This window comes from Segatella copri, from assembly GCF_009494395.1.
Lineage (GTDB): Bacteria > Bacteroidota > Bacteroidia > Bacteroidales > Bacteroidaceae > Prevotella.
The window spans coordinates 115,343-173,013 of sequence record NZ_VZCB01000052.1 but is presented as its reverse complement, the minus strand read 5'-3'; the positions used below and the strand labels follow the sequence as shown (position 1 = coordinate 173,013).

51 protein-coding genes and 2 pseudogenes (2 of these 53 running past the window's edge) are annotated in these 57,671 nt (G+C 45.7%); 18 read left to right on the top strand and 35 right to left on the bottom strand.

Annotated features, from left to right (window positions below):
- The 3 genes from F7D73_RS06670 to F7D73_RS06660 form a co-directional block, all read right to left on the bottom strand.
- Positions 1–1,213 carry the 5' portion of an MFS transporter gene (locus F7D73_RS06670; RefSeq protein ID WP_153123275.1) on the bottom strand. The gene continues 164 nt to the left of window position 1, outside the view, so the window shows 1,213 of its 1,377 coding nt (coding positions 1–1,213); its start codon is at positions 1,211–1,213; its stop codon lies off the left edge, out of view.
- A gap of 64 nt (positions 1,214–1,277) precedes the next feature.
- Positions 1,278–2,045 carry a porin family protein gene (locus F7D73_RS06665; protein ID WP_153123273.1) on the bottom strand — a complete coding sequence of 256 codons (768 nt, stop codon included), beginning with the start codon at positions 2,043–2,045 and terminating at the stop codon, positions 1,278–1,280.
- A 74-nt stretch (positions 2,046–2,119) separates the two neighbouring features.
- Complete coding sequence (locus F7D73_RS06660; protein WP_153123271.1) at positions 2,120–3,511, bottom strand: LysM peptidoglycan-binding domain-containing protein; 1,392 nt, start codon at positions 3,509–3,511, stop codon at positions 2,120–2,122.
- Positions 3,512–3,794: 283 nt separating this feature from the next.
- Here F7D73_RS06660 and F7D73_RS06655 point away from each other — a divergent pair.
- The 3 genes and pseudogenes from F7D73_RS06655 to F7D73_RS06645 all read left to right on the top strand — a co-directional run.
- Positions 3,795–4,106 (top strand): annotated as a pseudogene (locus F7D73_RS06655) (gliding motility-associated C-terminal domain-containing protein); the annotation flags it as partial.
- Positions 4,103–6,943, top strand: a complete 2,841-nt coding sequence (gene uvrA / locus F7D73_RS06650; RefSeq protein ID WP_153123269.1) for an excinuclease ABC subunit UvrA — start codon at positions 4,103–4,105, stop codon at positions 6,941–6,943. The pseudogene F7D73_RS06655 and the gene uvrA, both read left to right, overlap by 4 nt.
- 235 nt (positions 6,944–7,178) lie before the next feature.
- Positions 7,179–7,613, top strand: a pseudogene (locus F7D73_RS06645) (N-acetylmuramoyl-L-alanine amidase).
- A 90-nt stretch (positions 7,614–7,703) separates the two neighbouring features.
- On the opposite strand, the gene F7D73_RS06640 reads toward F7D73_RS06645, so the two are convergent.
- The 12 genes from F7D73_RS06640 to F7D73_RS06585 form a co-directional block, all read right to left on the bottom strand.
- Positions 7,704–8,597, bottom strand: coding sequence for a YitT family protein (locus F7D73_RS06640; protein ID WP_153123267.1), 894 nt, complete (start codon positions 8,595–8,597; stop codon positions 7,704–7,706).
- Positions 8,598–8,645: 48 nt separating this feature from the next.
- Positions 8,646–8,831 (bottom strand): DUF4250 domain-containing protein, encoded by a 186-nt coding sequence (locus F7D73_RS06635; RefSeq protein WP_118312451.1) that lies wholly within the window; start codon positions 8,829–8,831, stop codon positions 8,646–8,648.
- A gap of 153 nt (positions 8,832–8,984) precedes the next feature.
- Complete coding sequence (locus F7D73_RS06630; RefSeq protein WP_153123265.1) at positions 8,985–10,436, bottom strand: NADH-quinone oxidoreductase subunit N; 1,452 nt, start codon at positions 10,434–10,436, stop codon at positions 8,985–8,987.
- A gap of 15 nt (positions 10,437–10,451) precedes the next feature.
- The gene (locus F7D73_RS06625; protein ID WP_153123263.1) at positions 10,452–11,951 is read right to left on the bottom strand and encodes a complex I subunit 4 family protein; all 1,500 of its coding nucleotides are present in this window, start codon (positions 11,949–11,951) and stop codon (positions 10,452–10,454) included.
- Between the two features lie 33 nt (positions 11,952–11,984).
- Positions 11,985–13,940: an NADH-quinone oxidoreductase subunit L gene (gene nuoL / locus F7D73_RS06620; RefSeq protein ID WP_118081956.1), complete on the bottom strand. Its 1,956-nt coding sequence runs from the start codon at positions 13,938–13,940 to the stop codon at positions 11,985–11,987.
- 6 nt (positions 13,941–13,946) lie between these two features.
- Complete coding sequence (gene nuoK, locus F7D73_RS06615) at positions 13,947–14,255, bottom strand: NADH-quinone oxidoreductase subunit NuoK (RefSeq protein WP_117663960.1); 309 nt, start codon at positions 14,253–14,255, stop codon at positions 13,947–13,949.
- Positions 14,252–14,779, bottom strand: a complete 528-nt coding sequence (locus F7D73_RS06610) for an NADH-quinone oxidoreductase subunit J family protein (protein WP_153123260.1) — start codon at positions 14,777–14,779, stop codon at positions 14,252–14,254. The genes nuoK and F7D73_RS06610 overlap by 4 nt, the downstream gene beginning before the upstream one ends.
- 15 nt (positions 14,780–14,794) lie before the next feature.
- On the bottom strand, positions 14,795–15,325 hold the full coding sequence (locus tag F7D73_RS06605; RefSeq protein ID WP_089542943.1) for a NuoI/complex I 23 kDa subunit family protein: 531 nt from the start codon (positions 15,323–15,325) through the stop codon (positions 14,795–14,797).
- Between the two features lie 34 nt (positions 15,326–15,359).
- Positions 15,360–16,445, bottom strand: a complete 1,086-nt coding sequence (gene nuoH / locus F7D73_RS06600; RefSeq protein ID WP_118312448.1) for an NADH-quinone oxidoreductase subunit NuoH — start codon at positions 16,443–16,445, stop codon at positions 15,360–15,362.
- A 2-nt stretch (positions 16,446–16,447) separates the two neighbouring features.
- Positions 16,448–18,019 carry an NADH-quinone oxidoreductase subunit C gene (locus F7D73_RS06595; RefSeq protein WP_153123258.1) on the bottom strand — a complete coding sequence of 524 codons (1,572 nt, stop codon included), beginning with the start codon at positions 18,017–18,019 and terminating at the stop codon, positions 16,448–16,450.
- A gap of 19 nt (positions 18,020–18,038) precedes the next feature.
- A complete protein-coding gene (locus F7D73_RS06590) occupies positions 18,039–18,764 on the bottom strand; it encodes an NADH-quinone oxidoreductase subunit B (RefSeq protein ID WP_006846361.1) in 726 nt (241 codons plus the stop codon).
- The gene (locus F7D73_RS06585) at positions 18,755–19,105 is read right to left on the bottom strand and encodes an NADH-quinone oxidoreductase subunit A (protein ID WP_089542947.1); all 351 of its coding nucleotides are present in this window, start codon (positions 19,103–19,105) and stop codon (positions 18,755–18,757) included. The genes F7D73_RS06590 and F7D73_RS06585 overlap by 10 nt, the downstream gene beginning before the upstream one ends.
- A 326-nt stretch (positions 19,106–19,431) precedes the next feature.
- Here F7D73_RS06585 and F7D73_RS06580 point away from each other — a divergent pair, with 326 nt between their 5' ends.
- A complete protein-coding gene (locus F7D73_RS06580; protein ID WP_153123256.1) occupies positions 19,432–20,361 on the top strand; it encodes a hypothetical protein in 930 nt (309 codons plus the stop codon).
- Between the two features lie 299 nt (positions 20,362–20,660).
- Here the strand turns inward: F7D73_RS06580 and F7D73_RS06575 are convergent, their stop codons facing one another.
- From F7D73_RS06575 to F7D73_RS06545, 7 genes are all read right to left on the bottom strand, one after another.
- Positions 20,661–21,275 carry a deoxynucleoside kinase gene (locus F7D73_RS06575; RefSeq protein ID WP_153123254.1) on the bottom strand — a complete coding sequence of 205 codons (615 nt, stop codon included), beginning with the start codon at positions 21,273–21,275 and terminating at the stop codon, positions 20,661–20,663.
- 90 nt (positions 21,276–21,365) lie between these two features.
- Entirely contained in the window at positions 21,366–21,983 is a 618-nt protein-coding gene (locus F7D73_RS06570; RefSeq protein ID WP_153123252.1) for a deoxynucleoside kinase, read from the bottom strand.
- Between the two features lie 215 nt (positions 21,984–22,198).
- A complete protein-coding gene (locus F7D73_RS06565; RefSeq protein ID WP_194256866.1) occupies positions 22,199–23,380 on the bottom strand; it encodes an AGE family epimerase/isomerase in 1,182 nt (393 codons plus the stop codon).
- Between the two features lie 30 nt (positions 23,381–23,410).
- A complete protein-coding gene (locus F7D73_RS06560) occupies positions 23,411–24,754 on the bottom strand; it encodes an MFS transporter (RefSeq protein ID WP_153123250.1) in 1,344 nt (447 codons plus the stop codon).
- A gap of 213 nt (positions 24,755–24,967) precedes the next feature.
- A complete protein-coding gene (locus tag F7D73_RS06555) occupies positions 24,968–26,140 on the bottom strand; it encodes a glycoside hydrolase family 130 protein (RefSeq protein ID WP_153123248.1) in 1,173 nt (390 codons plus the stop codon).
- Positions 26,141–26,168: 28 nt separating this feature from the next.
- Positions 26,169–27,332 (bottom strand): glycoside hydrolase family 26 protein, encoded by a 1,164-nt coding sequence (locus F7D73_RS06550; protein ID WP_228117653.1) that lies wholly within the window; start codon positions 27,330–27,332, stop codon positions 26,169–26,171.
- A 101-nt stretch (positions 27,333–27,433) separates the two neighbouring features.
- Positions 27,434–28,774: an acetylxylan esterase gene (locus F7D73_RS06545; RefSeq protein ID WP_153123246.1), complete on the bottom strand. Its 1,341-nt coding sequence runs from the start codon at positions 28,772–28,774 to the stop codon at positions 27,434–27,436.
- Positions 28,775–29,492: 718 nt separating this feature from the next.
- On the opposite strand from F7D73_RS06545, the gene F7D73_RS06540 reads away from it, so the two are divergent.
- Together F7D73_RS06540 and F7D73_RS06535 are read left to right on the top strand one after the other, a co-directional pair.
- Positions 29,493–30,716 (top strand): site-specific integrase, encoded by a 1,224-nt coding sequence (locus tag F7D73_RS06540; protein ID WP_153123244.1) that lies wholly within the window; start codon positions 29,493–29,495, stop codon positions 30,714–30,716.
- Positions 30,713–31,087: a hypothetical protein gene (locus tag F7D73_RS06535; RefSeq protein ID WP_153123242.1), complete on the top strand. Its 375-nt coding sequence runs from the start codon at positions 30,713–30,715 to the stop codon at positions 31,085–31,087. The genes F7D73_RS06540 and F7D73_RS06535 overlap by 4 nt, the downstream gene beginning before the upstream one ends.
- Before the next feature lie 366 nt (positions 31,088–31,453).
- Here the strand turns inward: F7D73_RS06535 and F7D73_RS06530 are convergent, their stop codons facing one another.
- Both F7D73_RS06530 and F7D73_RS06525 read right to left on the bottom strand, forming a co-directional pair.
- A complete protein-coding gene (locus tag F7D73_RS06530; RefSeq protein ID WP_153123240.1) occupies positions 31,454–31,762 on the bottom strand; it encodes a helix-turn-helix domain-containing protein in 309 nt (102 codons plus the stop codon).
- Positions 31,763–31,847: 85 nt separating this feature from the next.
- Positions 31,848–32,159 (bottom strand): helix-turn-helix domain-containing protein, encoded by a 312-nt coding sequence (locus tag F7D73_RS06525; RefSeq protein ID WP_153123238.1) that lies wholly within the window; start codon positions 32,157–32,159, stop codon positions 31,848–31,850.
- Positions 32,160–32,568: 409 nt separating this feature from the next.
- On the opposite strand from F7D73_RS06525, the gene F7D73_RS06520 reads away from it, so the two are divergent.
- The 4 genes from F7D73_RS06520 to F7D73_RS06505 all read left to right on the top strand — a co-directional run bounded on the left by F7D73_RS06520 (position 32,569) and on the right by F7D73_RS06505 (position 35,376).
- Complete coding sequence (locus tag F7D73_RS06520; protein ID WP_153123236.1) at positions 32,569–33,048, top strand: DUF3408 domain-containing protein; 480 nt, start codon at positions 32,569–32,571, stop codon at positions 33,046–33,048.
- Between the two features lie 185 nt (positions 33,049–33,233).
- Positions 33,234–33,647, top strand: a complete 414-nt coding sequence (locus F7D73_RS06515) for a plasmid mobilization protein (RefSeq protein WP_153123234.1) — start codon at positions 33,234–33,236, stop codon at positions 33,645–33,647.
- Positions 33,644–34,594, top strand: coding sequence for a relaxase/mobilization nuclease domain-containing protein (locus tag F7D73_RS06510; protein WP_153123232.1), 951 nt, complete (start codon positions 33,644–33,646; stop codon positions 34,592–34,594). Before F7D73_RS06515 ends, F7D73_RS06510 begins: the two co-directional genes overlap by 4 nt.
- A 35-nt stretch (positions 34,595–34,629) precedes the next feature.
- Positions 34,630–35,376: a hypothetical protein gene (locus F7D73_RS06505; protein ID WP_153123230.1), complete on the top strand. Its 747-nt coding sequence runs from the start codon at positions 34,630–34,632 to the stop codon at positions 35,374–35,376.
- A 352-nt stretch (positions 35,377–35,728) separates the two neighbouring features.
- On the opposite strand, the gene F7D73_RS06500 is transcribed toward F7D73_RS06505, so the two are convergent.
- The 9 genes from F7D73_RS06500 to F7D73_RS06460 form a co-directional block, all read right to left on the bottom strand.
- Positions 35,729–37,189: a PepSY-associated TM helix domain-containing protein gene (locus tag F7D73_RS06500; RefSeq protein ID WP_077154034.1), complete on the bottom strand. Its 1,461-nt coding sequence runs from the start codon at positions 37,187–37,189 to the stop codon at positions 35,729–35,731.
- On the bottom strand, positions 37,186–38,046 hold the full coding sequence (locus F7D73_RS06495; RefSeq protein ID WP_153123228.1) for a hypothetical protein: 861 nt from the start codon (positions 38,044–38,046) through the stop codon (positions 37,186–37,188). Before F7D73_RS06495 ends, F7D73_RS06500 begins: the two co-directional genes overlap by 4 nt.
- Entirely contained in the window at positions 38,039–38,902 is an 864-nt protein-coding gene (locus F7D73_RS06490; protein ID WP_153085060.1) for a hypothetical protein, read from the bottom strand. The genes F7D73_RS06495 and F7D73_RS06490 overlap by 8 nt, the downstream gene beginning before the upstream one ends.
- 12 nt (positions 38,903–38,914) lie before the next feature.
- Entirely contained in the window at positions 38,915–39,853 is a 939-nt protein-coding gene (locus F7D73_RS06485) for an HmuY family protein (RefSeq protein WP_153085059.1), read from the bottom strand.
- A complete protein-coding gene (locus F7D73_RS06480) occupies positions 39,853–42,207 on the bottom strand; it encodes a TonB-dependent receptor (protein WP_153123226.1) in 2,355 nt (784 codons plus the stop codon). The genes F7D73_RS06485 and F7D73_RS06480 overlap by 1 nt, the downstream gene beginning before the upstream one ends.
- A gap of 379 nt (positions 42,208–42,586) precedes the next feature.
- Entirely contained in the window at positions 42,587–43,228 is a 642-nt protein-coding gene (locus tag F7D73_RS06475; protein ID WP_153123224.1) for a DUF4903 family protein, read from the bottom strand.
- A 3-nt stretch (positions 43,229–43,231) separates the two neighbouring features.
- Positions 43,232–43,714: a hypothetical protein gene (locus F7D73_RS06470; RefSeq protein WP_153123223.1), complete on the bottom strand. Its 483-nt coding sequence runs from the start codon at positions 43,712–43,714 to the stop codon at positions 43,232–43,234.
- A gap of 34 nt (positions 43,715–43,748) precedes the next feature.
- On the bottom strand, positions 43,749–45,134 hold the full coding sequence (locus F7D73_RS06465) for a hypothetical protein (protein WP_153123220.1): 1,386 nt from the start codon (positions 45,132–45,134) through the stop codon (positions 43,749–43,751).
- Positions 45,135–45,361: 227 nt separating this feature from the next.
- Entirely contained in the window at positions 45,362–47,842 is a 2,481-nt protein-coding gene (locus F7D73_RS06460) for an outer membrane beta-barrel protein (protein ID WP_153123218.1), read from the bottom strand.
- 513 nt (positions 47,843–48,355) lie between these two features.
- Between F7D73_RS06460 and F7D73_RS06455 the strand changes: the two genes are divergently transcribed.
- From F7D73_RS06455 to udk, 3 genes are read left to right on the top strand one after another with little or no spacing between them, the layout of a single operon-like run.
- Positions 48,356–49,423: an endonuclease/exonuclease/phosphatase family protein gene (locus F7D73_RS06455; protein WP_153123216.1), complete on the top strand. Its 1,068-nt coding sequence runs from the start codon at positions 48,356–48,358 to the stop codon at positions 49,421–49,423.
- A 1-nt stretch (position 49,424) separates the two neighbouring features.
- Positions 49,425–49,994 (top strand): uracil-DNA glycosylase family protein, encoded by a 570-nt coding sequence (locus F7D73_RS06450; protein WP_153123214.1) that lies wholly within the window; start codon positions 49,425–49,427, stop codon positions 49,992–49,994.
- A gap of 3 nt (positions 49,995–49,997) precedes the next feature.
- Entirely contained in the window at positions 49,998–50,627 is a 630-nt protein-coding gene (udk, locus tag F7D73_RS06445; protein ID WP_153123211.1) for a uridine kinase, read from the top strand.
- A 49-nt stretch (positions 50,628–50,676) separates the two neighbouring features.
- Here udk and F7D73_RS06440 read toward each other — a convergent pair whose 3' ends face one another.
- Complete coding sequence (locus F7D73_RS06440) at positions 50,677–51,339, bottom strand: HdeD family acid-resistance protein (protein ID WP_153123209.1); 663 nt, start codon at positions 51,337–51,339, stop codon at positions 50,677–50,679.
- 159 nt (positions 51,340–51,498) lie between these two features.
- On the opposite strand from F7D73_RS06440, the gene F7D73_RS06435 reads away from it, so the two are divergent.
- Positions 51,499–52,056: a histidine phosphatase family protein gene (locus F7D73_RS06435; RefSeq protein WP_153123207.1), complete on the top strand. Its 558-nt coding sequence runs from the start codon at positions 51,499–51,501 to the stop codon at positions 52,054–52,056.
- A 95-nt stretch (positions 52,057–52,151) separates the two neighbouring features.
- Complete coding sequence (locus F7D73_RS06430) at positions 52,152–52,907, top strand: SDR family oxidoreductase (protein WP_153123205.1); 756 nt, start codon at positions 52,152–52,154, stop codon at positions 52,905–52,907.
- Positions 52,908–53,002: 95 nt separating this feature from the next.
- Here the strand turns inward: F7D73_RS06430 and F7D73_RS06425 are convergent, their stop codons facing one another.
- The gene (locus F7D73_RS06425; RefSeq protein ID WP_153123203.1) at positions 53,003–54,640 is read right to left on the bottom strand and encodes a DUF6377 domain-containing protein; all 1,638 of its coding nucleotides are present in this window, start codon (positions 54,638–54,640) and stop codon (positions 53,003–53,005) included.
- A gap of 566 nt (positions 54,641–55,206) precedes the next feature.
- On the opposite strand from F7D73_RS06425, the gene rfbD reads away from it, so the two are divergent.
- The 3 genes from rfbD to F7D73_RS06410 all read left to right on the top strand — a co-directional run.
- Positions 55,207–56,079: a dTDP-4-dehydrorhamnose reductase gene (rfbD, locus tag F7D73_RS06420; protein ID WP_153123201.1), complete on the top strand. Its 873-nt coding sequence runs from the start codon at positions 55,207–55,209 to the stop codon at positions 56,077–56,079.
- 26 nt (positions 56,080–56,105) lie between these two features.
- Positions 56,106–57,239, top strand: coding sequence for a dTDP-glucose 4,6-dehydratase (locus F7D73_RS06415; RefSeq protein WP_153086353.1), 1,134 nt, complete (start codon positions 56,106–56,108; stop codon positions 57,237–57,239).
- 242 nt (positions 57,240–57,481) lie between these two features.
- Positions 57,482–57,671: the beginning of a PCMD domain-containing protein gene (locus tag F7D73_RS06410; protein WP_153123199.1), read on the top strand. 776 nt of this gene lie beyond the right edge of the window; 190 of the gene's 966 nt are visible here — the first part of the coding sequence; it begins with the start codon at positions 57,482–57,484; its stop codon lies beyond the right edge, outside the window.

The window sequence follows — 57,671 nt, the reverse complement described above, 5'->3', positions numbered from 1 at the left end:
CAATCCATACTGGAATGAGAGCCAGTCCAATATTCTGGATATAGAAGATGAGGGCGTATGCAGTTCCCAAGAGTTTCATAGGGATAATCTTTGGCACAGAAGGCCACATTGCTGATGGTACCAATCCAAAAGCTACGCCAAGGATGAGCATCATCACGACGGCAAGCACCCATGAGTTGAGTGGAAGGGCAAATACTACGTGTACCAGAGTCAGGAGACAACTGCCGATAATCATCAGCGTGGCACCCTTGCCATACTTGTCATATACGCTACCGAAGATTGGTGTAAGGAAGATGGTACCGAATGGCAACATCGCAGGAATCAGACCTGCCAAATTGGCATCGACACCATACTTGAAAATCATCAACTTGGTGGCAAACTTCAGGAATGGGAATACACCGGCATAGAACATCAGGCAAAGGAATGCCACATACCAGAAACCAGTTGTCTTGAACAGACCACCCAAGTCTGAAAACTTGAAACCTTCCTCCGGCTCAGTAGCCGCTGCAGCTGCTGAAGCATCCTCCTTCTTGTCCATCACGCAATAAACCAGATAAACCAGTACACCAGCACAAAGCAAAGCAGCACCCAGACCAATAGAAGCAGACACTCCACCCATCGACTTGGCAAAAGGAAGAGAATAGCCCAAGGCAGCGGCAGTTCCCAAACGAGCTGTAGCCACCTGCACTCCCATTGCCAGAGCCAACTCATGACCCGTAAACCATTTCACAATGACCTTGCTCACTGTGATACCGCATATCTCGCAGCCCACGCCATAGATGGCAAAGCCAAGTGCAGCTATCACTACCTGTGTACTGTAAGTACCGAAGAATGGTACTACTACCGAACCGCCAAACTCATGACCTACAGCATACCATTTCACCAAGGCTCCACCAAACATCAAAACAGTAGAGAGGATACCAGTGAAACGGATGCCAAACTTGTCGAGGATAAGACCACCGAAGAAGAGGAGCAGGAGGAATACATTAAAGTATCCGTAGGCTCCTGAGAAGAAGCCGTACTCATCCGAGCTCCATCCGAGTCCAAGACCATTCTCAGCCCCCTTGGCTGCTGTCAAGAGCGGCTCCAGTGGAGACATTACATCTGTAAAAAAGTAACCGAACATCATCGTGACGCTCACGATGAAGAGGGCAGTCCAGCGAGCTGACTTTGAGCCGCTCAATTTCATCTGCATTTTTTCTGTTGTACTCATTTTTTTCAAAACATCAATGATAAACCCGTTATCATTTTATTGATTACATATTATTGATTATTGATTATTTCCTCTTCACGTTCTTCGTTCTTGTGATATCGAAGAGATAAGAGAGCTTCAGGACTATCTGTCCGAAGTTGCTCTTTCCGAAGTAATCTCGCTTCGACGAACCGTAGATATTTCCCAATCCGTAGTAGTAGCGGGCTTCGGCAAGGAAGTGCCCCACTCTCGGAATGCTGTATTCTGCACCCAGACCCACGGCGATACCGTAATCCAGCTTGTTCTCTACTGCCATCGTATCCTGTGCCATCACCGGGCTCACTCGGTTGTTGTCCGTCTGAGGCAACTTCTTCACATCAAAATTGGTCTTGGTCGATTCACTGAGATAATAACCGAACTGTGGACCGGCATTCACGAAGATGTTCAGTCCTCTCGTCTCCCTACCCCATGCAAGATGAGCGAACACCGGCACCTGGATATAGTCGATAGTACGGCTATACGCCATCGGCTCCTGGGTCTCCGTGATAATCACCGGATTGTTTTCCTTATCCAGGATATCCTCTTTCCATCCCACCTTGGCATAGTTTACCTCGGCATAGATGGAGCAGATAGTGTTGAAATATTTCTCGCAGGTATACTTCATCGAGAAACCCGCCGTCATTCCGCCGTGCTGCGTCTGCTGTACTTCTGGTGTAAAACCTACTGAGCTCATAATGAAGCCCCCATTCAATCCGACTGCAAAGTCATTGCGATGCTCTCCAATCTGTGCCGAAGCAGTCAGTCCGCCCCCAAAAACCAGAGAAAGCAGTATATATCTTTTTATCAAATACATATCATAAAGTTCATTTTTCAATATTCAAAGATCAAACTTCAAAGCTCAAAGTTCAAAGCTCAAAGTTCAAAGTCCTAATACTTCACCGCCTCAATCTGATGATTGAAGGTATAGTGGATCAGCATGAAACTCTTGTTCTTATAACCTCCCTTGAGTCCCGACTTCTCGAAATCCAGCGGTGTCTGTACAGGCTGGTAAGTAGAATGCTTGCTGTCGCCCGTAAAGTTGCGCCCCTCCTTCTTCACGCCCTGGATAAAGAACATGGCATGGTCATAACCCGTAATGGCGAAACGTGGCAGGGCTACCTGCATCGGCTGATGGAACCAACGCTGATAACTCGTCTCCAACGACTGGGTACGCACATTGCTGGCATTATAATAAAAGGTGGAAGGGATATAGGTGTCATACTTGTAGAACCTTTCCAGATTGTACTTGGCATACATCAGCCATTCCGTATAACCGAAGAGCGAGATGGATGCACCCGGATACTTGGCATCAAACTCATCCAACTTGTTGAGCACGGCGGTCAACTGAGGTGAACGGCCTGTATTTAGAATCACCACATTCTGCTTGCTAGGCACGAAAGCCTTGGCAAACTGCTCGATGCTCGAATTCACGTTGGTGATACTGAAGTTGATATTGCGCTTTTCCAGTTCCTTGCGGAGTCCGAAGGTAAAGGCACCCTTGCGGGAAGTGGAATCATTGCAGTCGACAAAGATAGGATGCACATTGGTGAACCGCTTCAGGAATGCCTTCACGGTAGCATTATTCAGACTCTCCTGACTCTGATAAACCTGGAAAATCTCCTTGCTGCGCTCCACGTCATCCCCACTGATGGAGAAAGGAATGACGAGCTTGATGCCGTTGTTCTTGCAGAATTCGGAAAGTGGAGCCACCTGCTTGGTATAAAGCGGACCGAAGATAAGGTCGCACTGGCTGGCACCCTCCTGCAGCAGGGTGGTACGGATATCCGCATCGATAGGCACATTCCAGGCATGAACATCGGTAGAAACACCGTGCTTCTTCAGATAGTCACATGCCATCAGGATGCCACGGTAATACTCCACCATGCGCTTGCCGTCGCCATCCACATCATGCAGCGGCAGCATCACGCCAATCTTCACGGCGTTGCTGACGGTAGCTGCAGGCTTGGCAGCAGCAGGAGCAACCGTTTTCTGGCTGGCAGCAGGAGTAGCGGCAGTTGTCTTCTGGTTTGGATTCTTCTGTCCCTTGGCATAAGGGATAAACAGGGTAGCTCCTTTCTGGAGCATGTATCCCTCCTGCTTCATCTCCGGATTGGCATCCATGAGTTCCGGAAGCGACAATCCATAGCTGCTGGCGATACCGAAGATGGTATCTTTCTTCTTCACCGTATAGATGTCGCGCCACTTGGTGGTCTGAGCGAAAATACTGACGCTGAGCATCAGCCCAACGACAACAAGGAAATATCTCTTGATTCTTCTCATAACTTCATTAATTTTAAATTCCTATCTTTCGGATTTCTGCAGATTTTGAGTCATTTTTCTGCCGATAATCTTCAGATTTCAATGTTTTCATTTGCAAAAATACAAAAAATCTTGCATTCTGCCCAAAATCTCTCAGCTTTTTATTATCTTTGCACAAATAATTCTTCAAATGAGACGAAAAATAAGTATACTTTGCATCTTGTTGCCACTTTTAACGTGCCAATTGCACGCTCAGGAAGTCAACGATGGCGAAGAGGGCAACCCGGAAGAGACACCACAGGTCAGCTCTCTTCTCATGCCGAATGCCTTCTCACCAAACGGAGACGGCATCAACGACATCTACAAACCCAAGAGCGGATACCAGAACATCACTGAGTTCCATGCCTACATATTTAATAGGTGGGGGCAGAAACTCTTTGAATGGACCGATCCGGCTACTGGATGGGACGGCACCTACAAGGGTAGTCCCGTCAAGGATGGCGTCTACTTCTGCCTCGTCAAGGCAAAAGGTGCAGATGGAAAGATATATAACTTCAAAAAAGATGTCAACCTGCTGAGGGGATACATCGAGAATCAAACTAATTCAGGACAATGATTTCAGAAGAAAAGATTAATGTTTGGGGAGCCAGGGTTCACAACCTCAAGAACATCGACGTGGAAATACCCCGCGACTCCCTCACCGTCATAACCGGACTTTCTGGTTCGGGCAAGTCATCACTGGCCTTCGACACCATCTTTGCCGAAGGTCAGCGGCGCTATATCGAGACGTTCTCTGCCTATGCCCGCAACTTCCTGGGCAACATGGAACGTCCGGATGTGGATAAGATTACAGGTCTCAGTCCGGTCATCAGCATCGAACAGAAGACCACCAACAAGAATCCCCGATCCACAGTGGGCACCACCACCGAGATCTACGATTACCTGCGCCTGCTCTATGCCCGTGCCGGTACTGCCTACAGCTACCGCAGCGGCGAGGAGATGGTGAAATATACCGAGGAACAGGTCATCGAGATGATTCTCAATGAGTATGCCGGCAAGGCTATCTACCTCCTCGCTCCCCTCGTCAGACAGCGCAAGGGTCATTACCGTGAACTCTTCGACAGCATGCGGCGCAAGGGTTATCTCTATGCCCGGGTGGATGGAGAGATTCTGGAGATTGTGCCGGGCATGAAGATAGACCGATACAAGAACCACAACATCGAGGTGGTGATAGACAAGCTCGTGGTGCGCGAAGCTGACGAAGAACGCATCCGCAAGAGTGTTTCCATCGCCATGAAACAAGGCGACGGCATGGTGGCTGTCATCGAGAAAGGCAGCCACGAGATGAAGAATTTCTCCAAGCGACTGATGGACCCTGTTACCGGCATCGCCTACCAGGACCCTGCGCCTAACATGTTCTCATTCAACTCGCCCGAAGGTGCCTGCCCTCACTGCAAGGGTTTGGGAAAGGTGAACCAGATTGACCTCAAGAAGGTCATCCCGAACGAAGACATGAGCATCTATGAGGGTGGTATCGTGCCGCTCGGAAAATACAAGAATCAGATGATTTTCTGGCAGATTGAGTCGCTCCTGTCAAAATACGACCTCAATCTCAAGACTCCTATCTGCAGAATTCCGAATATTGCCATGGAGGAAATTCTCTATGGATCCTTGGAAAACGTAAAGATAGATAAGGAGAAGGTGCATACTTCCACCGACTATTTCTGTGCCTACGATGGCGTCATCGACTATCTCAGGAAAGTGATGGAGAATGACGAAAGTAATGACGGCAAGAAATGGGCTGACCAGTTTATCTCTGTCGTTGAATGCCCGGAATGTCACGGTCTCCGACTCAAGCCGGAATCCCTGGCTTTCAGAATCTGGGATAAGAATATCTCCGAAGTGGCAAACCTGGACATCGATGAACTGCGCAACTGGCTGGAAGAGGTGGAACAGCATCTGCCTCCGATGAAAGCCAAGGTGGCTCACGAGATTATCAAGGAGTTGCGATCCCGTGTCACCTTCCTCCTCGATGTGGGACTGAACTATCTCTCACTCAACCGTCAGTCGGCTTCGCTCTCAGGCGGTGAAAGTCAGCGCATCCGCCTTGCCACACAGATTGGCAGCCAGCTGGTCAATGTGCTCTATATCCTCGATGAGCCGAGCATCGGTCTGCACCAGCGCGACAACGAGCGCCTCCTCAACAGTCTCAAGGAACTGCGCGACCTGGGCAATACGATCATCGTCGTAGAACATGACGAGGATATGATGCGTGCTGCCGACTGGATTGTAGACATCGGTCCGAAGGCGGGTCGCAAGGGTGGCGAAGTAGTCTTTCAGGGAACTCCTGCCGAAATGCTCAAGACCGATACCATCACCGCCCAGTATCTCAATGGCAAGATGGCTATCGAGGTTCCTGCCGTGCGTCGTGAAGGCAATGGCAAGCACATCACCATCCGGGGCGCCAGGGGCAACAATCTGAAGGGAGTAGACGTTGACTTCCCTCTCGGCAAACTCATTGTGGTTACGGGAGTGAGCGGTTCGGGCAAGTCCACCCTCGTCAACGAGACTCTCCAGCCTATCCTCTCCCAGCATTTCTATCGCAGTCTGAAGAAGCCGATGCCGTATGACAGTATCGAGGGTATCGACAATATAGATAAGGTGGTGAATGTAGACCAGAGTCCTATCGGCAGAACGCCTCGCAGCAATCCAGCCACCTACACCGGTGTCTTCAGCGATATCCGCAGTCTTTTCGTTGGCTTGCCGGAAGCGAAGATCCGTGGTTACAAGCCGGGCAGATTCTCCTTCAACGTGAAGGGTGGAAGATGTGAGGAATGTAAGGGAAATGGTTACAAGACCATCGAGATGAATTTCCTCCCGGATGTCTACGTACCTTGCGAGGTTTGTCATGGCAAGCGATACAACCGTGAGACCCTGGAGGTGAGATATAAGGGCAAGAGCATCGCCGACGTACTGGATATGACCATCAACCAGGCGGTGGAATTCTTCGAGAACGTGCCGCAGATTCTCAACAAGATCAAGGCGTTGCAGAATGTAGGTCTCGGCTATATCAAACTGGGACAGAGCAGTACCACCCTCTCCGGTGGTGAGAGTCAGCGAGTAAAACTTGCCACCGAACTCTCCAAGCGAGACACGGGCAAGACGCTCTACATCCTGGACGAGCCAACCACCGGTCTCCACTTCGAGGACATCCGCATCCTGATGAATGTATTGCAGAAGCTGATAGACCGTGGCAACACTGTCATCATCATCGAGCACAATCTGGATGTCATCAAGCTAGCCGACTGGCTCATCGACATGGGTCCAGAAGGTGGTAGAGGTGGCGGCGAGCTTCTCTTTGCCGGCACACCTGAAGACATGGTGAAGGCGAAGAAGGGCTATACCTACAAGTTCCTCGCCCCATTGCTGAAGAAATCAGGGAAACCTGAATAATACTGATATGATCTCGGAAGTAAGATAAATAAGAATCCCCCAACCTACTGTTTCCTGCGGGTTGGGGGTTTTTGTTTCGTTACAGAGTATAAATCCGTCGGAACGCCTCAATTCATTGTATATATCATCAAGACTGAAGAAAGAATTCTCTAATTCTCAAATTCTTGATAAAAAGATAAGTCAAGAACTGAACTTTCGCATATCAGAAAGTTCAGTCATTAATCACTAAAAAACAATGAAAAATCCAAGAAGAATCGACTTGATTGTGGTCCACTGCAGTGCCACACGAGTCAACAAGAATTTCACAGTAGAGCAGTTGGAAGCCTGCCACAAGGCAAGAGGCTTCAAGAGCATCGGCTACCACTATTACATTACGAAGGATGGCGTGGTCTATCCCTGCCGTCCAGAGAACGAGATAGGCGCTCATGCCCGTCACTACAATGCCCACAGCATCGGCATCTGTTATGAGGGAGGTCTTGACTAGAACGGGAACCCTGCCGACACCCGCACTCCCGAACAGAAGGAGATGATGGAAGACCTTCTCAACGGTCTAGCTACCGACTATCCTGATGCCGAGATACTGGGCCATTGTGACCTCCCAGGTGTCCGCAAAGCCTGTCCATCGTTTAATGTAGCGACATGGCTGGCAGAGATCAACTTCGGTCTATAGCTAAAGAGTTTTGTCACGCTGATTTCGCAGATGACGCAGATTTAAGAATGAGTAAGAGTGTAAGATGGAGGCCAACAAAAAAAGCATGGATTAAACTCCATGCTCTTTTTTGCTTTTATATTTAATCTTGTCAAAACCTTCACCATACACACCGATAACGGCACTCTGACTGACAAAGGCATGTGGATCTATCTCGCTGATAAGACGGAAGATAGCTGGAGCCTGGCGCTGCTTGGCCAGCACGAACAGCATCTTCACATCCTGACCGGAATAAAAACCGCTGGCATTCACCACCGTTACTCCCCTATCAGCATCTACATTGATGCGCTTGCCTATCTCCTCATACTTCTTTGAAATGATAAAGAACTGTACACTTCGTCTTCTGCTGTTCACCACCTGGTCGATACAGAATGCCTGAACACAAAGGACTACATAACCATATAACACCTTCTCCCAATCGTGAACCACCAGGTAACTGGAACTGATGATAAAGATGTCGCATATCATAATCACTCTACCCAGAGAAATGTCGCGATACTTGTTGACGATGGCTGCGATGATATCCGTACCACCCGTACTTCCACCAACAGAGAAACCGAGTCCGATTCCGCAGCCGCAGAAAACGGCACCCAGGAAAGCAGCCCATAAAGGTTGATTTTCCAAGAGATGAATATCGCCTAAACGACTGGAGAAGAAGGAGGTCAAGGCGGTTACCACGATGACGGCATAAACGGTCTTGACGCAGAACTTAGCTCCCAAAATCTTGAACGCACATATTAATAAGGTGGCGTTGGCGATGAAATACGGAATTTGCACAGGGCAACCAGTTGCCCAATAGATGATACTGGAAATACCAGGCAGTCCGCTTGCCGTCACATTGGTAGGCAAGAGGAATACGTTCCATCCAATGGCGTAGGAAATCATTCCTATCGCAATCATTACATAGTCTTGTACAGACTTCCACAAGGGTCGAGGAGGAGTCATAATTAATTAATAATTTACAATTTATAATTTATAGTTTATAGGGTGCTCTTACCAGAATTTCTTCTGCTGCTCTGACCACTCAAAGCCCTGAGTAGCCATTTTGGTTTCTAATGCTGCACGGTTCACATTGAAGTGATTACAAATCTCATCGAGTGTATCAAACTCGTGGTCACGAAGCAGGAAGTTGATGGCACTTACGAGCATCGGAACATCATTCATTGGTAACTTATCCATCCTTTTTATATTGATTAATTAATATTTATTATTGATTACTTGAGGCACCATGCCTCTTTCGGGGTGCAAAATTACTGCAAAATTCAGACAATACCAAAAAAAATCCCAGCAATCTTTTACCGATTGCTGGGATTTTTATAAATTATTGATGATTTACGCATTCACTGCAACTGAAATCCAGTCGAAGACGAATGAGCAAATACCGAATGCTACGATACCTACTGTGCAGATTGCAAGTGCCAACTTGGTTGAGCATGCGCTCTGGAAAGTAGGAAGCGGATTGTCGCTGTGCTTGATGAACATAGCCTTCACGATGAGCAAATAGTAGTACAAGCTGATAACTGTGTTTACCAACGCGATGAATACTACGCCGTATGCCCATGCACCCAATGTGGTGTGGATATCGTGTGTACCAACTGCTGCCATGAACACGAAGAACTTCGAGAACATACCGGCGAATGGAGGAATACCACCCAATGAGAACAATGCCAAGGTCATCAGGAATGCCAGACGTGGGTTGGTCTTATACAAACCGTTGTAGCTGTCCATCTGAACTGTACCGTTGTTGTGCTCTTCAATAGATGAGATGATGGTGAAGACGCTCAGGTTGGCTACTACGTAAATCAATACATAGTAAGTCAAGGCGCTCACGCTCATCGCTGAGTTACCTACCACTGCCAACATGATGTAACCTGCCTGAGAGATAGAAGAGAATGCCATGAAACGCTTCAGGTCGCTCTGACGGATGGCAAACAGGTTGGCGATAGTGATAGAAAGTACAATCACGATGTAAAGCAACACGGTCCAGTACTCTACCATTGGCTGGAACACCTTCATGAGAATAGCGCAGAGAGTAAACGCTGCAGCACCCTTAGATACTACTGACAAGTAACCTGTAACAGTAGTTGGTGCACCCTGGTATGAATCGGCTGTCCAGAAGTGGAAAGGAACCAAGGAAATCTTGAAACCGAGACCACTGAAGAAGAATACCATACCGGCGATGGTCAATGGTGATGCAGAGATAACCTTTGCTACATCATCGAAATACAAAGTACCACAAGCAGCATAGAGCAGAGAGATACCGTAGATCATTACACCGCTAGAGAAAGTAGCGGTCAAAACGAACTTAGCACCTGCCTCAGCAGAATTGTGACGGTACTTATCGAAGGCTACCAAGCACGCCATTGGCACGGATGCCATTTCGAGGCCGAGGAAGAACAGGAGGAAGTGGTTGGCACTTACCATCATGTTCATACCGAGCAAGGTAGAGATAATCAACATATAGAACTCACCCTCCTTGAAGGCTGTGTCCTTACGGCTCAACCACTCCTTAGCCTGTACCATCACGATGAGGGTACCCAAAGCCAGGATAGTCTTCAAGACACCGGCAGCAGGACCTGTTGTGTACATGCCGCCAAATGCCTCTGTGGCTTCTGTAGGGAAGATGTTGATGACAATGTGAGCCACCATCAAGAGACATACCAGAGGATTGAACCACTTACGGTCTGCGCTCTTGGAACTGCAGAAGTCAGCAATGAAAGTGATCAACAGAACTACCATCAGGGTAGCTTCTGGAATCATATTTAAAAATTGACTGTAATTCATTTCTTCTGATATTTATTACATGATTACACTAAAGATTGGACCTACAGCGTCCCTGATAATCTCCTCTGCCCAAAGTGGGAACATACCGAGACCTGCAACGCAGGCAATCAGACCTGCTACAGCGATACGCTCGTCCCATGTAGCATCGTGGAGCTTCTCCAACTTAGGACTAGGAACCTTCTGATAAAGGATCTTACCTACACAACGCAAGATGTAAACCGCTGTTACTACGATAGAGGTACATGCGATGATGGTACATACACGATGGAACATATCTGCATTCTGGAAGGCACCTACGAAGATGGTCATCTCAGCTACGAAACCTGAGAAACCTGGCAAACCGAGGTTAGCCAAACCTGCTACTGCATAACCTACAGAGAGGAATGGAATGATCTTCATCAAACCACCCAGGTAACGTACGTCACGTGTACCAGCCTGATGGTAAATCATACCGATAACGGCGAAGAAGAGGGCGGTCATCAAACCGTGAGACAACATCTGGAGGATAGCACCAGTAGCAGCTGTCTCGGTCATCATACAGAGAGCGAAGAGCACCATACCACAGTGAGATACTGATGAGTAAGCGTTGATGTACTTCAAGTCGGTCTGTACACATGCTGACAAAGCACCATATACAATAGAGATAGTAGTCAGTACGAGGAACACCTTGATCCAGAATCCGTGAGTAGCAGCTGGCAAGAGGAACATGGCAATACGGAAGCAACCGTAACCACCAAGCTTCATCAATACACCGGCATGCAACATAGATACAGCTGTTGGCGCACTTGCGTGACCGTCAGGAGACCATGTGTGGAATGGGAACAGCGCACCGAGGATACCGAAACCGATGAAGAGCAATGGGAAGAACACGTTCTGCACGCTCTCTGGAATCGCATGAGCACCATTAGTATGGTGAGCGATATCGAGGATTTCGAAGGTCTGAGCACCACTGTAGAAGTAGATTCCCAGGATACCGATAACCAAAAGGGCTGAACCACCCATCAACATCAAAGTCAACTTCATGGCTGAATACTCCTTTGCACCACTACCCCATACACCGATGAGGAGGTACATAGGAATCAGCGCAACCTCATAGAACATGAACATAGTGAACATGTCGATTGAGATGAAGAAGCCATATACACCGATGCTCAGGAGTGTGAACCAGAGGAAGTATTCCTTCTTCATTGGCTCCATCTGCCAGGAAGCAAATGTACCGGTGAACACGATGATAGAAGTCAGGAGAAGCATCACCACTGAGATACCATCCACACCGAGTGAATAGTTGATGTGCAATGGTTCAAACCAAGGCACACAGTAGGTGAAGAGCATCGGAGCTTGGTCGGCTGGCATTGTCTCACGAGCTTCGAGAAATGCAAACACCAAATAGATGGAGAGACCGAGCAATACGCTGGCACCTGCTACCATCACACCACGAACCTGCTTGTCGTTGCGTGCCAACCAGAGGCCGAGCAACATCAGGAGTGGTACTATGACGAATATACTTAAATTCATTTCTTTTCTATTTACTTAATTGTGAGACTTTCATTAAAGAAGTGCGAGCAGGCACAATGTCAATGCTACGGTACCAGTGAGGAACCAGATAGCATAGCTGCGAACATCACCACTCTGCCATGGACGGATGGTCTCGCCTGCCTCCTGTGTACCCCAAGCCATGAAGTTGAAGGTACCATCGATAACGCGACGGTCGAACCATGCGATTGGCTTTGAGAAGCAACCGAAGACAATCTTGTGAGTGAAGAACTGCCAAGCATCGTCGATATAGAAACGGTTCAACGCTGCCTTGTGCAACTTAGGCATCTTCTTAGCCAAAGCGTCTGCCAATGGAGTCTTCTTAGGAGCATACATATATGTAGCCAAACCGATACCGATGATTGCAACAATCACAGAAGTAGTTGCCACGCTCATGTCGATATGGATATCGTAGCTCTGACCTGTAGCAGATACGAAGTGACCGAATGGAATCAAACCGCAGAGGCAAGAGATGATGGCGAGGAATACCAATGGACCCCACATCACGAATGGAACCTCCTGTGGCTTGCGACGGTTCTCAGGATCAAGCTCATAGTAGCTCTGTCCCCAGAAGATGACGTAGTAGAGACGGAACATGTAGAATGCTGTCATACCAGCTACCACGGTCATGAACCAGCCCATGAATGGAGAGAACTGGAAGCATGCTGAGATAATCTCATCCTTTGACCAGAAACCTGCGAATGGAGGAATACCTGCAATCGCCAAGCAACCGATGAGGAAGCAGATGTTGGTAATAGGCATGTACTTGTGCAGACCGCCCATGTAATCCTTGAAGTTGCTGCCGATGATGACGATGATGGCACCAGAGCAGAGGAAGAGCAATGCCTTGAACATAGCGTGGGTAAACAGGTGGAAGATACCAGCCATGTAACCCAAACCACCGTGGTGGTTATCTACTGCGAAGCAGACACCGAGAGCTACGAGCATGTAGGCAATCTGAGAGATTGTAGAGAAAGCCAGACCACGCTTGATATCACGCTGGCAGCAAGCTACGGCTGCTGCATAGAATGCGGTGAAGGCTGCAATGTAAGCTACATAGTGCAATGTCTCAGGAGCATACTGTACCCAGATTGGGAAGAGGCTGGCTACCTGATATACACCGGCTACAACCATGGTAGCGGCGTGGATCAACGCAGAAACAGGTGTTGGACCCTCCATCGCATCTGGCAACCAGATGTGCAATGGGAACATCGCACTCTTACCGGCACCACCGATGAACATGAGGAACAACGCTGTTGGCATTACCCAAGCTGCACCTGCCAAAGCAGAGTTGAGCTCTGGCTGAGCATTCAAGTCGTAGTTGAAGGTTCCTACATAGAAGCTGTAGAACAGGATACCGATGAGGAAGAAGAGGTCAGCGAAACGGGTTACGATGAACGCCTTCTTGCTGGCATGTACTGCAGCATGCTTTGGATAGTAGAAACCGATGAGCAGGTATGAGCACACACCCACCAACTCCCAGAAAAGATACATCTGGAAGATGTTGGTAGCTACTACCAAGCCCAACATTGACATGGTGAAGAGGCTCAGGTAAGCGTAGAAACGCTGCATACCCTTCTCATATTCCTCAACCTTGTAGTTCTCATCACGCTCTGCCATATAGCCGAAGCTATAGATGTGAACCATGAAGCTGACGGTGGTAATCACGATGAGCATCAATACGGAGATTGGGCTCAGACGGAAACCGATGTTGAAGGTGAGCAACTCAGTAAACTTCAACCATGTGAAATTAAATACGGTAACAGTTGGGTACATACCTGTAGAGGCATCACGACCCACTGCAAAGAAGTACTCGTATGCTGTATAGACAGACATCGCGAATACACAGCCCATCAATACGGTACCGATGAGTGCTGCTACCGGTCTTTTCATCTTCATACCCACAAGTCCCAGAACCAGGAAGCTCAGGAATGGCAGAAGAAGTATCAAAAATGCATAATTGTATTCCATTGTCTTTTAGAATTTCATGTTTTCAATACTGTTCACCTGGTCACTGTGATAGTTGCGGTAAACGTTGATAATAATAGCGAGCGCTACGGCTGTCTCGGCTGCTGCTACTCCGATAGAGAACAATGTGAAGAAGAAACCTTCCAACTGTCCTGGGAAGAGGATGCGGTTGAACACAGCGAAGTTCAAATCGGCTGCATTCAATACAAGCTCTACGGAGATGAGCATGGCTACGAGGTTACGGCGTGTACAGAAGCCATAGACTCCGATGAAGAACAAGAGTGCTGAGAGCACGAAGAAATATTGTACTGGAATCATTTCTTATCCTCCTTTCTTGCGATTAAGATACCACCGATGATACATGCCAACAGGAATACGGAGATAAACTCGAATGGCAATACATAGCCATACTTGTCAGCACCTACCAGTGCAGAACCTACCTGGTCCATTGGCACCTCGGTGTCGGCTACAGTTGCAGCCATATCAATAAAGTGATTCTTCAACACGATGACTGCCAAGGTTACGAAACCTACGAGGCAGACGAGTGCGCGACCAATAGCCTTGCTACCCTTCATGTGCTCCAGAAGTCCCTGGAGGGTACGCTTGGATACCAACTGAATAGCGAAGACGTAGAGGATGGTAATACCGCCCGCATATACTGAAATCTGAGCAGCACCCAGATAGGTATAGTCGAGCAGGAAGAACATGCCTGCAATACCGAAGAGTACGAACAACAGGAAGGTTGCCGCACGCATGATACGCTTGGTAGCTACGCACATGATGGCTGAGCCAAGGATGACTACTGCCAAGATGACGAACATAAATAAATTAGCTGTTATCATTGTCTAATGTCCTCCTTACTTAGTCTTGGTGTTAAACTTACCGATTTCCAATGGTGCACCACCCTCGATGAGGTTTGGAAGGCTACCGCCCTTATATACCTCCTTGTCAAGGTGCATCACCAACTTGTTGCGGTCGAAGACTGCATTCTCGAAATCGTTGACAAACTTGATTGCACCGAAGTTACATGCGTTGACACAGAGCTCGCAGAACATGCAGTCGCCCAAGTCGTACTGGTAATCCACCAACTTGCGCTTCTTCTTGCCTGTCTCTGGGTCCTCCACCATCTCGGTCTGAATCTTGATGGTATCGTTAGGGCATGACTTCTCACACAATGTACAACCCACACACTTGTAAGCCTCGTTCTCATCACGAACAAAGACCAAGCGTCCACGGAAACGTGGAGAGATGTGGAGTGTAGTCTTGCGGTTCTCAGGATACTGCTCTGTGCTCTTTGGTGTGAAGTACTCCTTCATGGTTACCTTCATACCTGTAGCGAGGGTCTTCAAACCCGCTGCAATACCGCCGAAATATGAATTGTTAGACATACTTTCTTATTATTATAATAATGTGTATTAAAGATTATCCGTGGATTCCGAATGCTACGCATACTGTCATCAAGATCAGGATGACGAGTGACAATGGCATCAGATACTTCCACTCCAACTTCAGAATCTGGTCGATACGGAGACGTGGGAATGTCCAACGTACCCACATCAGGAGCCATACCACCGCGAAGGTCTTACCGAAGAACCAGATGAAACCTGGGATGAGGTTCATCAGATTGTCGAAGCCCTCGATACCGATGTTCAATGGTGCCCAACCACCGAGGAATACGGTAGAAGCAATACCAGAAATCACGAAGAGGTTAAGGTACTCAGCCAGGTAGTAGAAACCGAAGCCCATACCTGAATACTCAGTGTGGTAACCTGCGGTCAACTCACTCTCAGCCTCAGCCAAGTCGAAAGGACCACGGTTTGCCTCAGCATTACCTGCTACGAGGAATACGAGGAAAGCCAGGATTGCTGGTACATGACCCTTGATAATCAACCAGTTCCAGGCACCAGTCTGAGCCTCAACGATACCGCTTACCTGCATGGTTCCGGTGAGAACTACTGCAGAAATCAGGCAGAGGCAGAGAGACATCTCGTAAGAAATCATCTGTACGGCACCACGCATGGCAGATACCACAGAGTACTTGTTGTTAGATGCCCAACCAGCGAGGAACACACCCAGCACGCCGATAGAACTTACGGCTGTGATGAGGAATACACCCACGTTGAAGTCAAGAATATGTGCTCCCTTGTTCCATGGAAGGAATGAGAAAGTACCTACAGAGGCAATGATCACGAGGAATGGTGCCATGTAGTAGAGCAGCTTGTCGGCTCTATCTACTGCGAAGATCTCCTTGATCAACATCTTGAGCACGTCGGCGAATACCTGGAAAATACCCCAAGGACCTACACGCATAGGGCCGAGACGGCACTGGAAGTAGGCACACACCTTACGCTCCATGAAGATAAGTACGATAGCGATGAGGGCGTATGCTGTCAAAATACAGATACCCACGAGCACGCACTCAATCAGAATCGACAGGAAGTCGCCCAAACCCAAGGTCTGGCGAAGCAGATTGTCGATGAATGTTGTTACTATACTAAAATCAAACATAATTATCTATCAATATCAGGGATTACGAAATCGATTGCTGCACCTGTAGTGATGAGGTCGGCGATCTTCTGTCCACGAAGCATTGGGTCGAGCGCACCTGTCAAAGACAAGCCCATCGGACGCATCTTCATACGGTATGGACTCTTGTCACCCTTTGAGTCGAGATATACACCAAACTCGCCGCTGGCACCCTCTACAGAGAAGTACCACTGTCCCTCTGGAACCTTGATGATTGGCTTCTGCTTGATGTAGTACTCACCCTCTGGAATGTTGTCGATCAACTGCTCGATGATGTCCAAGCTCTGATACAACTCCTGGATGTGCACATAGTAACGATCCATTGAATCGCAACCGGTAAGGGTAATTTCCTTCCACTCTACCTTGTCGTACATATCGTATGGATGACGCTTGCGGGTATCGTTCTTCCAACCTGATGCACGACCAGCAGGACCGGTTACGGCATAGTTGATACAATCCTCATAGTTCATTGGACCTACGCCTTCGAGACGGTTGTGAGTAATCACGTTGTCGCCGAATACGTCGAGGTACTCCTGAATCATCGGACGGAGATACTTGCAGAGGGTCTTCACGTTCTGAACGAAGTTAGGGTCGATATCTGCCTGAAGGCCACCGATACGGTAGTAGTTCTGGATCAGACGGCCACCGGTTGTCTCCTCCATCACGTTCAATACGTGTTCACGGTCACGCATACAGTAAAGGAATGCAGTCAAGGCACCCAAGTCCTGTGCGGTACAGCCGAGGTACAACAAGTGTGAGTCGATACGCTGCAACTCATCCATGATGGTACGGATGTAGCGGATACGGTCTGAGAGTTCGATACCCATCGCCTCTTCGATAACGCCTACCAGAGCGTGGCGGTGCATCATCGCAGAAAGATAGTTCAGACGGTCGGTCAATGCCAATGTCTGTGGATAGGTCATGTTCTCCCACATCTTCTCGATACCACGGTGGATATAACCGAGGTGTGGATAGATGCGCTTCACGGTCTCACCATCAACAACGGTCTGCAGACGGAGCACACCGTGGGTAGATGGGTGGTTAGGACCGATATTGACAACATACTCATCCTCATCGAAGCGACGCTTCTCTGTAGCAACGAGATGGCCATCTTCGCTCAAGGAATACTCCACGGTGAAGTCATCCTCTGGCTCATCAGTACAAGGGAACTTGTTTGCCTCAGGACTCATATCGAAGTCCTTGCGCAATGGATAGCCCTGGAAATCGGTACGGAGGAAGAGACGACGCATGTCCGGGTGACCCAGGAACTTGATGCCGACGAAATCGAAGACTTCACGCTCCAGGAGGTCAGCCACCTTCCAGAGATTGATAACTGTAGGAATCACATCACTGCCATCCACCTTCTTGGCGATGGTCTTTACCGAGCAGCGCTCGTTGGTCTGAGTATTTTCGAGAATATAGATACATCCGAGACCTTCCTCACCGAAGTCTTCACCGATGATGGTAACAAGGTAGTCGAAATGCTTCTCGTTCTTCAACTTCGCCATTTCTGAGGCGAAATTATCAAAACTCAATTCAATATTATTCAGTTTCATGTTCTTATACCTTATTATATTAATCAGTTAGACCTTTCTGAGGGTCGAAATCCTCAGGTACTTCAGTTACGATGATAGGCTCCTTGTGTCCGAGCTTCTCGCTGTCAGAGAGGTTCTCGTTGCTCAAGCCGCGAAGACCACCCTTGCTCATAGAGAGTTCCTTTTCATCCTGAGTCATCTTGTGGTTAGCACCACCGAAGAATTTCTCAACCTTTACCTTACGCTGCAACTGCATCATACCGTAAAGGATAGCCTCAGGGCGTGGAGGACAACCAGGGATGTAAACATCCACAGGAACCAACTCGCTGATACCACGAACCACATTGTAGCTCTTCTTGAACGGACCGCCAGAGATGGTACATCCACCCACAGCTACCACATACTTAGGCTCAGCCATTTCATCATACAAACGCTTGAACACTGGTGCCATCTTATTGGTAATAGTACCGGCACACATGATCAAGTCAGCCTGACGTGGAGAGTTACGGGTTACCTCGAAACCAAAACGGGAGAAGTCGTAACGTGCACAACCTACAGCCATGAACTCGATACCACAGCAAGAAGTACCGAAGGTCAAAGACCAGAGTGAGTTACTACGTCCCCAGTTGATGGCAGCATCGAGCGAACCGACTACCACGTTAGCACCACCCTCATTGAGCTCCTGCGCAATCTTTTCGAGAGTGTCATTGTCCTTAAACTCGTCGTAAGGAATACTCTTGATAGAGGCTCTTTTGTTTACTTCCATTCCAACGCTCCTTTCCGCCAAGCGTATGCAAGGCCAAATACCAATACCAACAGGAAGAACCCGATGCTCACGAGAGCCATAGGTCCAAACTGCTTAACGACAACTGCCCATGGGTAAAGCATGACAGTCTCGATATCAAACATCAGGAAAAGGATGGCGAAGAGATAGTAGCCGATGTGTGATGGCAACCAAGAGCTGCCACGTGTCGGAATACCACACTCAAAAGGTTCACCCTTTACCGGATTGTATGAACGAGGACCGATGAGCTTCGCGATGACATAAGCAGCCACCACCAAGGTTACAGCCGTCAGCAAAACGGTGATAAATAGTGTAAAGTTCATAAAAATTGTTATAACGTTATTTATTTAATTGCTTCTAAGCGGTTGCAAAGGTAACAAATAATTCTGAAAGAAAAGAAATTAAAAGTGTTAAATGTTAAATTCAGGGCAAAATTTATACCGAAGGTATGTCTTGCAGCTTAAAAACCACGCCCAAAAGGCATTTGTCCCTTAACTTCTCTCTAACTTCCCTAACTTCTCTTAACTTCCCTAACTTCCCCACATGCGAAAGTTAAGTATAATATATTTAGGTACGCACGTGTTCTAATTAGCCATGCGCACACAGCATTCTACACAGTTAAAGATTCTTAAATGAAAAACAATATTCTTTGAAAAGACAGCCGAAACTGCTACCAACTATATCGTGGACTACTGGCAGGATGGTGAGGAAAGCCAAAATGTGGGATGACTTCGCCAGAAAAGTGAAGGAATATGAAGACGCTTCTACAGAGTCGTCAACAGATCCTTCAACGAAAGAAGCCAGAAAGGTAAGCGCTCAAACCGTGAATATCGGCAAGAACAAGCAGATGTTCTGGACCTCAAAAGTATGGGTGAAAGTGCGTGAAAACAGTGTAGATTCGGAACACTGGAGAGATGCTGTCCTCTGGTGCGATATAGGCAAGAAGGGATATATCAGGAACGAACAGTTTGATAACAGGTGCGTCTTCGGACCGGGTACAACCTTCTGGTTTCCAGCAGGTACAGGTACCAAGGTTTCCCTCATGTTGTATTCAAAGATTACCACGACGACGATAGACGATTCTGTTCCTACGCTCGACAGAGAACGTACCAACATCGAGAGAAAGAATGTGGGATTACCTTCACTCGAAGAAGAAGAGAAAGGAGCTGAATCCTATATGTATGCCTTCCACTCCACTTCCCGTAAAAGCGATGTTCCTACCATCCTGAAGGGTAACCCAACGTCGGAATATATATCTTCCGACAACAACAACGGTTACGTCTTGTCATACAAGAGTACCTGGGGATTAGGTTTCTACAAGTTTACCGGCTCGCAGTTATCGCCTTACCGTGCATGGTTGCCACAGAACATGGTGAGCAAGAGTAATAGTGAGAATCTGGCTTTGGGCAAGCAGGCCATCCATCTGGTCTTTGCCAAAGGCACTTCCGGTATTCTCCCTCCTACTATCCAGGGAGACCAGGAAGAAGAAAAGCTCTTCAACCTCTCTGGTCAGCCAGTAGGCAAAGCCGCCAAGGGTTTTGTCATCAGCCGGAAGAAAGGTAAGTTTATCAAGAGATAAATCAATTCTTTAGCTTATTGCTTCAATAAGCTATTGGGAAACAGACAAAGAGGGTGTGTCATAAAATTATGACACACCCTCTTTGTCTGTTGTATACTATTGATATGTTGTTGGAAAAGATAGTATATGTTTTTAAGATATATAGCTTCTCTGGCCGCACAACAGCTGTTGTGCGCTTGCATATCAGCTGTTGTGCGCTCGTACATCAGGTGATGTGCATGCGGTGGTCAACAGTTATGCACCAACTGTATCTAGGTTTATGACACGGTCATGTTGAACCACTGGCTAAGGTTAAGTTCTTATTTGAAGAGCCCGAAGAGTTCAGCATCTATCAGATCGGTCACCTTACGGAAGTCTTCAGGATTCTCACCAAACTCCAGATTGTCACCATCAACGATGATGAGGCGACCCTTGTAACTCTTGATCCATTCTTCGTAACGGTTGTTCAAGCCCTGGAGATAGTCGATGCGGATACTCTTCTCGAAGTCTCTGCCTCGCTTCTCAATGTGCTTAACGAGCGTAGGGATACTGCTCTTGATGTAAATCATCAGGTCTGGGAGCTTCACCAGACTAATCATCAGATCGAAGAGATCGGTATAATTATCGAAATCCCTATCGCTCATCTTACCGAGGTCATGAAGATTAGGAACGAAGATGCGGGCATCCTCGAAGATAGTACGGTCCTGTACGATGTTCTGTTCTGAACGGGAGATTTCCACGACATCATGGAATCGCTTGTTCAAGAAATAGATCTGAAGATTGAACGCCCAGCGTTCCATATCCTGATAAAAATCAGCCAGATACGGATTATTATCTACTGGTTCGAAGTTTGCCTTCCAACCATATCTTTTGGCAAGCATCTTGGTTAATGTAGTCTTGCCGCTACCTATATTTCCTGCTATTGCTATATGCATCTTTTTTACTTTGAACGTTGAACTTTGAGCTTTGAACTTTATGATTAGTTCTTCTTGCTTTTACTTTTTTACCTTTTTACCCTTTTACTTTTAAGAAAAGAGGCCGAAGAGCTTGGCATCAATCTTATCGATGATGTCACCAAACTGCTTGGGGTTGTGCTCGAAGTCGAGATTGTCTACTTCCACAATGAGCACATTGCCGGTATATTTGTTCATGATGAAATCTTCGTAGAGATTGTTGATACCTTCCAGATAATCGATAGGCATCTTCTGTTCATAGTCGCGTCCCCGCTTCTGGATATTCTTGACGAGATGAGGGACTGAGGAACGGAGATAAATCATGAGTTTCGGCATCTCTACCACTTCCATCATCGACTCGAAGAGTTCCATGTAGGTTTCATAATCGCGCTGGTCCATATTGCCCATTCTGCGGTTGTTTGCTGCAAAGACATATACACCTTCGAAGATGGTACGGTCCTGGATGACCGTCTCCGTACTATGCTGGATTTCGAGCAGATTTTTGAATCGCTGCTTGAGATAGAACACTTCCATGTTGAGTGCCCATCGGGGGATGTCCTTGTAATAGTCATCGATATAGGGGTTATCAGCCACGGGCTCCAAATACTTCTTCCAGCCATAGTGTTTGGCGAGCATCTTGGTCAACGTGGTCTTACCGCTACCGATGTTTCCTGCTATTGCTATATACATTTATTTTGAATGAATAATTTACATTTAATATTTAATCATGGGGCTAGCGCCCTGCATTGACTGCAAAATTACAACAAATATTTGGGATAAACAAAAAAAGTCCCGCAGATTTCGCAAATTACGCCAATTATTCCCTATTAAGAATAAAAAACAGCATAATCTGCAAAACTGCGGGATCAACTTATAAAATCAACTATTCAAATGTGTGTTTCTGTCTAATAGTCTCGTTCGATGAGTTCGAGACACATGCGGGAGTTATGGTAAGGACATTTCCAGAAACCAGCCTTATCATCTACAGTATTAACTGTGCCATCTTCGAGGATAGCCCAATGCCACTCACCGTTCTTGGCGTCCAAGAGATGCTTTGCCACATAGTTCAAGCACTGGATGGCAACCAGGAGATTCTCCTCGGTACGGAAATACTGGTAAAGGTCGATATGGCCGATGATGTTCTCACACTGCACCCACCACTGGCGCTGCAGATCGAACTTATCGCCATCCTTCCAATGCTCATAAACCATACTGCCATCAGGACGCAAACCTTCATCAGCAGCCTCAGCAATACGGCGGATGAGGCGCTCAATCTTATGAAGCACCTCCTTATCACCCAATACGAGGGCGGTTTCGTGGAGTAACCAGGATGCCTCGATGTCATGACCGTAACTCTCTATATTTCTCTTGCCCTCCCACTCATCATTGAAGAAGAGGTCGAGGTGATAAGTCTCCTTATTGAGCAACTTATCGGTGAAGATATCGAGAAGATTGCGGATGCTCTTCTCCAGTTCCGGAGTCTTCCAAACGCGATAGAGGTTGGTGTAAGGCTCGATGATATGGAGATGGGTATTCATGGTGCGGGAACCATTCTCGTCCTTATCCGAGAGACGCATGTCGGCAATCGGATTCCATTCACGGGTCAAAGCTTCGATATAACCATTGTTCTTGGCATCAAAGGCATGTTTCTCGATGTCATGATACAGTGAGATGGCGATATCCAGCGCTTCCTGATCACCTGTGGCACGAGCATACTCCGAGAAGCCATAGATGGCAAAACCGATGGCATAGGTCTGCTTCTTGGTATCGAGCGGATTACCCTTGTAATCTACGCTCCAGTAGATGCCGCCATATTCCTTGTCCAGGAAATGATCACGGACATACTCCTTGGCGCGGGTGGCAGCCTCCAGATACTCCGGTTTCTTCAACACACGGTAGGCAGCAGAGAACGCCCAAAGGATGCGGGCATTCATCACAGCACCTTTCTCGGCTTCAGGATGTACCTGGTCATTACCATCTACACGACCGTAGAAGCCGCCGTTTTCCTCATCTTTCACCTTGTCAATCCAATACTTGAGGATGTTGTTCTCCAGGACATCCTTCATTGTTTCTTTCAAGTTTTCCATTTTTCAAGTGATTATCAGTTGTACATCATTCTACTTCTTGATAGGGAACTTCCATGACAATACCATCAACAGGAAGGCAATGACAGCAGGGAAGAGTGAGAACAATGACCATACCATCGTGAGCACAGAGTCGGTGACACTGGCTGGATCGATCATCGTATTACCCATATCGTCTGTAATCATGTTGGCACCTGCCCAACCCAGGAAAAGGGCGATAAGAGAACCGGAAATGGCGGTACCAAACTTCTGGCTCATCGTACCTGATGAGAAAATCAAACCGGTAGCTGAGGTTCCGAAATGCTCAGTATGATAGTCGGCTACATCGGCATACATAGACCACATCAATGGAGAATAGATACCGATACCTACAGAAGTCAGGACAACCAAGGCAATCATCACCCAGATATAAGCTGGATCCATTGGGATGAAGAAGAATGCCACGGAGAGAACCAGACAGAGAACAGCTGCCCAGAAGAAAGCCATGCGCTTGCTGCCTACCTTGCGGGTAAACCATGGAGAAACACCTCCGAAAATCATACAGGTTACCTCACCGAATGCCATGAATACGGTATAGTTGATGATCAATCCCTCGATGGTTACATTGCCATGCAGACAGTAATCGAACATATAACCGGCTACAGCATAGCGGAAACCGTTGAAGAAGTTGGTGCAGACGGCGATGGCAGTCATATAGAGCCATGCCTTGTTGTGAACCAGGTCAGCAAACTGCTTAAAGGAGAATTTCTCAGCACGCTTTGGCTTGAGACGTTCCTTGGTGAGGAGTCCACAAGCCAAGGTCATCACGGCAGCAATGATACCGAGTACGGCACCAATGACTGCATACTGATGAGCAGCATTTCCACCTACCATCTTCTGGAGATATGGGAAGGAAAGCAAGGTAGCGAAACCCATCGCATAAGCTCCCACCATACGGAAAGAAGAGAACTGGTTCTTCTCATCATCATCTTCGGTCATCACACCAAGCAATGAACCGTAAGGAACATTCACCATAGTATATACCGCCATCATCAGGAGATAGAGGGCATAAGCATAGATTCGCTTGCCTACAGGACCGAAGTCTGGCGTGTAGAGCAAGAGTGCAAATATCAATCCGAAAGGAATGGCACCATAGATGAGCCAAGGACGATAGGTGCCGAAACGGCTCTGGGTACGGTCAGCAAGACTACCCATCAACGGGTCGGTAACCACATCGAACATACGAGCCACGAGCATCAGCACCGCAGCATCGGCAAAAGAGAGTCCGAAGACATTGGTAAAAAACAGAGGAAATGCAATAGACATCACCTTCCATACGATACCACCGGCAGCGGCATCACCGAGTGCATAAGCAATTTTTTCTTTTATACTAGCCATTGTTTTACTTTGAACTTTGAATTTTGAACTTTGAACTTTAAGCTTTGAACATTGAACTTTGAGCTTTGAACTTTATGATTAGTAAAGCCGTTGAATTCTTCACTCTTCGTTCTTCACTCTTCACTTATTCAAAAAAGGGATTCGCCCCTCGTACATATTTATAATACGTACGAGGGTAAAGAATCCCTACAATCTTAATACCTATGAAAAAAATTACTTATTTAATGTTTCCTTATTCTTTGCAACCAAAGCCTTGATCTTCTCTACTGAGAACTGAGTGCGATAGTCGTCCTTTGGTGTATTCATGCAGTAATCAACCAGACGGTCGATAGTAGAAGTAGCTACATGCATACGTGTATCAGAAGAAGCATAGTAGATGAATACCTTGCCATCCTCATCTGCAATCCAACCATTGGCAAAGACTACATTCATTACATCACCGATATACTCAGGACCTTCCGGTACGAGAAGGTATCCACCTGGCTCTGCAATCACCTTTGTAGGATCCTCAAGAGATGTCATATACATATAAAGTACATAGCGGAGACCGCTGGCACAGCCACGAACACCGTGAGCCAGGTGCAACCATCCCTTATCAGTCTTGATAGGATGAGGACCCTCACCGTTCTTCACCTCCTGAATGGTATGATAGTGACGGGCATTGATGATCTTCTCTTCCTTGATTTCAGCATGGGTGATATCATCAACCAATGCCCAGCCGATACCACCGCCTGAACCTGTATCGATGAAACCATCCTGTGGACGGGTATAGAAAGCATACTTACCATCAACGAACTCTGGGTGGAGAACCACATTACGCTGCTGACTCTTGGTCTTCAAATCAGGAAGACGTTCCCAGTTAACCAAGTCCTTGGTACGTGCGATAGCAGCTGTTGCTGTTGCAGCACTGAGGTCACCTGGCTGATCATCATCATGACGCTCAGCACAGAACACGCCATAGATGTAACCATCCTCATGAGCGGTGAGTCGCATATCATAGATATTGGTAGCAGGAACCACATCCTCAGGCATGGTGATAGGCTCATCCCAGAAACGGAAGTTGTCGATACCGTTAGGGCTCTCGGCTACAGCAAAGAAACTCTTGCGGTCAGCACCCTCCACACGAACAACGAGGAGATACTTTCCGTTCCACTTGATGGCACCGGAATTGAGGGTAGCGTTCATCATGATGCGCTGCATCAGGTATGGATTGCTCTTTTCATCGAAGTCGTAGCGCCACTCCAATGGTGTATGTTCTGCGGTAAGGATAGGGTTCTTATATTTCTCGTAGATACCGTTTCCCCACTCTACCGGTTCATTCTTACGGCTCAGCAATTCCTCATGATGAGCACGGAGAGCCTTCACTTTGTCTTGAAATGTTGTCATAATATATCTTTTTTACTTTTTTACCTTTTTACTTTTTTACTTTTACAATGTCTTTGACAAAAAGAACTTTCTTTTCGTTCTTGAATGCCTTGAAGTCATTGACGATGGCTCCATCACCTACTCCTGGGAGATAAGCTTCCTCCTGAGGTTTGTCCCAAGCATTGCGCCAGAAGAGAACGTAGCTCAACTGATACTTCTGAAGTACTGGCCAAAGAGTCTGGGTGAACCAGTTCTGCTTCTGCGAAATGCCTCGGCATCCTGTCTCGGAGAGCGCAGGAATCTTGTTGATTTTCTTGGCAGCCTGCATCATCACATCCAATGTCTCAGTAAGATTCTTCTGATAGGTGGCATCATTGTTGTCAAACTCATAGATGTCAACGCCTACCAGATCAACGAACTTATTACCCGGATAACGCTCCAAGAAAGCATCAACATTCTTCTCGTCTCCCAAATTTGGCGACCAAGCCCATACGATGTTGTTACACCCTGCTTCAGTAAGTCTGTGATAGGTTTTTGCGTAAAGTTGGTTGTATTGCGCAGGTGTACAACTGTTGGCTCCCCACCAGAACCATCCGCCATTCATCTCATGCCACGGACGGAAGATAACGGGAACGAGTTGTCCTTTATCATTCTTCAACGAGAGGATGAAATCTGATACTTTCTTGAGCCATGCATCAAACTTCTGCTGCTGAGCACCTCCGTCAAGAACAGCAGCTACGGCATCCCCCTTCGGATCCCAGGCATTCTCTCCTGTTGCCGGATTCCATGGATGCCAACTCAAGGTTACGATACCGCCACGCTTGTGCTGTGCCAGAATCTCCTTTCTCATACGGTCGAAAGGAACGCCGTCGAGATTTTCCTTGCTGTCGAGTTCTATCTTACCGAGGTCGAATCCCATCACTGCAGGATAGTCGCCCGTAGTGAGGAGCACGTCGCTCTTTCCTTCATCCCATTTCCAAGTGGTACCATACACCGGGTCATCCTGATGACCCAACATGATACCCTTGCTTAATAATTTCTGCAACCGAGTCTTCAGCTGTCCTGCAGGGGTTTTGCTGCAATCTTTCTTGCCTTTGCAGCAGGATGTATTGGCAGCCTGGACTGATGCACCAGTGACACCGTCCACCTGAGCCATAGCTCCCTGCATCGCCAGCAGACAAGCTGCACTCAATAAATATTTCTTCAATACCATATCTTTATAATATTAAGTGTTAAATGTTAAGTTATTAGCATTTGAATTGGCTTTCCCTTCGGACGCCGAACGTTGTTTCTTCACTCTTCGTTCTTCGCTCTTCACTTTCGAAGCTGCGCTTCGATGAATCGCTGCCATTCATCCCACTGCTCCTGATACCAGAAATGTCCAGTCATCTGATAGAGACTCAAGGTCTTAGGAGCCTTTACGCTATTGTAAAGTCCGTAAGATGATGTAGGAGGAACCACCTCGTCATTATATCCGAAGCTATACCAACCCGGACAAGTGATGCGACGGGCGAAGTTGGCACCATCATAATAGCGGGCACCTTCGAGGCGCGCCTTCTCCAAATCAGTCAGTTTCTGCTCTTTCCAGGCAGCACCCTGTGCCTTGTCTTCCTTATAGAAGTAGTGTGGCCAACCGCCAGCAACTCCGTGAATCTCAGCCTCATAATCACACATAGCATCATGAACAGGAGCCAGGAAGGTGATGCGCTTATCGAGAGCTGCCACAGCGATAGAAAGGAATCCACCCTGTGAAGAACCGGTCACACCGATGGTCTTGCCATTCCATTCTGGAAGGGATGCGATATAATCCACACCACGGACAGCACCGGTTACGACTCTCTTATAAGAGTTGCGGTTCGGATTTTCGAGATTGGTATCCCAGTAACCATTCAGTTCACCATTGGCAAGATCATCATATACCTTCTGCTCCATGGTAACAGGAACACCGTGAATACCGATTTCGAGCACGATGCACTCAGCAGGAGCTGTATAGGTATCGCCAGCATAAGGGCGGACACCGGCACCAGGGACACGGAGAAGAGCAGGATATTTACCTTCCTTGACCGGAACACTCAGGATGCCATACATCTTAGAGCCCCAGCGGTTGTTGTTATAGCTGATTTCATATACATTCTTATCCTTGGTGCAACGCTCTGGGAGGAGCACCTTGGTAGGATTCAGATCATTCTGTCTTGCCTCATCCAATGCCTTCTTCCAGAAAGCATCAAAGTCTTTCGGTTCCTTGGCAAACGGCTGGATCTTCTCTGGAGAGAAACCTGCAGTACAAAGTCCCTCATAATTCTTGCCATCTACATGAGCTATCACCTTGAAGCGATAGAAGCCCGGCTGCTTGAGCGCCCCACTCCATTTCATGGTTCCGTCTTTCAGAACAGCACTCTTCTTCACTTCCGGAAACATTGCCGGACCAGCTTCGTAGTCTATCTTGACGTTATCGAGAAGCGTTCCGCTTTTTCTCACATTGACGGTGAAGTTAGCTTTCTCACCTACCTTGTAGTTCCAATTCTGATGATCAGGAGTAACCGAAACCACAATGTTGTTGCCTCTGATTTGTGCGCGAAGGTTCAAAGAACCCAGCGCACTTATCAGAACACTTATAATTATTAACTTAAAAACCTTTGCATTACTATTCTTCATTTTTATGTCCATATTGTTAGTTACACTGTCAAGTTTTACGGTTGCAAAGTTAGGGATATTTTTCGACAAACCCATGTACTATTTTGCCGAATAAACGTACTTTCATTTCAAAGAATAAAAAAAATGCAGAAAAAGCATAGGTAGACTACATGAACGGTATTCTTTTGCAAGTCTATTTACTACATTTTAGAAGATATACCTACACCTATTTCCTGATATATATAATATAATGTACGCGAACCTTATAATATATAGAGATCTTATACGTTATTACAACAAGATTGGCACAGGAAAACCTCTTTTTCTTAACACAAGTCAAGCAAACCGTAAATAAAACGTAAAACATACACTTACAGCATGCAGAGACAAGAAAAAAATGCATCATATCTGCCATAAAGCAGAAAAGTATCAGTAATCAGCAAAATAGGTGTAAGGTTTTCAGCAAAAATAATGCCTCAAAAGGCAAAAAATAGCAGATTTGAGCTTTTATTTTGAGTTTCAAGTGGTTGTGGTAGTCGTTGGCTTTAAGTGGCATTGGCGAGAAACTGCGGAAAAAGCAGATTTGAGAAGTGGAAACGCTTTCAAATCATTACCTCAAAGAAACGCCCTAATAAGTCTTTTTAACGGTCTCGGTTCAGACTTCTCCATTCTGCACAGGTCTTGATTTCGTCATGCGACTCTCATGATTTAATTTTGCACAAACAAAATGTAAGGAATTATGAGAAGTACTTTTAAGACTGTCTTCTATGTAAATGGAAGCAAGGAGAGAAACGGAATTGTCCCAATCATGGGACGAGTGACAATCAACGGAACTATCGCACAGTTCAGTTGCAAGCAGAGCATTACCAAAGCAATTTGGGATGCCAAGGGCAACAGAGCCATCGGCAAGAGCAAGGAAGCCAAAGAGGTGAACTTTGCGCTTGACAACATCAAGGCTCAAATAACAAAGCACTACCAACGTCTTTCAGACCGTGAGGCATTCGTTACCGCTGAAATGGTGAGAAACGCCTATCAAGGTATCGGCACGGAGTACGAGACATTGCTCAGAGCCTTTGACAAGGAGAATGCAGCCTTCGCACAACGTGTGGGCAAGGACAGAGCGGTACGAACTTACCGCAAGTATCTTACGGTGAGAAAGTATGTTGCAGATTTCATCAAGTATCAGTACAAGCGCAGCGATATGTCCATGAATGAGTTGACCGAGGAATTTATCCACGATTTCTGCCTGTACTTGAAGAACGTGGTAGGACTTGCGCAATCCTCCATTTGGATTTACTCCATTCCGCTAAAGCATATAGTTACGGCTGCACACTACAATGGCAAGATTCCAAGAAATCCTTTTGCCATGTATCACGTTGACCCAGACCACAAGGAACGTGAGTTTTTGACGGAGGAGGAACTGAGCATGTTTGCAGGGATAAAGTTGGAGAATCCTAACTTTTCCTTTGCGAGAGACCTGTTTTTGTTTGGCTGTTGGACAGGTATTTCTTTCATTGACATCAAGAATCTGACGGAAGATAACATTGTCAACATAAACGATGCTCCTTGGATTGTTTCGCAGCGTCAAAAGACAGGTGTCCCATTCAAGATAAAATTGATGGAGTCGTCTTTGCAGATTATAGAGCGATACAAACCATTCCGAAAAGACGAACATTTGTTTGCCATCGGCTCTCTTGACATGATAAATAAAAGAATAAAGAGGGTTGCAAATATGTGTGGCATCAAGAAGCGAATTTCATTTCATGTCTCACGCCACACGTTCGCAGTTTTAGCCCTCGAACATGGCATGCCGATAGAGAGCGTAAGCAAGATTCTTGGTCATACGAACATCACCACAACGCAGATTTACGCAAAGGTGACAAGCACCAAACTTGAACACGATATATCTGTCTTTGAAAGTAGAATCAAGTGGCATCTACCTACAATGGGAGGAACGGTATGAAAAGAACAACTATCACCGTGGACGGAAATGGAATGCTTTCCATTCCGTCCAACTTGGAGGACTTGTGGATGAGTGAAAATGAGTTGGTAGATATGCTTTATGTCACCGCTCCGAAACTTCATTCAGTGATAAGAGCCATTTACAAAGAGGCTATGTTTGATGCCACAGAAGTCCAATGTAAAGAAGAAACTTCTGTTGGTGTTTGGCAAACATTGTATAGTTTCCCGATGATAGTCGCCATTTGTTTCCGTACCAACTCGCATGGTGCAAAATCGTTTCGTGACGAGATTACAAAGAGACTATACGGAGCAAAAGAGAAAAATAGTGCCATTATTATACAACTCTATGGGAATACGGATGTAGTCAACTAAGCAAAGTTTCAAATATATGGATTTCCACTGACGCACAGACTTACTGATTCACTGTCGTATCAAAGAGATTGCAGCAAGTGAATGGAGGTGTCATAACAGGTAAATGCGTTTTAGGGCATTGGCAACCTTTCGTTTCTCTGAGATGTTTACCGCAACGTTCCTTGGAGGCTTTGCGCCTCCAGCCACTTGGGCGAACCACCGCAGTGTTTTAGCATGGTATTAGATTTTATACAGACTATACAAGGAACACTCGGCAAACACAATATAGCCAATAAAACGAGGCGACAACATATAACAACCACACTCGGTAAGTTATACGTTGTCGCCTTATTCTTTTCACACACTCATCAAGGACTTGTTTTCCTCTTACACACCCTTCATTCGGTACGCCTCACGATAGTTAGCCATCAGAATCTTTTGAATGTCGGACTCTCGGTAGAGTATCTTTCCGCCAAGTTGGATATACGGAATGACACCATTATTGCGGTAGTCCTGCAAGGTTCTTCGGCTCAGTTGCAGCTTGGCGCAAAGCTCCTTATCCGTCATAAATCGCTCACCGCCAAGCATAGGGCGGTAGTTCGTGACGATACGCTCAAAGTTGTCAACCATGCGATTGAGGTGGCTCACAACGTGGTTCATCCACTCGCTGTTTCTTGTCATTACTTCATTGCTCATAATTGTCTCGTTTTTATAGTTGATACTTATGTTACTCGGTTTACTTACTACATTGGATTAAGTGGTTGTGCTATATACAGCCTTCTTATCCTGTACGCTTGCGGAAGCACATATCCTTCTTCTTGTCCTCCACCTTAGCTACGATAGCCATCACGTCCTCTGGCTTGTAGTAAGTCTTGTGGCTGATTTGCGTGTAAGCCAACGTTCCGTTGTCCCGAAGCGTCTGCACGGTTCGAGGGCAGATGTTGAGCATCTGACACACGTCCTGTGTGTCGAGCCACTTGTTCATGGTCTTGTCCTCACTGCGTTCACGGATTCTATCCATGCGCTTCACGAAGTTCTCCAACTGGGCATCAAGATAGTTGAATGCCTCTTCCTCAAATACAATAAATGCCATGCTGTTCTTTCTTTTAAAGTTCATACTATGTTGTCTGTCGCAATGCACCACCAATATGAGGTGCTTCACGTTTGCGAGTGCAAAGATAAGGCAAGACAAAAGAAAAACAAGCGATTTCAATTTCTGTGGCAGTCTTTGTCCGATAGTTGCAGTGGTTTGCTGTACTTCAATAGCTAAAGTGACAAGACGAACTTGCATAATTACGGTGAATGAATTGACAAGAGTGAATTAGGAAATATATAGAATTTATCACTGGTAACCCAATGCACCAACAAGCAAACTTCAACTAAATTGCTACATTATACCCAATCAGTTGGATAGTTGCACTCTGTACACTTACTTTGCACCCGACAATCGGTCAACAGGGCATACTGTGACCACAATACTAACATTTTAAACAGCGTAGATTATGGCAAGAACAAAAGATGTAAACGTAACTCCTGAGCAGGAGGAGAAAATGACGCAAGAAGTGATGGCTTCGTTCCAATCATCTGCTTATGGCAAAAGCTATGAAAGAGATTACAGCCCACTCTTTGGTGAACTTGATGATGCTGCTTCGGTAAATTCAGAGGCTGCGACGAATGCCCAATCATCCAATATGGAGGGACAGCCAACGAACGAGTCTCAATTGCCACCGAATCCGCAGAAGCGCATCAGTGGCAAACAGCGCAAGGCGACCTTGGAGGAGTATCAGCATACTTTCCTCCAAGTTCCAAGGATTGACGACCGCAAGCCTGTCTTCGTCAGTTCCGAGGTACGAGACCGCCTTGACCGTATCGTCCGCATCCTTGGAGGAAGGCGCATGAGCGTGTCGGGCATCATCGAAAACATCGTTCGCCACCACCTCGACCTCTATGAAGAGGACTTCGAGGCGTGGCGCAAATTGTGAGAACTAAGGTCTGCGACCTTGGGTATGGAGAGTCGAGAGGCAGAAGTCTCAACTAACGTGTTTTGAGGAGGGAGCGAGGTTATGTTTTGGGAACCCCAAAACGCCTCGTTCCACCATGAGGGCAGAGAAATTTTGCTCCCAACGGTCGCAGAAAGTGAGTACACAAACTGTAAACAGTATATCGAATGACAAGCATACAGGAACAAGACAAGAGAAGAGGCGGAAGACCGCCAACAGGCAGGGTTCGCAAGCTGTCGAAGTCTGTCACGGTGAAGTTCTCGAAGCCAAGTTACGAGGCATTGAGACTGAGGGCGAGAAAAGCCAACTGTAAGTTGGCGGAATACATCCGAGAGTCCGCCTTGAATGGCGAGGTGGTGAGCGGACACAACACAGAGACAGTTGCCATAGCCAAGAACCTCATCGGCATGGCGAATAACCTCAACCAACTTACCAAGCTGTCGCATCAGAGAGGTTTCCATGAGACCCATGTGTATGTGGTGGACTTGTTGAAAAGGTTGAAAACAATCCTTGGCGAGTATCGCCAAGCAAGTTCTAAACCGAAGCCAAGCGGAATGAGTAGAAAGGAGGATACGACATGATAGGCAAGCTAAAGAAAGGCGCATCCTTTGGTGGTTGCGTCCGCTATGTGACAGGCAATGATGAGGCAAAAATCCTTGCATCCGATGGTGTGTTACTCGGCACGAATGCCGAGATAGCGCAAAGTTTTGAGTTGCAAAGGCAACTCAATCCAAGAATTAAGAAGCCTGTGGGACACATTGCATTGAGTTTCAAACCAGAGGACAAGCCACGTTTGACGGATGAGTTCATGACTAAGATAGCCCTTGAATATATGCAGATGATGGGCATCACCGATACCCAATTCATCATCGTGAGACATCACAACACAGACAATCCGCATTGTCATATTGTGTATAACCGCATCAATAACGAGGGCAAACTCATATCGGACAAGAATGATTACAAGCGTAATGAGCAAGTGACCAAGGCTCTAAAATCCAAGTATGGATTGACTTACGGAACGGATAAAAGCAATACTAACACTCGTAAGTTACGCAATGCGGAGCGTACAAAATATGAGATTCACAATGCTGTTAAGGATGCTTTGAAGACCTCAGATAGTTGGCATAAATTCAAAAATGAACTTGCGAAGCGAGGCGTTTGTTTGGAGTTTGTCTATAAGGACAAGGAGCGAACCAAGGTGCAAGGCATCCGTTTGGTTAAGGATGGCTATAGTTTCAAGGGTACGCAGATTAGCCGAGAATACAGCTTCGGTAAGTTAGATGCAAGGTTTGGTGCTGAGTATAATCGTGTGTCGCCAAGAGCAGAATCCATGCAAGGAGGACAACCGAGTTGTCACCAAAGAGAACAAGCTCAACAAATATCAGAGCATACCCAAGACCCTTGGAGTAGTATTTCCTCCATCGGCTTATTCGCTCCGTCCAATGCCCAAACTTATGAGCCATTCCCTGAGGCTGAATCAGCCAAGAAGAAAAAGAAGAAACGCAGAAGAGGCTTTAGCCTTTGATGCAAGTTACAAACCATTCAAACAACAAAAGAACTATGAAAGAAGAAATGTTGGAAGCCATCTATGGCACAGTTGAGAGATTGGAGCAAAAAGTCGATGAACTTTCTGCTTCTAAGAATGCAGAGGCAGGAAGCACTCCTGTTCCTGTGAGTGTTGACACAAGCAAACTTGAAGAAGCCATCCTTTCTGTATCTGCAAAAGAAGAGGAAACTATTGAAAAGTTGGCAAGATTAAGAGACGCACTATGTGTCTATATCGAGCTTACCAAGAAAGAAACAAGCAAAGATGAACGGCGTGATAAACTCTTGCTTGAAACAATCAAGCAGATGAAGCAAGAACAAGGCGAAGCATCAAAAGACCTGCAAGAGCGACTTGACATAATAAGCAACACTCCTCAGAAGAAGATTATCACTCATCGCTTTGAGCCTACATCAAAGTACGTTCTTCTTTTCATTGTCGGCTTGGTTCTGTCTCTTGTTCTCTCCATTTGGGGCAATCTTACCCAATGGCGAGAGCATCAAGATTGGGAGGAAGCGGATTTGAAATATCGTGCTTTGCGAATGGTACTCCCATCTGGCGACCCGAATATCCGCTACATAGAAAATAACTTCTCGGTGCTACGAGATGAAGATGTTATTGATAATGTTAGAAATCGTGTCGCTGCTTATGAGGATTCTGTCCGTCGCCACCGTGAAATGATAGAAATGGCTGCATACAAAGATAGTTTGGCAAAGAAATTGACAAATGAATCAAACGAAATCAAAAGGCTTATAAAACGATAATAAGGTAACATTCTTTGTGGTTATACCATTGTGGCAAGGGGAAATCCCATATTCATTTTAGGGAAATTTCGCTTACGGTTATAGTTTTTTCTTTTGCCAAGAACAAAAGATGCCGTACCTTTGCCATCGAAATCAACACCACCAATAATAGGAGCGATAGTAAGTCTAATGACAAGAAGAATAATTCTTCCAACAAAAGTTTCGGTAGTATGAGAAGATAAAATTACAATACCTCAATAATTGCTGTAGATAAATAATAAAAAGAACTGATAGAGGCTGACTATAACATCCGCCACTATCAGTTTTGTTTTCGCATTTGTTTAATGAGAATTGGATTTTTGTGCAATGTATGTTATTTCTTCAATCTAATTCTATAACCCGACCACAAGCACCAAAGGGCAAGTATGCCCATCACAAAGATAAAAATGTATGTGGCGAGGCTTCCGATAAATATTCTTCCGCTATGCGCCTCTAACGCCACGTTCCATAGCGACATCGGAAGTTGGTTCATACTTGCTGGCTGTGGGGCAAAAGATGTTCCCTCGTAATATTCCGCAATGACAGGACTGGCAAAATCTTGGCTCATTCCTGCGATTGCTTTCTTTCCGAATGGAGCACCTGCTTTCTTTGGCGCAACCTTACCTGTAAAGTAGTCGATGGCTGTGCCTTGTTGCCTATCCCAAGTGAACAAACCACTAAAAGACCCACAGAGCCACTTGCCTTCTTTATCTTTCTGTAATACGTTCAATCCCATTACGCTGACAGGTGGAGCTGAATTTAAAGCCTTTACTGTAGCCTTTTCGAGATTCAAGGAATAGAAGCCTTCTGATGTAGAAAGAAGCCAGTCATGACATCCTTCGTCATAACGTATCATGCGGAGTCTGTCATTCCAAGGATTCTCATTTTTGAGCGTTGTGCCTGTAAGGGCAGGAATCTTGCTCAATACCAAGGCTATCATCACAGGAGGACGCAAACACCAACCAGTCAATGCTATTAAAAAGGTGAAGATGATGGTGTATCTTCCTATCTTATCATGGAGACGAAGCGATGTTTGCAGCAAGACAGTCCTTTTCGGTCTCAACCAAAATATGCCACCAGTAATACAAAGTATCACAATGATAAAGGCTATGGCATCGACAATCAACTTTCCAACCAAACCAAATAACTCTCCGCTATGCAACAACCAAATGGTACGGAATGCGGTTACTTTGCCGTCATAATCTTCAGGAGCATGGAGTTTGATCCGCTTGAAGGTCGTATAAGGAGAATGTGAGGTATAGGCAAAGGAGCGACTAAGTATCACAAGAGTATCACCATGTGAAGCAATGTCTGTCAATTTCTCGTCTTCACCCAAAGGCATTTTCACCTCATGCCACGTTTCATGTACGCCATATCGATAAAGCCCAAAGGGAGATACTGCAAAGATATTTCCATCACCGGTCTTTATCACATTTCTAATCTGTCGGTAGTCTGCCCCTGTAGGCAAATCTTCGTTGAAGCCCTTGAAAAATGAAGCCTTGGAATCTGTAAGCCAAATGCCACCATTACCGTAAAGCAACAGATGATGACAAGAGTCCGATACAGGCAAAGAGTCTGCCCCCAAACCTTTGTCAAGGTCGAGCGTACCTCTTAGTAAACCTCCGTTCCAGTTACGAAACTCATAACGGCTTGGCAGATACTTCCTGCTTATGTTCACATCTTTGATGAGTGAACGATGATTGAGCAGAATACCTGACAAACAAAACATGAGCATAAAGAAACTCATGCCAATACCGAGCCATTTATGTTGTTTCCTCCAAGTTCCTTTCTTCATTTTTTGTTGTCTTTAATAATCTTTCTTGCCAAGAAGCAAAGTTCTATCCCCATGACTACCCAATGCCAAGGATAGGCAGAAGGATTATCTATCAACTTCCCAATAATTCCTGTACGGTTGAAAGCCTCTACTGCAATCCAAAAGACGATAACCGTAGCCGTACCCATTCTGATGTTCGCTCCCCATGATGGCAAATGGAGTTGTTTGCGGAATACGTAAGGGGCAGAAAGCAAGGAACCGAAGGCTACACCGAAGGTGACTGGACTCTCACGACCAAACAATTGAGGATCGTAGAGGTTCATCAGCAGGAGATAGCAAGTCCAGAGCATTGTGTTGATTTCCATGAAGGTAACAATGCTGGTGTGGCGTGTCATCGGGCGAGCGGCGATGAGTCGCTTGTTCTTCCCCAAGAAGAGCGTCTGCCACCAGTTGAGGAAGTTGCAGGCATTTCGGGAACAGAAGATGTAGAGCAACATCACCATTGCCCACAAGCCAAAGGTGGCAGGGAGCAGAAGATATTCAGCTCGGCTCAACACCTCTCCCGTTGTGGGGTCAATCTCGGCATGTGTTCCCCAACGATGGGCATAATACATGAAGAGGAAATCCACCCAACCCGTCCAGTAGAACATGCCACCGATAAGTCCGAGCAAGGTTTGGCGAGTCTGTCCCTTGACGAAAACACCGACCACCACCATCACCAAGCCCACGAATCCCACAGCCATGCCAGCACCCAACAGTTGCGTGCCGTCGTAGTTGTCCTTCAATACTCGTGCCACCAAGTGAACCATGGGCATGCTTCCCAATATCACGCCCATCGACACGATGGATTTCCACCAATATAGTTTCTTGTTACTCATGGCTTTTCTTCTTGTGAGCTGCAAACATGATATAGACGAGCAATGCCACGAATGCCACGAGGATGCAAATCATCTGGGTAGTATACTTCTCCGGCTCAATCCAAATCTCCTTGAAAAAGTCCAAGCGACCAAGCACTTCCACTGGTACCCAGAACACGACAACCGTTGCGATAGCCATACGGATATTGGCTCCCCATGTGCTCAAACGCAACTGCTTTCGGAAGATGAAGAAACTACCTATCAGACAAGCTGCGGCAACAACCGAAGTTACAGGATGATGGTCGCCTAGGAAGTTCTTGTCGTAGCAGAACATCAACAGGAGATAGCTAGTCCAGAGAATCATGTTCAGTTCCATGAAGGTGACGATACTTGTATGATGTGTCATCGGACGGGCGGCAATCTCGTTCTTGCGGGAACGGAAGAGAAAACGCTGCCACCAGTTGATGAAGTTACATCCGTTTTTGGTTGAGAAGATGTAGAGCACCATCATCATCATCCACATGCCGAAGGTGGCAGGGAGGATGAGGTATTCAGGGCGAGTCACAACTTCGCCATTCTCCATCTCCGGCTGTGTACCCCAGCGGGTAGCATAGTACTGGAACAGAAATTCTATCCAACCGGTCCAGAAAAGCAGACCTCCGAAAAGTCCCCAAAGAGTCTGTTTGGTGTCTCCCTTTACGAAGACCCCGATTACTACCATGATAAGACCTGCCAACCCCATGAAGAAGGCTGAGTAATGCACAGCTTCAGGAGTCATCGTCTTATCCATTATCATCATCAGCGCATGTCCCAACGGCATGGTAAAGAGTACCACGAGGAACGATGCGATGGATTTCCACCAATTCAATTGTTTCATAATGTTTAATGTTTACTTTAATTCATCTAAGTAATAACTGATTCTACCTCCCTCATCACCTATCTGCACATTGGCATCATACCAGGAGATAATCTGGAGCTTGTAATATCTCTCGCCATCCCACGAACGGATTACGTAGGTATGGAAAGAAGGAGTATATACTGGAGGTGGACCCGAGAAACTCATTGCCTTTTCGAGCACCGGATTGCCGCTTACCAACTGTTTGGCAGGTCCGTTGTTCGGGTCGAACCAAGGGTTCTTGTTCATATCCAGTTTGTTGGCGATGCAATACTTGTTCCAGTCGTTCTGCGACATGGTGACATAGACACTTGCCGAATCATCCACGGCGAAGGTCATATTGTGTTCTGCCAGATAAGCATCCACCTGCGCCTTGCTCGTCCACTTGTCATATTCGCCATAGCCCAGGTCGGCAGCACCGCCCTTGCCTGGACCGCTCGTTCCACTGTTGGTGCGGAGCTGATAACCATTGAAGGCGAGATCCCACTCCGTAGCAGGATAAGCCATCGTATTGGGGTCATCTTCCTTGTTCTCCATCACCAGCAGACTGTTTGCCTTTCGGGCAACCATCTCGTAGCCCTGCTTCGGATTGTTAGGATTCACCAGCACCTTATTACCATCGGCATCGCGCTTATAGTCCTGGAACACGTTCTTCTGAACGCCCTCCGTCCAATATACGGTGGTGTCACCCTCGCAACCGAAGTATTCCTTCACCGGCTTGCCATCAATAAAGGCGATGACACTCTGGTTAGGATTCAGCACATTATAGCGATGTCCCGTCTTCAGGTCAAAATAGAGCCAGTCGTTGGTAACACCCGTGCTATAACCTGTTTTTCGGGGCAAGGTATGACCAGTGAAGTCCTCAGCCTCATAAGATACGCAGCTCGTCATTGCGGCTGCCATACCTATTATATATAGTAATGCTTTCTTCATTATTTTTTCTTTCTAAATGCTTTTACCAATTCATCTACCAACACTTCCACCTGCACATGCGCCTTGGCTCCTGCCGTGGCTGGCACGTTAAACATGGTGATGCCCGAACCCAGGGTCTTTGGCACATAGTTAAAGATGTTATCCACACCCACCGTCACCTTCACCTTATTATAGAAGGTCTGAATCACCGACAGGTTGCACAATACATACTGAGGCAACTGGCAGCGGAAGTAGGCATCGTGGCTCTTACCGTTTACAGAGAGTCGGTCCTGCACATCAAACTTCTTCTCACCCATGTAGCTTGCCGAGAAGGTGGCGCCCAGTCGGTAGTTCTTCTTGCTGTACTTATAGTCGAGGCTCGCCGTAGCAGCATGAGGCGAAGTGGTGTTCACCTGGATGCCATCCGTCTTGCTCACGTTCACGTAGCTGTAGGTGGCATTCATCGTGAAGTGGTTGAGGAAGTGCCAGCGCATGATGGTCTCCAGTCCGATGAGGTTCTGCTTGGCGAGGTTGGTGTATTCAAAGTTATACTGCATGTCGTAGATGCGCCATACGCCCTCTATCTTCTTGCGGAAGAAGTTGCCATACACATTGCCCGAGATGAAGAAGTTATCGTTCGAGTACTCTGTGCCCAGGCTCACGTAGTTGTTCTTCTCAGGCTTCAGGTCCGGGTTACCCTTAATCATGAACATGCCGAGGTGGTCCCAGTTGAAGAACAGCTCCTTGATGCTTGGCGAACGGTAGCCCATCGAATAGTTGGCTCTCCATGCCCAGTGATCCGAAGGACTCCACTTGAAGGCAATTTTAGGCATCGCCATCAGTCCGAAGACACGGCTGAAGTTGGTTCTCACACCTGCCGAAACCATCCAGTGGTCGTTCATCGTCCACTCGTCCTGCAGGAAAGCCTCCGTTTCCTTTAGCGAACGGGTGCGCATGATGTGGGAGGCATCGCCGTTGAATCGGTCGCTCGTCAGGTCATCGCTCAGGTGCTCGATACCGAGGATGAGGTCGTGGCCCTCGAACTTCTGCGAGGTGATGGAGAGGCGAGGCTGGAAGATACGGCTCTTATACACTTTGGTACGCTCGTCGATACGCTCGTGACGCTTGAAGCGGTCGTAGAAGTCACCATGAAGGGAGGCGGTAATCTTGAACCAATCCTTGAAGGAGTACTTAATCTTGGTTCCAGCCGTCCAGTCACGCGCCTGACTGAAGGTCATATCCTGAATGAGGTCGTAGGTATTCATATAGAACGCACTACCGTAGGCAAGAATCTCCAGGTTCTTGAAAGGGTCGTAGAATACCTTCTGCGATACCGAGATATGCTCTGTACCCTCGATGCCCATTGGCGGACGGGAAGCCACGCTGGTAATGGTCACGTCGTGGTCGAGCCAAGGATTCGCCTCTTGGGTATAGACCTTCTTGTCGTTCTCCGCCTGGTACATGTAGAAGGCATCGCTCGAAGAATACCACACGTCCGTCTGCGAAGTTACCTTGCCTGCATTGAATCCTGCCGATACCCAGCTCTGCAGGTTCGGGCGGTCGGCATTCTTCTCAAACATATACAGGAAGTCCTTCTTGGATGGATTCTTGTAGTTGCGCTCGTTCATCTGTCCCCAACGCACACCAGCCTGAATGTCGATAGGCTTGGTAGTTTTCTTGGTGATGAGGTTGATGACGGCACCCGATGCACGACTGCCATAGAGCGTACTGCTGGCACCCTTCACGATTTCGATGCGGTCGATGGCATGGAGGTTGAATCGCTCATAGTCGAGGTTGCCAGCCATGTCGCCCGTCAATCGCTCACCGTCCTGCAGGAAGAGCACGTGGCGGGCATCCAAGCCCTGCATGGAGATTTCGTTGCCGAAACCCACCTTCTGGATGTTCATACCCGGTGTCTCCTGTTGCAGGGCCTTGGTCAGGTCGGCATAGCCTGCATCTACCAGTTCCTTACCGCCGAGCACCTGCGTGCTCACTGGCGAGAGCTTGATAGGTCGGGCGGTACGGGAACCAGTAACCACCACCTCGTTCACCTTCATCACGTCTTCTGTCATGAAGAGTTTGAGGGAGTTGTCGCTTCCGATGGTTCCATTCAGAGGGTTATAGCCCACGGATACCACCTGGTAATAACACTTGCCACTCTGAGGCACCGAGATGGTAGCCTCACCATCCATGTTGGTAACAACACGCTGTGGCGATTTCAATTTCTCGTTGTCGGCGTAGGTGATGACTGCGCCGATGATTGGTTGCTCGGTTGCCTTCTCTGCGATGGCAAACTTCACCTTGCGTTGCGCTGCCATTGGCAGGGCAAGAAGCAAGAGCACCCCCATGAACATTACTTTTCTAATTGTCTTCATTTATATCGTTATTCTATTTTCATCCAATTCTTCTTATAGCAGTATCGCTTGACGCTTATATCGGCGTTGACTTATGCTTATATCAACGTTAGCCTACGCTTATATCGACATAGGCTCACACTTATACCGATATTGGCTTATGCTTATACCAGCGTAGCCCTTCACTTGTAGCAACGAAGCCAGACCTTAGTATAGCTTCTGAAAACGAAGTGTTTATATGTCGAAAAGGTTTACACCTTTTGTTGATTTCTATTCCTTACACGATTTTAGCCTCGCTATGGCTTATTCTTTCTTCCTTTCTTTTGTTTTTATTTACAAAAAGAAAGAGAGATATGTCTGGGCATACCCCTCTTTCTTGCTTTATACGAAACATAAACCTTTATGCTTCGCCATTATCTTTCTTCCATTGTAGAAGGTCTTTTTCGTATTGCTCAAATTCCGTATCAAAGTTGTTGATGCGATTCTTGTCAATAGTTTGTTTGAAAGTCTCTGTACGAACGTTCATCAGATTGTAATTTACAATAAATTCAATCTGTTTTGTTTCTACATTCAAATAGCCTTCAACAGAAGCTCCACTACCAGTTTGGCAATCTTTAGGGTCTTCTCCATCAGTTGTTACATTGCCGTTTTTGCCTTGAAATTTAATCCAACCAGCCTCTGGGCGCTCATCTTTGTCCCAAGAATTTAACTTCATAAATTTCGTATTGCATTTAAATGTAACAGCAAGTGGCATTGAACCAACCGTAAAATCGACCAATGAAAGTGTCATTGTTCCATCTTCTTTCCATGTGAAATTGAATTTCGTAGGACAACCATTTGCCAAGTGAGTCTTATCAACACCACTCATGGTTGCTTTAGTAGACAGGACAACATCTCCATTAAGTAATTCTTTTGCTTTTGCTACATATTCATCTGCTGGTGCCTCTTGCGTTAAACTATCATCACTGCTACAAGAAGCTACTGCAAAAAGAGCAAATATAAGAAATACAATATATTGGATTTTCTTTACCACACTACTCATTGGTTACTTTTTTGTACCCTCGAAGCTTACTCGTGCAGGGAAACTTGCACCTAAGTATTTACCAACTACATATAGAGTAAAGTTCATCTTATTAGATTTGATAGTGCCAACAAAAGGACTGGTTGCACCATCGTCATCAGCTCCATCCTCATCCAAATAAAGTGTAGAAGAACCTAAGATGCTTATAGTAAAGTCAAGAACGCCAGCCTTGGTATAAACAGCTGTCATATTACCATCCTCGTCGATGTCAACATCCATGTCTATGGTAATCTTACCTGGCATCTTGCCAATCTGACCAATTTCTCCATGAAGTTTACCATCGGCAGTGATGAAGAAAGACATAGTTTGGTCTGCATAACCAGTCTTGTTGTTCATCATGATGTTTGACAAAGTACCATAGTACTCACCTACATAATCACTCACGTTTGCTTTTGCATTCATTACAAAAGTCAAAGCCATAAACATGGCAAAAAGAATTTTTTTCATTTTACTTTGATTTTTATATTTAACATGTGAATTATTACCATCTAATACCCTTGTTCAAAGAACTTCTCAAACTACCACTTTTGCTTAAGCATTTAGGAGAAGCGTTTGTATAGTATTTATCAATGAAGTCTTTTGTTGAAGTTCTATCATAAGTACTTTGAGAACAAGCGAAATATGTCTTGTTTTCTCTTGGACCTCCCTTGTGTTCTGTGAGGTTAGGATATACAAGATTATAGGATGTTGCCAAATCTCCTAATGAGAAGTTACAAATCATATAGAATTTAGACAAGTCGCATTTCTCTAACTTTAGCAAATATTCCAAATCAATTTCGTTAGCAGCCAATTTTTCTGCATTTGGGAAAATGATATTTTTAAGTTCTGGGCAATTCAATACATATAATTTACTACCTTCACCTTCGTCATACTCAACATCACTTCCTCTTTGTAAAAAGTTGGTTGTATGGCTAAAGTCTAAAGATTCGACATTATCCAAGTTTTCGAGATATACATAAGTGAGATAGTTTGCTTGTGTAATATTTAACCCATCAAGGAAATTCAAGTTTTTCAATCCTAATCGTACGACAGTCGAAGGAATGTTGATATTTTTAGGAAAATCTACCTTCGTAGTTGGCATTATTGCCAATACAGCTCCTTCCCAATATGGATTGTTTATTATGTACTCAATACCCTCCAAACTTTCTACACTTTCAACTTCTTGGTATTCACCAATAGATAGGGGGTTAATTTTTTGAGTGTTTCCTAAGTGTTTATAAATATTCAATTTATCGCCATCAAACAAATCTGAAAATTGAGTTTTTAAATATTCTCTTAAAGATGCATCAGGAATCTCCCTCAATGTATTATATTTTTCCAAACCACCATTAGCATTTTGCATTTCAACATCCATAGTACCACCATCAATGGCAGACTTATTCTGACGATAGAAACGCATGAGCTGAGCAATGTTATACTTAGCATCTTTTGGTAAATAAAGTTTGGTTATATTGTGAAGGTTCTCTACTGTCTCATCGCCATTTTCCTCTACTGTTACCTTTACGAGGTTGTCGTAGTTGTAAATGTCGTTATTTGTGAGGTCGATGCCTGTAATCTGAGCAGGAAGAACAGAAAAATCGAAAGTCTCACCATAGCCATTGTTGCTAAGGTTCAACTCTTTCAAATTAGGGAAAACTGAAAGCTCTTTCAAGGCGGCGGTATCAACCTGTGTGCCTGAAAGGTCGAGTGAAATTGTGCTGTTAGCTTTGTCATCAAGGAGCAACTTGCCGTTCTCGTCGAATGTGTATCCTTTGCTTTCGAGAAGGGCTTTGAGAGGCGAATTGTCAATTGCCCCCCCCACTATAAGAAGGCGCATCGTCATCACTGCTGCAAGAAGCGAAGCCGAGGCAAAGAGCCATTGCAGCAAGACCGATGAAATTCTTAAAAATTTTCATTGTTTTATTATTCTTTTAAATGTTTATAATTAATTAAAAATATTACCCTTAATTTGTGGCTGCAAAGGTACATATTTATTAAATAATGTGCAATACCTAAAAATAATGAAATTTGCAATAGTAATTTGTTATGATTTATAGGGTTTCTCATCTGTCTTGTTGAGAAATCATAACATATCTAAGATTTTCAATATGTTTTTCACAGTTGCTTATTCAGCCGATACTTAAAACTGATGATGAAGTAGCTGCCAATTTGTGAGGTACGGCTTTCCGTCAATCCTGTCGCCGTAACATTGCGATAATAGTTTTTCTTGTCGCTGAGAATATCTGACCAATAGAGCAAAAGCTCGGCTTGCTTCTTTTTGAGGAATTGCCAAGATGCCCCCAAGTTCCAAACCACTTGGTCGTCTTCACCTTTTTTGATGTTGGTGCCGTTACGGAAAGAGTATGCAGCATCGCTCTTGACCAGGAAACCAAGAGGAAGCTCTGCATAGGTATTCAGCGAAAAGTTATAGCTTCGGGTATAGTTGGATGTACCCCGGAGTTGGTTGGTGGCATGGCGATAACGCCAATCGCCCTGCAAGTCGAAGCCTCCCCATTTCGGCTGATAACCCAAGCGAAGGTTGGCATTATACGACGTATTGTGGGTGACGCTGCGGTCTGGCTCCTCGCTCTTCCCCTCGTTCACCAAGGCTACACTTTGGCTAAAGTTGGCACCTGTGCGAGCGGAGAGATTGAACCGTTTCTTCCATCGCTTCTGATAACGAAGACTAGTGCGCATATTCCAGTTGCCATTCACATTCACAGGATAAGTCTCCGTGCCACCAGTGGCAAGGTTGTAAAAGACGGCTTGCGTCTGACTGTTATAGGTGTTGCTGAAATTAACATCGCCCGAAAGACCGAGGCGAGTGTTCCTACCTGTCAATCGGAAATTCTGATTATAGGATGCTTTGAGCGAAGGATTGCCATGGGTGATGTGCAGCGGGTCGCTATTATCGGTGAGCGACATCAAGCTACCGAGGTCGGGCTGTCGGCTACTACCGTCATAATTCAGCTCGAAGCGAGTCTTGCCTTGATGCCATGACACATTCAACTGTGGGTTCCAATTCACGCTCGTCCTCACCGTATCAGCATAGAGCAGCCCAGTCTTCTGGTCAAGACTTCTCCGCTCTGGATGCATCTGCACACCCGTATTCACCTGCCATCGCTTGCCATTATAATTGAAATAAAGGCTGAGTTCGTGGGAATAAGTCCGACTCTGGGTATAGTTGCTCAAACTGTCTTGATATACTTCGCTCTCGTAAGTAATCCTGTCGCTCACCTGTCGGTTGGCAGAATAGCGATAGCCGAGTTGCAGGTGCAAGTTCTCAGCCAAGGGGTGCGTCAAGTTGATGCCTACGGAATAGGCACGATTGGTGGAGGGGGAGTGCTGGTATTGGTTGCGATAAAGCACGGAATCGCCACCCAGACTGCTCTCCAACTGATAGTAAGTGGTCTCGGAAAGGGAATGTGACTCGTTGGTACTCTTGCTGTCGGAGTAACTACCCGTGAGGCTGATGCTCGTACCCTTGTCGTTGAACACTCGGGTGATGTCGGCATTGACGGAGAACGAATGGCTGTCGCTCTTCGAATCCGAGTTTCTCGTGATGCTGTTGATACGCTCATCGCCTTCTGAAGAGGTGGATTGCTGGCTGTCGCTGGTGTTGTCGCTCTTCGACCTGCTGAAGTTTCCACCTATATTAAAATAGGTCTTGTCATCCAAGCTCCACCTCATGCCCAACGAACCATTGCCCATCGTGTTGCGATTGGTGCTGGTGGATGCCGAGTTCTGGTAACGGTTGCCTGTGGCGAGGTATTGCTCGCTATACAGGGTGCTCTCGTTGCCACTGGCATAATGGTTGTACATCATGTTGCCATAGAGGGTGAACCGCTTGGAGAACTTCTTGGCAAAGTTCATCGCCACATTGTCCTGTCGGTTGTCGGGACAGAGAGAAGTCATATATCGGTTGCCACTTCGGGCTATCACGGAAATATTGTCGCCTGTCTGTCGGAACAAATTGGAAATCAACTCAGCCTCCTTCTTATCGTTGTTGCCCCTGCCGATGCCAGCCGAAGTAATCAGCGTGCCGTTAAATTCTCGCTTGGTCTGCAAGTCCAGCACATAGTTCTCGCCTCCCTTGCGCACCTTGGTGATTTTCTCCAGTTCGCTCCGCTTGTCATATACCTTGATTTTGCTCACCAGTTTGGCTGGCAGGTTTTCGAGGGCGAGGGTGCTGTTGCCGCCAAAGAAACTCTCGCCATTGACATTGATTTCATGGATGGGAAGACCGTTGTAGGTTATCGTCTTGTCCTGCTTGTCGTATTCCAAGCCAGGCACACGCTTCAAGAGTTCTTCGAGGTAAGCCCCCTCGGGAGTTTTGAAGGCATTGGCATTGATGACCGTGGTATCGCCCTTCATCTCCACCTCCTTGATGGCAGCGGTCACCACCACCTCGTCGAGATTGAGTGTCTTGAAGATGGAATCCTGCTTAGAGGTACGACTTCCCCTTACCGTATCACCCGACACAGCAAGACGAAAATCCCTTTCGTTATGAGAAAGGAATGACGAAGCCCATACATTTGCCATTGCCGAAAAGGACATGAGCAAAAGTACAGGCACATAAGCATATCGTAGCCTCATTCTCTGTTTGAATATTCAAAATCGGCTGCAAAGGTACGAATTTTAGTATATATTTGCAATACCTTAAAGTAGGTAAAAAGACAGATTGGACTGTTCCGAGTCAGTCCTAAGTTACAATTTTAATCACATTCCAAATATGTTCTGAAAATAAATCATAAAAAACGAGCAGCATTTTTGCCAATCAAAATTTTTATTATACTTTTGCAAGCAAATCAAGAAGAGTTGTTTGACAAGCAATCTTGTGCAGATTGCAGAAATTAGAACCGTTGCCAAATCATTACCACTATTGAGGTGAGACTCTCGTAAATTGCTCATTTTTAGCTATTCTGAATGTTTTGGCAGAATTTTTCGGAAAAAGAAAGTCTTTTTAGTTAAAAATGAATGAATTCTGAAAAAATATTCATTTTTATGGGGAAATCTGCGGTTTTTGTACTATCTTTGCCCAACAAAATCGCACAGTTGTGTGCTGTGTGCATAGTAAAAAGTATATAACTTTAATATTAAATAGGTGGTATGAGAAAACAAATGCTTTTTTTGGCAGCCTTACTTTTTATAAGTTTGGGTGCTATTGCCCAGAAGAAATCAAAGGCTTCTAGTGGTAAACAGTTTCAGGTATATGCTGTTGGATTCTACAATCAGGAGAATCTCTTTGATACCTGTCATGATGCGGGTAAGAATGATTATGAATATTTGCCTGCCAAGGGATGGAATGGTATGAAGTATACCAACAAATTGAAGAATATGTCCAGAGCCCTTGCTGATATGGGTACTGATGTGCTGCCTAACGTGGGATGTGCATTTATTGGTCTTGCCGAGGTGGAGAATGCCAACGTCTTGAAAGATCTTACAGCTCAGCCTCCTTTGAAGGCTCGCAATATGCAATTCTGTCATGTTGAGGGTCCTGATAAGCGTGGTATTGACTGTGCTTTACTTTATAATCCAGCACTTTTCAACGTCAAGAATGTAAAATTGGTTCCTTATGTTCAGGAATTGGAAAAGGATTCGGCTTTCATGACTCGCGGATTCCTTACCGTACGTGGTGAAATGGGAGGTGATGATGTGGCTGTCATTGTATGTCACTGGCCTAGCCGTTTTTCAGGTCCGTTCTATCGTGAGAGTGGCGCTCGTCAAACTAAAGTAGTTAAGGATTCCCTGCTTCGCTTAAATCCAGAGATGAAGGTCTTTGTGATGGGTGATATGAACGATGATCCGACAAATGTAAGTATGCACAAGGTATTGAAAGCAAAGGCCGAAATCTCTGAGGTTGGTCCTGATGATATGTACAATCCATGGTATAATATCCTGGCTAAGGAAGGTAAGGGTACATTGTTCTATAATGGCTCCTGGAACCTTTTCGATCAGATTGTGCTCTCGCCTAGTCTTTTGAATAAGGATTCTAAGAACAAGGATTACAGCAGCTTGAAGTATTGGAAGCACCATGTATTCCGCAGAGATTATCTGATTCAGCAGGAAGGACAGTACAAGGGAGCTCCTTTGCGTACCAAAGCGGGTGGCAGATGGCTCAACGGTTACAGCGATCACTTGCCTGTAGTTTTATATCTGGTGAAGGAGAAAAAATAAAATGGTTGAAGAACATCCTTTTGAACCATGGTTACCGGGCAATGCCAAGTTGCTGATGCTCGGTACCTTTCCACCCGCAGAGAAGCGATGGTGCATGCCCTGGTATTATCCTAACTTCCAGAACGACATGTGGAGAATATTCGGACTGATTTACTTCGGAGATAAATTCCATTTCGTAGATGTGGAGCATAAGACTTATAGGCTGGATGCCATCAAGGATTTTCTGAAGGAAAAAGGAGTGGCTATCTATGATACCGCCCAACAGGTGATTCGAACCAAGAATACGGCTTCAGATAAAGACTTGCAAATAGTGCAGCCTTCTGATCTGGATGGTATGCTTGCCAGATTACCCGAATGTAAGGCGGTTCTTACGGCAGGACAGCTTGCCACCAAGGTATTTACTGACCACTTTGGTATTCGTTCGCTTCCTAAAATGGGAGAATTTATTGAGTTTACTGTCGGAACTCGTCAGCTTAGGCTTTACCGCATGCCGTCCAGTTCCAGGGCTTATCCGATGGCGGTGGAGAAAAAGGCTGAGTATTATCGCAAAATGTTTGAAGAAATCTTATAGAAAATGGAAAAGATAGATAAGGTAACGGTGATAGGTATTGCTGGAGGTACAGGTTCTGGCAAGACAACAGTAGTAAAGAAACTCGTAGAAGTGCTGCCGCCGCATTATGTAGCAGTGGTGCCGCTCGACTCTTATTATAATGACACCTCGCATATGACGGAAGAGGAACGCCATCAAATTAATTTCGACCATCCATCGGCTTTCGACTGGAAACTCTTGCATCAGCAGCTTGCTGATTTGCGTGCAGGCAAGGCTATAGAGCAGCCTACCTACAGTTATATTAAATGTAACCGTGAGCAGGAGACGATTCATGTTGAACCAAAGCCGGTAGTGATAATTGAGGGTATCATGACCTTGGTAGATAAGAAATTGCGCAGTTTGATGGATCTGAAGGTATTTGTAGATACCGATGCTGATGAACGGTTGATTCGTAATATTCAGCGTGATACGATAGATCGAGGTAGAACGGTATCAATGGTCGTAGACCGTTATCTCAAGGTGCTCAAGCCTATGCACGAGCAGTTTATCGAGCCAACCAAGCGTTATGCAGATATCATCATTCCGCAGGGAGGTGAGAATGAAAAGGGTATCAGTATCCTTTGTCGCTATGTAGAGGGACTCGTAGAAAAATAATAAAAATAGCCTCGCAAGTTTGAAGATACTTGTGAGGCTATTTTGTTTTCTATTCAATAAAAGTAACTTCTTCGTTTTTGGTACTGGTAGAATCTGAGTCTACTACGATGTTGTTCTTTTGGTTGTTCTTTCTCTGCCAGTTACGTCGGTTGTTGGAAATCTTGAAGGCATTGGCGCATTCTACTACACCGTATACCAACATGGCCCAACCGATGATGAGCAATGGGGCTGAGGCTAAGGCAGAAGGCTTGATGACTGCCAGTATACCCAAAAGCAGAAGGGCTGAAGGCATAAGCCAGTAGATGATGCCCACACGCCCCATCTTGGCAGCTGTTACCAGATTTGCCATTTGAGTGATGGCACCCAAGATCAGGATTGCCGAAAGGATAAACATCAGCCATGCGATGAATACATTTGGCATCAATGCCAGAATCATGCCGAGAATCAGACTGCCCAAACCAACGATAGGGAAGTTGGGCTTGATTCCGATAATCTGTTTGCCGTTGGCGTCAGAAAGCATCTGGCCTTGCATCTTCTCTGCAGTTCTCTTAGCGCTGAAGTAGGAGATGAGGGAGATGGCTCCAGAAAGGAAAAACAACACACCGATAGCGATGGTAATCCATGTGACTGTCTGTTCGCGGTATTGGATGAGTAAAACACCAATGATGATGGCGCAGACGGCACGAAACAAAGAACTATGTACTACTTTCATACTTATCTTTTTTAAAACGATTTTGCAATGTTATATATTAATCTTTATGCAAAAATACGAAAGAAAATCGAGAAAGCATGATTTTTATGATTTATTTAACGCAAATTATTCCTTATTTTCGCCAATTATGAGTAATTTTGTAAGCAAAAACTATAAGCTATGACAAAGTTATATCTTGTGCGCCATGGTGAGACCGTGGATAATGCTGCTCAGATCATGCAAGGTCAAACACCGGGCAAGTTGAATGCGAAAGGTATTGAACAAGCCGAGGAAGTTGCCGGGAAGATGGTAAACGAACATATCGATGTCTTCGTTTCCAGTGATCTGTATCGTAGTATACAGACCTGTGAGATTATTGCCCGTCCTCATATCGAAACTCTCTCTTTGACAGGCAATCTGACAGATGAGGAGCTTGATGCTCATATCGTTACCACTCCATTGCTGAGAGAGCGGGATTGGGGAGACTTTACTGGCAAGTTCATTCCTTCCTTACCTAAGGACCCAAAGGATTGGCCAGATAATATAGAAACATTGGAAAGGGTGAAGTCAAGAGCGCAGAATTTTCTAACTTGGCTCAAGGTTACTTATCCCGATAAGACTATTCTGGCAGTAGGACATGGCATCATCAACAAGGCTGTACAGAGTGTTTATTTCAAACGCCCGATGAATCAGATAGAGAAAATGGCTAATGCCGAAGTCCGGGTTTTGGTGTTGTAAAGAGAAAACATAAGATAAAGGAAAACATGTATCCCGAAGAGAAGACATGTTATACTGAGATAACTAACAATATAATTTATAAGATATAAGAAACTATGGGAAAGATAGCTCTTATCACAGGTGCAACAAGTGGAATAGGTGAAGGTTGCGCTCGCCGCTTTGCAAGAGGTGGTTATAATCTGATTATCACTGGTAGAAATACCGGCAAGTTGGAAATCCTTAAAAAGGAATTAGAGGCAGAAGGCACTGAAGTCTTGGCTTTGGCTTTCGATGTCCGTAATCGTGAGGCTGCAAAGAAGGCTGTAGATTATATTCCTGATGCATGGCGCAATATTGATGTGCTGATCAATAATGCCGGATTGGCTCGTGGTCTGGAACCGGAGTATGAAGGTGATTTTGAGGATTGGGATCAGATGATTGATACCAATATCAAGGGACTTCTTACCATGACTCGCCTGATTGTGCCTGGCATGATTAAACGTAATCATGGTCATATTATCAATATTGGTAGTGTGGCAGGAGATGCTGCTTACGCTGGAGGCAATGTTTATTGTGCCACCAAGGCTGCCGTTAAAGCAATCTCTGATGGGTTGCGTATTGATGTGGCACATACCAAGGTGCGTGTAACCAATGTGAAACCTGGATTGGTAGAAACCAATTTCTCTAATGTCCGTTTCCATGGTGATAATGCGCGAGCTGACCAGGTTTATCGTGGTATCACTCCTTTGAATGGTGATGATGTGGCTGACGTGGCTTACTATGCAGCTTCTGCTCCTGAACATGTGCAGATAGCAGAGGTGCTGGTTCTTGCTACGCATCAGGCAAACGGAACGGTTATCCATCGCGATTAGTCGCATATTATAGGAGTTAAAGGAGTTAAGACGTATGTCTTGCTGCTTAAAATCTACGCTAAAAAGACTGTTGTCTTAACTCCTTTAACTCCTTATTATATAATATGGCAGAGACGGTTGATGTCGTTCTCAAAAGTCTCGCGATTCTTTGCCTTTGCTCTCATGCCCGATTTATAGTTGTAGATGGTCTGGGTAGAATAATACAGCAGGGTGGCTATCTCCTGGCTGTCGGTTACGCCTAGTCGCATCAATGCATAGATACGGATTTCCGTGGTCAGGGTGTGGGTAGTAGGAAGTTCCAGCTGGCATTCTGGCAGCAGGAGCTTGTTCAACTCCGTCACGAAACCGGGATACAGTTCCATGAACGCCTTGTCGAAGCGGTTGTAGAACATCTGTGACTCCTCCTCTTCCATCTTGTGGGTGTTGAGGGTTTTCAGCAGGTCGGCAGTCTGGTTAGCCTTGATCTTTCGGTTCACCTGTTTGCGGTAATCTGACAATTTTCTGATATATGCCGCACTGATATCCATGAAGAGTCGCATGTAGGTCTCTCGCTTGATGTTTGTTTCTATCAGCTGCTGGTTCAGCTTGGTGAGCTGTGCGTTCATTTCTTTCTGTTTCTCGTTCTGCTCTTCTATCTCCTGCTTGTTTTTCTTCAGCTTGTTCTTCTGTCGGTTGTTGACGAAGGAGAGAATGAGGATGATGATGAGTGCTACGCTAACACCGATGAAGCCGAAGAGGAAACGGGCACGTGATTTCTCGGCAGCCTGCTGGTTGGCAGAAGCAATGACAGGGAGGATATTGGAAATTTCCATCATGCGCAGTCGGTTGTTGAAGAACTGTGCATCTTCCATCGTGTGCTGGATGTATTTGGCTGCTCTCTTACTGTTGCTTGCATCCTTTTTAAAAAGAAAGTAGGCAAGTTTCTGCAGGGCTACCGTTTCCTTGAGCTGGCATAGGCCATCACTCACAGATGCTTCCACGAGATATTTCTCGTAGAGATCGAAGTTACCTGTAAGTTTGTAATATCTGGCGATACCGTATGCCGACATGGCATGGATGCGTGATTTGGCTGGAGACATTTTCAGTGCCTTCATGAAATGGTAGAGCGACTGCTTGCTGGTAGGCTCATCCAAATAGATGTTTTCGCCCATGAGATAATGATAGTAGCTGGTATGCTTGCTGTCTTCGTTGAAATTTTGGAGCAATAGACCCATCAAATGCTTTTTCTGGTCACGGAATTCTTTTGCGTAATCAGAGTTTTGGGCGTATGATTCCCAGTAATTATAGAGCCAAGCGAAGGTATAGTAATAGTATAACTTCAGCTTGTAGGGCATCGTGTCGGGATGGAGTGATTCGAGCAGAGCTTCGGCTTTGCCATAGAATCCCCTTACCGAGAGTACTGACGCCTGGTTAATCTGGTTGAGAGTTATATAATAGGTATCGTTGACCTTCTTTGCCAACTCCAGTCCACGCTGCATGTAAGCGTATGCCGAGTCGTAGCGGTAGGCGCTGTAGGCACGGTATATGCTGTCAAGGAAAAGAAGTCGGGTCTTGTCATCTTCTGCATCAAAGGCTAGCTGTTTCAGCTGTTTGAGCTCGTTTTCCTTGATATCTTGATAATGCTTGTCGTTATCAATCATGTAGTCGATACGCTCCAGGAGCTTTTTCTCGTCGGTTTTGCTTTGAGCGAGCAGTGGCATCATAAGCGTAAGAAGTATTAGTAATTGTCTCATCTTCTGTTTATGTTTTGTAAATGACATAATTGTAGTCTGAAAAGGATAAAATTAGTCTATTTGTCGTTTTTGTGTTGCAAAGATACAAATAAAAAATGGTATTATAGTATTTACTTTGATAAAAATGGTTAATTTTGTAAGTTTTTGATTTAAAACAAGTTAGGAATGTAGGATTTTTACATTCCATTTACTTTTCTGCTACTTAGGGATACAACTGTAGATTTTTTGTTGTATCTTTGCAACCGTAAAAAGAAAAAGTAGTTATTATACTACCACTTCAAGTCTTCTAAGGTAAATATTCCTTTTGTTGATTTAGTATGTTGATTTAAATAAAAAACAGGTTTTAGTTTATCTAAGGGAAAAGAAAATTAGTGTATTAGGTTAAACCCGTCAGGCTCTTGTGAAAGATTCTGGCGTTTTTTTTTGTCTTCTTCATTTTCCATTTTTTGGGTTTACACCTTATTTATATATTATTAATACAAATTCCTCTGCTATTTTTTGGGAATCTCAGAAATAATCTGTACTTTTGCCACATAGTTTTATTAAAAGGTAATATTTAACGACCAATGAATATTTTAGTAACAGGCGCTAATGGCCAGTTGGGTCATGAAATGCAGATTTGCGCCAAAAGAAGCAATCACAAGTTTGTCTTCACCGATGTGGCTGAAGGCTATGAGAAATTGGATATCACTAATCTTGACGCTATCCGTGCCAGCGTAAAGGAGAATGATATTCAGGTTATCGTTAATTGTGCAGCTTATACCAACGTGGATAAGGCTGAGAGTGATTTTGATTTAGCCAATTTACTTAATAATACTGCGGCTGGCAATTTGGCTCAGGCAATGAAGGAAGTAGATGGTACCCTCATTCATGTTAGTACCGACTATGTATTCCAAGGCGATAAGAATATTCCTTGTAAGGAAGATTGGGAAACCAATCCGCTTGGTGTATATGGTAAAACCAAATTGGCGGGTGAAAAGAGTATCGAGGCTACGGGCTGCAAGCATATCATTATCCGCACTGCTTGGCTCTACTCTCAGTGGGGAAAGAATTTCGTGAAGACCATGCAGAGTCTCACGGCTAGCCACGACACCCTGAAGGTGGTATTCGACCAGGTGGGTACTCCTACTTATGCCGGTGACCTCGCTGCTGTCATCTCTCACATCATCGAGACCAACCAACTTGACAAGACCGGCATCTATCACTTCTCTAACGAGGGTGTATGCTCCTGGTTTGACTTTGCCAAGATTATCTGCGAACTCAGCGGCAACACCTGCGATATTCAACCATGCTACAGCGAGGAGTTCCCAAGCCCAGTGAAGCGTCCTCACTTCTCTGTGCTCGACAAGAGCAAGCTGAAGCAGACCTTCGGTTTCAAGGTGCCATACTGGACTGACAGTTTGAAGAAGTGTATCGCCGAATTGGCGGAAGCAAAATAATTATTAATTATAAATTATTAATTGAAATGAAGAATATCATTATCACGGGCGGTGCTGGTTTCATCGGCTCACACGTAGTAAGACTTTTCGTGAACAAATATCCTGAGTATCACATCATCAACCTCGACAAGTTGACATACGCAGGCAACCTGGCTAACCTCAAGGACATTGAGGACAAGCCTAACTATACTTTCGTTAAGGGTGATATCTGTGATTTCGACCTGATGTTGAAGCTGATGCAGGACTACAAGGTGGATGGCATCATCCATCTCGCTGCCGAGAGCCACGTAGATAGAAGTATCAAGGATCCATTCACTTTCGCTCATACCAACGTGATGGGTACCCTGTCTCTGCTCCAGGCGGCAAAGATTTACTGGGAGAGTCTTCCTGAGGGATATGAGGGCAAGCGCTTCTACCACATCTCTACCGATGAGGTTTACGGTGCATTGCAGATGACTCACCCTGAGGGCATTCCTGCTCCTTTCACTACAAAGGCGTCCAGCGATAAGAACCACGAGGCTTACGGCGAGGAGTTCTTCCTGGAGACTACCAAGTACAATCCTCACTCTCCATACTCTGCATCCAAGGCAAGTTCAGACCACTTTGTCCGTGCTTTCCACGATACATACGGTATGCCTACCATCGTGACCAACTGCTCTAACAACTATGGTCCATACCAGTTTCCTGAGAAGTTGATTCCGCTGTTCATCAACAACATCCGTCATCGCAAGCCATTGCCAGTATATGGTAAGGGTGAGAATGTGCGCGACTGGTTGTATGTAGTAGATCATGCCCGTGCCATCGATATGATTTTCCATAAGGGCAAGATTGCCGAGACTTACAACATCGGCGGTTTTAATGAGTGGAAGAACATCGATATCATCAAGGTGGTTATCAAGACCGTTGATAGATTGCTCGGCAGAAAGGAAGGCGAGGATATGGACCTCATTACTTATGTAACAGACAGAAAGGGTCACGATATGCGTTATGCCATCGACTCTAGAAAGTTGCAGAAGGAATTGGGTTGGGAGCCATCTCTCCAGTTTGAGGAGGGTATCGAGGAAACTGTAAAATGGTATCTTGATAACCAGGAATGGATGGACAACGTAACCTCTGGTGATTACCAGAAGTACTACGACAACATGTATTCCAATCGATAATTGATACATATTATTATACATAAAGTCCTGCATTTGCCACTCAGTCAAATGCAGGATTTTTTGTTTTTATACGATAAAAAACGACTAAATCTATTATTATTTCTTAATTTTCAATCATTATTTTCCGGAAAACTGAAAACTACGGAAAATTTTTCTATCTTTGCAAGTCCTATCACTTAAGACTTGAAATCTTCTCGTAGGTTGAATAGAAACAAAATAGAAATGAAATAAAAGAAACGGGTATGGAAAAAAAAATAGTATTTAGCTTGGCAATAGCTTTGGCATCCTTATCTAGCCTTCCTGTACAAGGACAGAAAAAGGTAGTTCCATTAAAATATGGAAACATGGATCACTGGGTGATTAGAAACATCAAGGAGTCGGCTATCATTGGTGGAAATCAGAAAACCATCTATGCCGTAGGCCCTAATATGA

Coding starts and splice junctions, on each gene's coding strand:
- F7D73_RS06605 (WP_089542943.1), bottom strand. CDS start 15,325: ATGTCTAACAATTCATATTTCGGCGGTATTGCAGCGGGTTTGAAGACC.
- rfbD (WP_153123201.1), top strand. CDS start 55,207: ATGAATATTTTAGTAACAGGCGCTAATGGCCAGTTGGGTCATGAAATG.
- F7D73_RS06625 (WP_153123263.1), bottom strand. CDS start 11,951: ATGAATTTAAGTATATTCGTCATAGTACCACTCCTGATGTTGCTCGGC.
- F7D73_RS06495 (WP_153123228.1), bottom strand. CDS start 38,046: ATGAGTAACAAGAAACTATATTGGTGGAAATCCATCGTGTCGATGGGC.
- nuoL (WP_118081956.1), bottom strand. CDS start 13,940: ATGGAATACAATTATGCATTTTTGATACTTCTTCTGCCATTCCTGAGC.
- F7D73_RS06545 (WP_153123246.1), bottom strand. CDS start 28,774: ATGAAGAATAGTAATGCAAAGGTTTTTAAGTTAATAATTATAAGTGTT.
- F7D73_RS06500 (WP_077154034.1), bottom strand. CDS start 37,189: ATGAAGAAAGGAACTTGGAGGAAACAACATAAATGGCTCGGTATTGGC.
- F7D73_RS06570 (WP_153123252.1), bottom strand. CDS start 21,983: ATGTATATAGCAATAGCAGGAAACATCGGTAGCGGTAAGACCACGTTG.
- F7D73_RS06530 (WP_153123240.1), bottom strand. CDS start 31,762: ATGAGCAATGAAGTAATGACAAGAAACAGCGAGTGGATGAACCACGTT.
- udk (WP_153123211.1), top strand. CDS start 49,998: ATGGAAAAGATAGATAAGGTAACGGTGATAGGTATTGCTGGAGGTACA.
- F7D73_RS06590 (WP_006846361.1), bottom strand. CDS start 18,764: ATGGAAGTAAACAAAAGAGCCTCTATCAAGAGTATTCCTTACGACGAG.
- F7D73_RS06540 (WP_153123244.1), top strand. CDS start 29,493: ATGAGAAGTACTTTTAAGACTGTCTTCTATGTAAATGGAAGCAAGGAG.
- F7D73_RS06510 (WP_153123232.1), top strand. CDS start 33,644: ATGATAGGCAAGCTAAAGAAAGGCGCATCCTTTGGTGGTTGCGTCCGC.
- F7D73_RS06425 (WP_153123203.1), bottom strand. CDS start 54,640: ATGAGACAATTACTAATACTTCTTACGCTTATGATGCCACTGCTCGCT.
- F7D73_RS06585 (WP_089542947.1), bottom strand. CDS start 19,105: ATGAACTTTACACTATTTATCACCGTTTTGCTGACGGCTGTAACCTTG.
- F7D73_RS06660 (WP_153123271.1), bottom strand. CDS start 3,511: ATGAGAAGAATCAAGAGATATTTCCTTGTTGTCGTTGGGCTGATGCTC.
- nuoK (WP_117663960.1), bottom strand. CDS start 14,255: ATGATTCCAGTACAATATTTCTTCGTGCTCTCAGCACTCTTGTTCTTC.
- F7D73_RS06435 (WP_153123207.1), top strand. CDS start 51,499: ATGACAAAGTTATATCTTGTGCGCCATGGTGAGACCGTGGATAATGCT.
- F7D73_RS06550 (WP_228117653.1), bottom strand. CDS start 27,332: ATGGTATTGAAGAAATATTTATTGAGTGCAGCTTGTCTGCTGGCGATG.
- F7D73_RS06430 (WP_153123205.1), top strand. CDS start 52,152: ATGGGAAAGATAGCTCTTATCACAGGTGCAACAAGTGGAATAGGTGAA.
- F7D73_RS06455 (WP_153123216.1), top strand. CDS start 48,356: ATGAGAAAACAAATGCTTTTTTTGGCAGCCTTACTTTTTATAAGTTTG.
- F7D73_RS06575 (WP_153123254.1), bottom strand. CDS start 21,275: ATGCATATAGCAATAGCAGGAAATATAGGTAGCGGCAAGACTACATTA.
- F7D73_RS06440 (WP_153123209.1), bottom strand. CDS start 51,339: ATGAAAGTAGTACATAGTTCTTTGTTTCGTGCCGTCTGCGCCATCATC.
- F7D73_RS06535 (WP_153123242.1), top strand. CDS start 30,713: ATGAAAAGAACAACTATCACCGTGGACGGAAATGGAATGCTTTCCATT.
- F7D73_RS06630 (WP_153123265.1), bottom strand. CDS start 10,436: ATGAATTACAGTCAATTTTTAAATATGATTCCAGAAGCTACCCTGATG.
- F7D73_RS06560 (WP_153123250.1), bottom strand. CDS start 24,754: ATGGCTAGTATAAAAGAAAAAATTGCTTATGCACTCGGTGATGCCGCT.
- F7D73_RS06470 (WP_153123223.1), bottom strand. CDS start 43,714: ATGAAAAAAATTCTTTTTGCCATGTTTATGGCTTTGACTTTTGTAATG.
- F7D73_RS06450 (WP_153123214.1), top strand. CDS start 49,425: ATGGTTGAAGAACATCCTTTTGAACCATGGTTACCGGGCAATGCCAAG.
- nuoH (WP_118312448.1), bottom strand. CDS start 16,445: ATGTTTGATTTTAGTATAGTAACAACATTCATCGACAATCTGCTTCGC.
- F7D73_RS06490 (WP_153085060.1), bottom strand. CDS start 38,902: ATGAAACAATTGAATTGGTGGAAATCCATCGCATCGTTCCTCGTGGTA.
- F7D73_RS06565 (WP_194256866.1), bottom strand. CDS start 23,380: ATGGAAAACTTGAAAGAAACAATGAAGGATGTCCTGGAGAACAACATC.
- F7D73_RS06515 (WP_153123234.1), top strand. CDS start 33,234: ATGACAAGCATACAGGAACAAGACAAGAGAAGAGGCGGAAGACCGCCA.
- uvrA (WP_153123269.1), top strand. CDS start 4,103: ATGATTTCAGAAGAAAAGATTAATGTTTGGGGAGCCAGGGTTCACAAC.
- F7D73_RS06595 (WP_153123258.1), bottom strand. CDS start 18,019: ATGAAACTGAATAATATTGAATTGAGTTTTGATAATTTCGCCTCAGAA.
- F7D73_RS06485 (WP_153085059.1), bottom strand. CDS start 39,853: ATGAAGAAAGCATTACTATATATAATAGGTATGGCAGCCGCAATGACG.
- F7D73_RS06610 (WP_153123260.1), bottom strand. CDS start 14,779: ATGATAACAGCTAATTTATTTATGTTCGTCATCTTGGCAGTAGTCATC.
- F7D73_RS06460 (WP_153123218.1), bottom strand. CDS start 47,842: ATGAGGCTACGATATGCTTATGTGCCTGTACTTTTGCTCATGTCCTTT.
- F7D73_RS06480 (WP_153123226.1), bottom strand. CDS start 42,207: ATGAAGACAATTAGAAAAGTAATGTTCATGGGGGTGCTCTTGCTTCTT.
- F7D73_RS06635 (WP_118312451.1), bottom strand. CDS start 8,831: ATGGATAAGTTACCAATGAATGATGTTCCGATGCTCGTAAGTGCCATC.
- F7D73_RS06640 (WP_153123267.1), bottom strand. CDS start 8,597: ATGACTCCTCCTCGACCCTTGTGGAAGTCTGTACAAGACTATGTAATG.
- F7D73_RS06415 (WP_153086353.1), top strand. CDS start 56,106: ATGAAGAATATCATTATCACGGGCGGTGCTGGTTTCATCGGCTCACAC.
- F7D73_RS06525 (WP_153123238.1), bottom strand. CDS start 32,159: ATGGCATTTATTGTATTTGAGGAAGAGGCATTCAACTATCTTGATGCC.
- F7D73_RS06665 (WP_153123273.1), bottom strand. CDS start 2,045: ATGTATTTGATAAAAAGATATATACTGCTTTCTCTGGTTTTTGGGGGC.
- F7D73_RS06520 (WP_153123236.1), top strand. CDS start 32,569: ATGGCAAGAACAAAAGATGTAAACGTAACTCCTGAGCAGGAGGAGAAA.
- F7D73_RS06505 (WP_153123230.1), top strand. CDS start 34,630: ATGAAAGAAGAAATGTTGGAAGCCATCTATGGCACAGTTGAGAGATTG.
- F7D73_RS06475 (WP_153123224.1), bottom strand. CDS start 43,228: ATGAGTAGTGTGGTAAAGAAAATCCAATATATTGTATTTCTTATATTT.
- F7D73_RS06555 (WP_153123248.1), bottom strand. CDS start 26,140: ATGACAACATTTCAAGACAAAGTGAAGGCTCTCCGTGCTCATCATGAG.